The sequence below is a fragment of the Rhodanobacter panaciterrae genome (assembly GCF_014651895.1).
GTDB classification, from domain to species: Bacteria; Pseudomonadota; Gammaproteobacteria; order Xanthomonadales; family Rhodanobacteraceae; genus Rhodanobacter; species Rhodanobacter panaciterrae.
Map to the genome: position 1 here is coordinate 1 of NZ_BMXT01000004.1, position 56,365 is coordinate 56,365.

Genomic DNA, 56,365 nt, shown 5'->3' on the forward strand with positions numbered 1-56,365 from the left:
ATCCACGTGACCAATCGTGCCGACGTTGACGTGCGGCTTGGTGCGTTCGAATTTACCCTTTGCCATGCGCGCTAAACCCCGATGGAGTCAATGAATTGAAAGGAACCCGCCCTTTTCGGGGCTGACCGTGACCGGCCGGATGAAATGGTGCTCATAACAGGAATCGAACCTGTGACCTCTTCCTTACCAAGGAAGTGCTCTACCGACTGAGCTACATGAGCGTGTATTTGGTGTATTTCAGCCGTCCTCCGTGACGGCGTAGATCAAGACCAGCATCCTGCCGGACTCTTCAATCAAAGCAGCGCAATGGAGCGGAAGGCGGGAATCGAACCCGCGTAATCAGTTTGGAAAACTGATGTTCTACCATTGAACTACTCCCGCCCTGCGCGGAACTCTTGCTGGTGGAGGGAGGTGGATTCGAACCACCGAAGGCGTAAGCCAGCAGATTTACAGTCTGCCCCCGTTGGCCGCTTGGGTATCCCTCCAACAAAGAACGCGTATTGTGTGGATCGGGCCCCAAACTGTCAACACCTTGTGGCACCAAATTCGCATGCTGGAGCGAATTTCCTGCGGAATTCCGCGTCCGTCATCAGCCCAATGATGCGGCGCGCAGGTCGACCAGCTTCTCCATCCCCTTGGACAGTTCCAGCAACTGCTTCGCCTGCGCCTGCAGTTGACGCTCGCTGTCGTCGTGCGGCTCCCAATGCGGCACCGGGGTCGGCTTGCCGTCCGGACGATCCAGCGCCACGAACACCATCACGCAACTGGTCGCCAGCCGGTGCTCGTCCTTGCGCAGGTCACGCGCCAGCACATCCACGGCGAAATGCATGCTCGAGGTACCGGTGTGGATCAGTCGCGCCCGCACCGTGACCATGTCACCGATCAGGATCGGCGCCACGAACTGGATGCCACTGACCGACGCGGTGACGCAATACGCCCCGCTCCAGGCCACAGCGCAGGCATAGCCGGCCTGGTCGATCCATTTCATCACCATGCCGCCATGCACCTTGCCGCCGAAATTGACGTCGGTAGGCTCGGCGAGAAAGCGGAACGTCACTTCGTGCTGTTGTCCGGGCATGTGGACTCCCGCGAAACTAACCATGAATGGAATCCGCATTATGCCTATGCGGCAGTCAACCTGTTGCTCGGCAAACGGATGCACACAAAAAAAGCCCCGGCCAGACCGGGGCTTTTTTTGTGGCGGAGCGAGGCTCAGACGTTGAACAGGAAGTGCAGCACGTCGCCATCCTTGACGATGTAGTCCTTGCCTTCCTTGCGCAACCGCCCGGCTGCAGCGGCACCTGCCTCGCCCTTGTACTGGATGAAGTCGTCGTAGCTCATCGTCTCGGCGCGGATGAAGCCGCGCTCGAAGTCGGTATGGATCACCCCGGCCGCCTGTGGTGCGGTGAAACCGCGCTTGATCGTCCAGGCACGCACTTCCTTCACGCCGGCGGTGAAGTAGGTCTGCAGGTCGAGCAGTTTGTAACCGGCGCGGATCACCCGGTTCAGACCCGGCTCGTCGAGGCCCATGTCCTTCAGGAACTCGTCGCGGTCCGCATCTTCCAGCTGCGCCATTTCCTCTTCGATCGCCGCACATACCGGCACCACTTCGGCACCTTCGGTGACGGCACGAGCACGCACCAGCTCCAGCAGCGGGTTGTTCTCGAAGCCGTCATCTGCGACGTTCGCGATGTACATCAACGGCTTCAGGGTGAGCAGGAACAGGTCGCGCACCAGCGCCTTCTCTTCCTCGTCCAGGCCCAGGCTGCGCGCGGACTTGCCTTCATTGAGGCCAGCCGACAGCTTCTGCAGCACCGGCTTCTTCGCCATGGCTTCCTTGTCGTTCGCCTTGGCCGCGCGCTCGGCACGGTTCAGTGCCTTGTCGACCGACTCCAGGTCCGCCAGCGCCAGCTCGGTGTCGATAGTGTCGATGTCGGAGAGCGGATCGACCTTGCCGGCGACATGGATCACGTCACCCTCGAAACAGCGCACCACGTGGGCGATCGCATCCACTTCGCGGATATGCGCCAGGAACTTGTTGCCGAGACCTTCGCCCTTCGACGCACCGGCGACCAGGCCGGCGATGTCGACGAACTCGACCGCGGTCGGGATCACCTTCTGCGGATTGACGATGGCGGACAGTGCATTGAGACGCGGGTCAGGCACCGGCACCACGCCCACATTCGGCTCGATCGTGCAGAACGGAAAGTTCGCCGCCGCGATGCCGGCCTTGGTCAGCGCGTTGAACAGGGTGGACTTGCCGACGTTAGGCAGGCCGACGATGCCGCATTTGATACCCATGATGATTCCGGTGGGGAAACGCGTGTGGCTATCGGTCGAATGACCGGCCCGCAACCCGCGTCTGCCGCATAAATGGTGGTGTTACCTGGTTTTGCTTTCTTCTGTCGTATGCAACTGCTGCATCGCCTTGTCGAACTGACCGTCGACCGCCAGCGGCAGCACGTCCATGGTGCGGGCGATACCGCCGAGGATCGCATCCTCGTCCTGCGCCGATGGCCGGCCCAACACCCATGGCGTGACTTGGTCGCGATGACCGGGATGACCGATGCCCACGCGCAGGCGATGAAACTTGCCGTGACCCAGATGTGCCATGAGGTCGCGCAGACCGTTCTGGCCGCCGTGGCCACCGTCGAACTTCATCCGCACGGTACCGGCAGGCAGGTCCAGATCATCGTGCGCAATCAGGCACTGTTCCGGCTCGATCTTGTAGTAGCGCAACGCCGAAACCACGGCGATGCCGCTCTTGTTCATGAAGGTGGAGGGCTTGAGCAACCATATCTGCTGGCCGCCGATGCGCACGCGACAGCTTTCGCCATGCAGCTTGCCATCGAAACTGAAACGCTCGCCCTGCCCGCTGGCCAGAGCGTCAACAAACCAGAACCCGGCGTTGTGCCGGGTTCGGAGATATTCGGCACCGGGATTGCCCAGTCCGACGATGAGTTGCAGTCCTGCCATGAGCAGCCAGCCATGCGAGTCCCGCGCCCGATACGGGCGCGGGACAGCATGACTTACTTCTTGTCGGCAGGCTTGGCTGCAGGCTTGGCAGACTTGGCTGCAGCGGCCTTGTTCGCCTCGGCCTCGGCCACGGCAGCAGCGTCTTCGGCAGCGTCCTCGGCACTTTCCTTGACCACGTTGACCGTGACCACCGGGATGTCGTGCGACTCACCGAGCTGCAGCGCGGGCAATTCGACATTGGCCGGCAGCTTCAGCTCGGACAGGTGGACGATGTCGCCAGCCTTCAGCGCGCCCAGGTCGAGTTCGATGAACTCGGGCAGGTGCTTCGGCAGGCAGCTGACTTCCACTTCGGTCAGGTTGTGCGAGATCACCACGCCAGAGGTCTTGCCGGCCGGCGACGATTCCTGGTTCAGGAAGTGCAGCGGCACGTTCACGCGCACCTTGGCGTTCTCGTCGATGCGCAGGAAATCCATGTGCATCATCAGCTGCTTGTACGGATGCTTCTGCCAGTCGCGCACCAGCACCTTCTGCACCTTGCCGTCGACGTTGAGGTCGAGCACCGAGGAGAAGAACCACTCGTTCTTCGCGGCGAGCAGGATGGTGTTGTGTTCGATCTGGATGCTCTCGGGGGCCTGGCCGGCGCCGTAGACGACGGCAGGCACGAAGCTCGCATGACGCAGGCGGCGGCTCGCACCTTTCCCCTCGTCCTTGCGGCTCTGCGCCTTGATTTCATGAGTCTTGGTCATTTCAGTACTACCTAGGTTTGTGTTTGCCGCCTCGCGGCGGCTTGAATGGTTCCCCCGCGACCAGAGGAACCGAGTAAAGGGACAAGTCCCTCAGTCGACGTACAACGAACTCACCGACTCGCCAAAGGCGATGCGGCGAATGGTTTCCGCCAGCAGCTCGGCAACCGAGAGCTGACGGATCTTGGCGCAGGCCTGCACTTCCGGGCGCAGCGGCAAGGTGTTGGTGACCACCAGCTGGTCGAGCTGGGAGCCTTCGATATTGCTGATCGCCGCACCCGACAACACCGGGTGCACGCAGTAGGCGACCACCTTGCGGGCACCGCGATCCTTCAACGCCGCCGCTGCCGCACACAGCGTACCGGCAGTGTCGACGATGTCGTCGACCATCACGCAGGTCTTGCCTTCCACGTCGCCGATGATGTTCATCACGGTGGACACGTTCGCGCGCGGCCGGCGTTTGTCGATGATCGCCAGATCGGCATCGTCCAGCCGCTTGGCGATGGCCCGCGCACGCACCACACCACCCACGTCCGGACTGACCACGATCAGGTCGTCCATGCTGTGGCTGCGCCAGATGTCGGCCAGCAGCACCGGCGAGGCATATACGTTGTCGACCGGAATATCGAAGAAACCCTGGATCTGGTCGGCATGCAGATCCACCGTCAACACCCGGTCGACGCCGGCGGCGCCAATCATCCTGGCAGCCAACTTGGCGGTGATCGGCACCCGCGCCGAACGCGGCCGGCGATCCTGTCTGGCATAACCGAAATACGGGATCACCGCGGTGACACTGGCCGCCGAGGCACGCTTGAGCGCATCGGTCAGCGCCAGCAGCTCGAACAGGTTTACCGCGCTCGGCGCGCCGGTCGGCTGCAGCACGAACACTTCCTGCTTGCGGACATTTTCCTCGATCTCGATCTGCACTTCGCCGTCGCTGAACGTGCCGACCAGTGCCTTGCCCAGCGGCACGCCCAGACGATGGGCGACATCCTCGGCCAAGGCACGGTGCGCGTTACCGGTAAACAGCATCATCGGGGTGGACGTGTCCACGGTGTTACCTCGAAACAAAAGCCATCATGAAATGGCTGGGGCGGCAGGATTCGAACCTGCGTATGCGGGAATCAAAATCCCGTGCCTTAACCAGCTTGGCGACGCCCCAGTAGTATTTGTGTTCGCTTGTACCTGTCGCTGTTGTTGCCTGACCGTCAGCGGCCGTCTGTTGTCCGTGTCGCCCGCGCCGCGCCGCGATGGCGCGCCAATGCATCCTGCAGGGGTGACACATCGACACCCATGGCCACCTGCGCCGTGAATGCCGCCGGGCAACGTGCGGTAATCGTCGTCGCCCGATCGAATGACTTCGCCTCCAGAAACACGCAGCCACCGCTGCCGGACAGCCGCGCCTGACCGAAACCGCCGAGCCAGTCCAGTGCTGCAGCCACCCGCGGGTGCCGCGCACGTACGACCGGCGCAAAGGCGTTTTCCGTCGTTTCACCGGAAACAAAGGACGAAATTGTCGCCCGCGGGGCATTTCGTGTCAATTCAGACGCTTGAAAAAGCGCGGCGGTCGGCACCGATTCGTGCGGGTCGATCACCACATAGTGCCGCGACGGCAGGCTCAGTGGGGTGAGCTGCTCGCCGATGCCCTCGGCCCAGGCCGAGCCGCCGCGCACGAACACCGGCACGTCGGCACCGAGCTGGCGGCCTAGCTCGGCCAGCACATCCTCGGCCAGATCCAGCTGCCAGAGCTGGTTCAACGCCACCAGCACGGTCGCCGCGTCGGAACTGCCGCCACCCAGGCCGCCGCCCATCGGAATGCGCTTTTCCACCTCGATATCCACGCCGAGCGAGACGCCGGCGTGCTCGATATCCGCGCTGTGCGGAACGCCGGCGTGCTGCTGCAGCAACTGCGCTGCGCGCACCACCAGATCCGTATGCGCGGGCACGCCCGGTATCTCGCCGTGTCGCCGGATCTCGCCGTCATCGCGCAGGCGCAGGCGGATCTCGTCGCCCCAGTCGAGCAGGCGGAATACGGTCTGCAATTCGTGGTAACCATCGGGCCGACGCCCGGTGATGCGCAGGAACAGGTTCAACTTGGCCGGCGCGGGCCACACCGTCCACTCGTCGTGACCTGGCGCCGACAGCGGCCGGCTCATGAACACACGCAGGTGATCGGGAAACCCGTTCTCGCGATCGCGCTGGCGCGCATACGCAAATGCCGGATCGTCCTTGTCGACCACGGCAAAGCCATGCTTCGCATAGAACGGCGCATTCCAGCGCACGTCGGCCAACGTGCCCAGGTCGACCCGCCGGTAGCCGGCGGCCCGCGCCCACGCGCAAGCGCGCTCCAGCAGGGCCGCGCCGATGCCGCGCTGGCCATATTCCGGCAACACGTCGATTTCGGCGATGCCGATGACCGCGCCGCCCGCGTCTGTATCCAGCCACACGAAACCGACTGGTGCGGCCGCCTCGTTCAACGCCACCCAGACCAGGCCGCGACCGATCGCCTGCTGTAGCAACTCCGGTGGGATCGACATCGCCGAGTAACTCGGCCACGCCGGATGACCACGGAACAACTGCACGGCCTGGCGCTCGATCGCGCACAAGGCATCGACCTGGCTCGGCTCGGCACGTTCGATCAGGAAGGCCATCATGGTTCCGTCATTCACACAACGGCCGCATCGCCGTCAGAGGGCGCAAAGCCTAACCCAACCGGGATGACGACGGCGCTTACTGGAACTGCCACGATTCGATCGACAGTTTCACCTTGTACGGCAATTTCTCGGCGTACACCTTCTTTGGCAGCGGCGGCTGGCGACTGCCGTCCCATTCACGATAATCGACCGCCCAGCCATCCTGCTGCAGCAGCGACGGCAACCGGTCCGTGCCGAAACTCAGTTCAGCCGGACCACTGTCGGCGCGCAGGCCAAGCACCCAGGCGCGCAGGTCGCGCAGCGGCACTTCCCAGCCCAATGCCTTGCGCATCAACGCCTCGGCATCCGGCCCGCGCAACGGGCCCGGCTCGAGACCTTCCAGCAACGCGCCATCCGCACCGCCACTGAGCCGGAAACTCTTGCCGGTGATCGGCGCACGCAGCACGAACTCGTATTGGTCACCATTTTGCGTCCAGCTGAAACTGCCGCTGCCACCGTCCTTGCCATCGGAAACGCCGAGACGCCCCTGCAGTACCCAGTGATCGGCATGCGCCAGCGCCTGCTCGCGCACGAGCTGGGCGTTGAGCAAACCGGCGTCGCCCTTCATGCGTACCGCGGGCACGCAGGCGGCCAGCAGCAGCGGCAACGCGACTGCGAGAAAACGGAGATTTCGCTTCATGGATGCAACCGCTTCAGGGTTTGCTGCAGGCTGCTGCTGTGCGGATCGAGCTTGCGCACCTCGTCGAAGACGCGCTGCGCATCCTGCGTATGGCCCTGCTTCCACAACACTTCGCCCAGATGCACGCCGACATCGGCGTCCTTGCGTGCCAGCCAGGCGCCACGCAGTGTCTGCGCTGCCTGATCCAGATTGCCCATGCGGTATTGCAGCCAACCCCACGAATCGGCGATCGCAGGATCATCCGGTTTGGCCGCGCGGGCGACACTGATCAATCGCTCAGCCTCGGGCAGGTCGCGATTCGCATCGGCCAGGGTGTAGCCGAGCGCATTGCTGGCATCGACATCGCCCGGCTTGATCTTCAGCAGATGCTGGAAATCCTGCACTGCCAGATCGATCTGGCCCGCGTCGGCATAGGTCAGGCCACGGTTGTACAGCAGCCCTGGATCGTCCGGCACCACTTGCAGGGCGTGGCTGAAGGCAGCCTCGGCCTTCGCATAATTCTGTTCGCGCAGATACAACTCGGCATCGAGCTGCCACGCCTGCCGCAGCTGCGCCGGCTGATCGAGATAGCTCATCTGCATCTGCTCGAGCATTTGATGCGCATCGGCCCGCTTGCCTTGCGAGTGCAGCAACATCGCACTGTGCAGGTCGGCATCGAACGCATGCGCGTCGTCATCGCCCACCTGCTCGTACCAGGCCAATGCCTCGGCATCGCGATGCTGCATCTCGGCCAGCTGACCGAGCAGATAGGCGCTGGCAGTACGCACATCGGGCGGGGCCTTCTGCATCTCCTGATACAGCGCTGCCAGCGCCTTGTCGTTCTTGTCGCGCGCCGCCAGGCCCGCGCGCATCGCGTAGGTGTCGGCGTTCTGCGGACCCTGTTCGAGCAACCTGGACGCGCCGGTGTAGTCACCGGCCTGGCTGAGCAGACCGGCGTAGGCCAGCCGCAGCTGGGTATTCTTCGGCGCCTTGGCCAGCGCCTTCTGCAGCAGCAGGCGGGCACCGGCGCGATCGCCATCCTTGAATTTCATCTGCGCCGCCCAGGCGTAGGTTTCGGCGCTCTTGAAGCGCTGCACCGCTGCGTCCGCAATCTGCATGGCGTAGGCGTGCCGGCCGAACTTGTCGCCCAGTTCGCTCATCGCCAGCCAGGCCTGCGCTTCGCCGGGCAAACGTTGCGGAGTCGCCAGGGCTTCCAGCAGACGCGCCGCCTGGGCCTGATCGCGCGCACCTACCAGCACACGACCGAACTGACGCCAGGCATCCTTGTCGCCACTGGCGGTCAACAGCTCCAGCTGGCGCCGCGCTTCGTCCGCATCGCCATGATTCAGCGCCAGCTCGGCACGCGCCTGCGCCATCCCGGCCGGCTTCGCGCCCAGTGCCTGCCAGCGGTCCAGCGCCCGCTGTGCTGCCGCATCGTCGCGCACAGCAATCGCCAGGCCGGCAGCTCGCTCGGCCACCTCGGGATCGTTGCTCAGCGCCATCGCCTTGCCGTAATGGTCCGAGGCCGTCTTCAAGTCGGTATGGCTCAACGCCATCTCACCGGCCAGCAACTGCGCCATCACGTCGTGATCGGCGTCCGGCGTGGCCACCACCAGGGTTGCCAACGGTTGCGCGGTGCCGACCGTTTTCTGGGCCGGCCGCAGCGGCGCACCGGCACAGGCGGCCAGACCCAGCGCCAGCAGCGTGAGTGCCGTAAAATGCCGCAGTTGCTTGAACTTGCTCGCCCCGCTCCGCACACTACTCTCCATCCACATGCCTGTTCTGCTCGCCTTGCTCATCGCCTGGCGACGTTGCGCCAAGCTTAGCCTACGCCGCCGGATCCCTGCCGCCGAGATGCTCTCCTCACCATGCCGCTGATCGCCCTCGGGCTCAATCACCTCACCGCGCCGGTCAGCCTGCGCGAACAGGTGGCGTTCGATGCGGACGCCGCGGGCGAGGCTTTGCTTGAGCTGACCCGCGAACCCGGCGTGGAAGAGGCGATGATCCTGTCCACCTGCAACCGTACCGAGCTGTATGTCGGCGTGGCGGCCGGTGCCGAGGACATCCCGCGGGCATGGTTGAGTCGTCATCATCGTCTGACTCCCGGCAAGCTGGATGAGTTCCTGTATCGGCACGATGAAGACGACGCCGTGCGCCACATGTTCCGCGTCGCCACCGGGCTCGACTCGATGGTGCTGGGCGAACCGCAGATCCTCGGCCAGGTGAAGGATGCGTACCAGCAGGCCCGCGACGCGCAGGCACTGAAGGCGCCGATGGACCGCTTGTTGCAGCACACCTTCGCGGTAGCCAAGCGCGTGCGCACGGATACCCGCATCGGCGCGCATACGGTCTCGGTCGCGTTCACCGCGGTGCGGTTGGCCGAACAGGTGTTCGCCGATCTCCAGCAGGCCTGCGTGTTGCTGATCGGTGCCGGCGACACCATCGAGCTGGCCGCGCGGCATCTGGCCGAGAAGCAGGCGCGCCGGATCATCGTCGCCAACCGCACGCTGGAAACCGCGCAGGAACTGGCCGGTCGCTATGGCGGTTACGCGATCGCGCTGGCCGACCTGCCGCAGCATCTGGCCGAAGTCGACATCGTGATCTCCTCCACCGCCGCGCGGCAGCCCATCGTGACCCGCACGATGGTCGAGCACGCGATGGCGACGCGACGGCGCAAGCCGATGTTCATGGTCGACATCGCGGTGCCGCGCGATATCGAAGCGAGCGTGGGCGAGTTGCCGGATGTCTATCTGTACGGCATCGACGACCTGCACCAGGTGATCGACGACAACCGCCGCTCGCGCGCCGCCGCTGCGCACGACGCCGAGGCGATTATCGACCTGCAGGTGGACCGTTACATGGCCTGGCGGCGTGCGCTGACCCTGAAGAATCCCGCCGTGGACATGCGCCAGCACGCGGAGACCTACCGCGACGAAGTGCTGGGCAAGGCCCGCGCGATGCTGGCCAACGGCAAGTCGGCCGACGACGCGCTGGCGTTTCTCGCCAACACGCTGACCAACAAACTGCTGCACCACCCCAGCGCGCGTCTGCGCGAGGCGGCGCTGAACGGCGATCTGGATCTGCTGCATGCGGCAGGTCGCCTGTACGGACGGGATGACGAGCAAGGCTCGAGCGACGAATAGCGAGAGCGGCTGGCTGCCGCTCACCGGAACAGCGGCTTCGCCGTCACCCTCGCCACTCATCACGCGTACCTGCTTTATGACCCCATCGATCCGCCGCAAGCTCGAAGCACTGGCCGAGCGCCACGAGGAAATCGGCCTGCTGCTGTCGCAGTCCGACGTGCACGCCGACAACACCCGCTTCCGCGAGCTCTCGCAGGAATACGCCCAGCTCGAACCGGTCACCACCTCGCTCCGCGAGCACGACCAGGCCGAACGCGAGCTGGCCGAAACCCGCGCGATGCTGGACGACCCCGAGCTGCGCGAGATGGCACTCGACGATGTACGCCGGCTGGAGCAGCGCCTGCTCGATCTGGACGGCGAACTGCAGCTGCTGCTGCTGCCGAAGGATCCACGCGACGAGGCCAACCTGTATCTCGAAGTGCGCGCCGGCAGCGGCGGCGACGAGGCGGCGATCTTCGCCGGCGACCTGTTCCGCATGTACCTGCGCTACGCCGAAAGTCGCCGCTGGCATGTCGAGATTCTCAGCGAGCATGCCGGCGAACATGGCGGCTACAAGGAGATCGTGGCCCGCGTCGAAGGCGGCGGCGCCTATTCGCAATTGAAATTCGAATCGGGCACCCATTGCGTGAAGCGCGTGCCGGTCACCGAGTCGCAGGGGCGCGTGCACACCTCCACCGCCACCGTGGCCGTGCTGCCCGAGCTGGACGAGATCGAGGACATCACGATCAACCCGGCCGATCTCAAGACCGACACCTTCCGCGCCTCCGGCGCTGGCGGTCAGCACGTCAACAAGACCGACTCGGCGATCCGCATCACCCACCTGCCGACCGGCACCGTGGTGGAGTGCCAGGAAGAACGCAGCCAGCACAAGAACCGCGCCCGCGCGATGAGCCTGCTGAAGGCGCGTCTGCTCGACACCGAACGCAGCAAGCAGACCGCCGAGCAGGCCGAGTCACGCCGGCTGCAGGTCGGCACCGGCGATCGCAGCCAGCGCATCCGCACGTACCGTTACAAGGACAACCTGGTCACCGACCACCGGATCGGCCTGAACCTGTACAGCCTCGCCGAGATCATGCAGGGCGACCTCGGCGAACTGATCGACACGCTGACCCGCGAGCACCAGGCCGACCAGTTGCAGGCGCTCGGCGGCGTCTGAACCTCACCGTCACGGTTCGTCGGGGTAACCTTCGACCCCTACTACCTGCGACTAGCGACTCGGGGCGTACGATCTGCGACAGCCCTCCCCTTGTCGTCATTCCGGCGAAGGCCGGAATCGCACTTCGACTTTCATACACTGCAGTGCGATTCCGGCCTTCGCCGGAATGACGATGCAGAGGAGTTTCGAGGCATGGAAGTTCGGAGATCGACATGAGCAAGCACTACCGCAAGACGATGAAGCAACTGCAGCTCGAGCTGATCCGCCTTCAGCACGGCCTGCATAGCAGCGGCAAGCGACTGCTAGTCATCTTCGAAGGCCGCGATGCCGCCGGCAAGGGCGGCACCATCAAGGCCATCACCGAGAGTCTGGACACCCGCGACTATCGCATCGCCGCGCTGCCCAAACCGAGCGAGCAGGAAGCCTCGCAATGGTATTTCCAGCGCTACGTTGCCCACCTGCCCTGTGCTGGCGAGTTCGTGCTGTTCGACCGCAGCTGGTACAACCGCGCCGTGGTGGAACCGGCAATGGGTTTCTGTAGCCGGCAGGAATACGAAGCCTTCCTCGATGCGGTGCCGGCGTTCGAGAAGCTGCTCACCGACGACGGCATCATCCTGCTCAAGTACTGGCTGGCGGTGGATCAGGCCGAGCAGGAAGAGCGCTTCGCCGAGCGCGCCGATGATCCGCTCAAGCGCTGGAAACTCTCGCCGGTCGACCTGGCCGCGCGGCAGAAATATGCCGAGATGGGCAAGCTGCGCGACGTGATGATCGAGCGCACGCACACCGTCAACGCGCCATGGTTCGTGGTCGATTTCAACGACCAGAAGCGCGGTCGCGTCAACCTGATCCGGCATCTGCTGCAACAAGTGCCATTCGATGACAAACCGATCGCCGACGTGAAGCTGCCCAAGCTCAAGGGCAAACCGAAGACCGAGCACGTCACCGACAAGGCGGTACTGGTGCCGGATACGTTCTGACCCTCAGCCGGTATGGAAACCGTGCAGGTCCTGTTCCGGCAGATCCTCGCGACTGACCACGTCGACCTTCGCCGCCGGCGGTCCGTGCTGCAACCAGCGCTCCAGCGCATCGAGTGCGTTCGCTGCGCCGCTGGCCAGCACTTCGACGCTTCCATCCAACCGGTTCTTCGCATGCCCGACCAAGCCGAGGCGCAACGCCTGCTCGCGGGTGCTGGCGCGATAGAACACGCCCTGCACCCGGCCGCTGACGATGAAACGTGCAGCAGGCATCACATCATTTGCCGCTGATGGCCGCTTCGAGCGAGGCGGCGGTGACCGGACCGACGAACGGTTGGGTCACCGTGCCGTCCGGGCGGATCAGATAGGTGGTAGGCAACCCACGTGGCTCGTCGAAATCCTTCAGCGGCTTGTCCATCAGGACCTGGGCGATCGGATAGACCACTGGATGCTTCGCCACGAAAGCCTTGATGTCGGCCGGCTCGCTGTCATCGTAGGCCAGCCCGATCGCCGCGACGTTCTTGTGGGTGGCGACGAAGTGCGAGATGTCCGGCATCTCCTTGATGCACGGCACGCACCATGTCGCCCAGTAATTGACGATCACCCACTTGCCTCGCTGCGCAGCGAGGTCGAAGGTTTTGCCGTCCAGCGTGGCGATCTTGAGCGTGGGTTGCGCCGGCATCGCCGCATGCGCCGGTGCGATGAGTACCAGTGCGAAGGCCAGTGCAGCAAATGATTTGAACAGGGTCATGCAGTTTCCTCGGGTTCGTTAATCGCCGGCGCTGGAAACGCCAGGTGCAGTCGCGTACCCAATTGAATATCCAGCGCAGCGGCCACCTTGATGAGCAAACCGATCAGTTCGGCCGGCAGGTCGAGGCCCAGCTGCGCCACTTCCTCGGCGGGTTTGAGCGGCAGACGATAGCCGGTATGGGCATAGATACGCAGCAGGTCGGTACTGTCGAGACTGCGGCAAAGCAGCCAGCCGCCGGTCTCGCCTTGCCGGATCAGCCCGGCACGTCGCAAGTCATCGAAATAGGCGGCAATCAGGCCGCTGCGCAGATACGGTTCGCGCACGCGCACCGCCAACGGATCCACGCAGTTACCCGCGCGCTGCGCCTCGACGAAATGCCGCAGCACCACCATCAGGCCGAGGAACTCCGCTCCTTCCGGCAGCGTTTTATCGGGCGGCAGGTATTCGTAGGAGGAGATCGACGCAGCGATCGACGCACCGAGTATCACGATGACCCACGCCAGATAGATCCACAGCAGAAAGATCGGCAGCGCCGCCAGTGCGCCATAGATCTGCTGGTAGGTATGCGCGCTGTGCACGAACCAGCGGAAACCCCAGCGTGCGATCTCGAACACCACCGCACCGAGCAGCGCACCGATCGTCGCATCGCGCCTCGACACGCGCCGGTTCGGCACCACCACATACAGCAGCCACAAGGTGATGAAGGTGACCACAAACGGCAGTGCGCGCAGCAGCCACCCGCCCAACCCGAGCTGCACCGCCGTACCCTGCAGCAGCGGCAACGCCGTGATGTAGGAACTCACCGCGAGGCCGCCGACCACCAGGATCGGCCCCAGCGTCAACGCGGCCCAATACAGCAGCAAGCGCGAGACCCAGCCGCGCGGCCGCTGCACGCGCCAGATCCGGTTCATCCGGTCCTCAATGCTGACCATCATCGAGATCGCGCTGAACAGCATGACCAGGATGCTGATGCCGGTCAGTCCGCTGGCGTTGCTGGCGAATACCTGCAACGCCTCCTGCACGTGATGGCCCGCGGCTGGCACGAAGCTGCGGAACACGAAGTTGAGCAACGTATCGCGCGCACCCGCGAACACCGGGAACACCGAGAACATCGCCAGCGCCGCCACCATCAACGGCACCAGCGACACCAGCGTGGTGTAGGACAGCGCGCCGGCCGTCTCGAAGCACTTGTCGTCGACAAAGCGCTGCCAGATGAAGCGGCTGAAGCTCGACGTGCGGTCGCGGTCGTAACGCAAGGCCATGAACATCCCTTCGTGGATTGCCGTCCCGCAATCGGCGTGACGGCAACATCGGCGGCATCACTCGTTACACTAGCGCATCGCCACTGAATGCCCCAAATGCATGGACATCCTCGTTCTGTACTACAGCCGCAGCGGCCACACCGCCCAGATGGCGCGGCTGATCGCCCGCGGCATCGAGGAAGTCCCCGGCATGCGTGCACGCCTGCGCCAGGTGCCCCCGGTGGCGCCGGTGACTGAAGTGGCACAACCGCCCGAACCCGAGGACGGTGCGCCATACGTGCAGAAACAGGATCTGCTTGATTGCATCGGACTGGCCATGGGCAGCCCCACCCGCTTCGGCAACATGGCCGCGCCACTGAAATATTTTCTCGACTCAACCGGCGCCGAATGGGCCAGCGGCGCACTGGTCGGCAAACCCGCCGCCCTGTTCACCTCGACCAGCACCATGCACGGCGGCCAGGAATCCACCCTGCTGACGATGGCGCTGCCGCTGCTGCATCACGGTATGCTGCTGCTCGGCGTGCCGTATACCGAGCCGGCACTGACCGCGACGCAGAGCGGTGGCACGCCGTACGGCGCCAGCCACGTCGCTGGCGCCAAGGGCGACAACCCGATCAGCGAGCATGAACGCGAACTGGCCCGCGCGCTGGGCCGCCGGCTCGCCGATACCGCACGCAAGCTGGCGGCTGGCGCATGAGCGCTCGTGTCGCCCTGCCGACGGAACAACAGCTGGGTCTGCTCGCCTGGGCCGCATTGGTCGTACTGCAACTGGTCTGGTACGCGTGGCTGTTCCCTCCGCAGACCATCCCCGTATGGCTGGTACTGACGATCACAGTCGTGCCACTGCTGCTGCCCTTGCTGGCGATCCGCGATCCGCGCCGTGCACTGCTCTGGGTCGGCATCCTCAGTCTGTTCTATTTCTGCCACGGCATCGCCGAAGGCTGGAGCTCGTCCAGCGAACGCTGGCTGGCACTGATTGAGATCGTGCTGACCTTGCTGCTGATCGGCACGCTGGGTGCCGGCGTCAAGCGCAAGCAGCGCAATTAGCTTGCTACTGAAGCAGCAAAGGCAGTCAGAGCAAACACCTGCGCACGATCACCCACTGCCTCACCCGAACACCACCATGTTCTGCCGGCTCAGCGCCACCGGCTCGCCGTGCGGTCCCCACAGCATCACGCTCTGGTTGGTGTAGCCGTCGCGGGCAGCGATCAGTTGGGCGTCGACACGCCAGTCGTCCATGCCCAAATCGTCGTAGCGGTCGCGCAGCAGCTCGATCATCCAGGTGAGCGAGCTGCCGGGGGTTGGTACATCGAACATCGACAGTGCGATCGGCGGGATGAAGTCGGCGAAGGCGAGCACGTGGGTTTCGTCGGGTTGGCTGTCGTCGCGCAAGGAAAGCTGCAGCACGCTGTCGCGCTGGCTGCCACCGCCGAATGGCAGGTCACCTCGCAACCAGCGTGCTCGGAAGTGCTGGGTGAAGGCAGGCATCTGGCCTTCGACGTAGCGCAGTTCCTTCGATGTCGCAGCCACGATGGGCAACTGCTCAGGCTGGAAGTTAAGCGCCGAGGGACGCGCGCTGCCGAACACGCCGACCAGACGGCACAACGTTTGATCGCCATCGCACAGACTCGCCTCGACCTGGATCACGCTGCGACCTTCGCGCAAGCGTTGCGCACGAATGGTCACGCCACCGGCCGGCACCGGCGCGACGAAAGTCACCTGCAGGGTGCGCAGCGGCATGTCCGCCGGCACCAGCTCGCGCATCGCGTGTAAGGCGAGCGCCGCCTGCAGCCCACCGAACGCGCTGCGCCCCTGCAACCAGTCCTCGCTCACCGTGGCCTGCCAGTGATCGCCCTGGCGCGTCACCGTCTGCATCGCTTCGGAGAATCGCATCGTTCGCCCCGCGCCCATCGAATGGCCTCCGATGATGCCAGTACGGCGAGCCGAATGCGCGCATGCCTATACTCGACATCTTGAATCCGGATGGAGATCGCCATGGCCTTCCTGCAGGATCCACCGCGACTGCCGCACCCGTATCGTAGCGATCGCTCGCTGCTGGCGTTGCTCGATCGCGCACTTCCAGCCGACCGGCGTGCGGCGCTGGACACCGATCTCGACGCGATCGGCGATTACGCGCAGATGGCATGGCAACGAGCATGCACCACGACGCGACGCAAGCCGGTGCTGACGCAATGGGATGCGTGGGGACAACGCATCGACCGCATCGAGCTGACGCCGGCGTGGCAGGAAGGCGCGGCGATGACGACGCGACATGCGGTGCTCGCCGCCGGTCATGGCGACAGCGAGCATGCGCGACTGGAAGAGTTCGCCCGCATCTATCTGTATCACTTGGCCAGCGAGTTCTATACCTGCCCGCTGGCGATGACCGATGGAGCCGCCACCGCGATCAAGGCATCCGGCAATCGTGCGCTGATCGAACGCGCGTTGCCGCATTTCCTCAGCCGCGACGCTTCGACGTTCTGGCTCAGCGGCCAGTGGATGACCGAGAACACCGGCGGCTCCGATGTGGGCAGCACCGAAACCGTTGCCCGCCAGGACGCCAGCGGCCAATGGCGACTCTATGGCCGCAAGTGGTTCAGTTCGGCGGTGGTCGGCGAAGCCGCATTGGCGCTGGCGCGGCCGGAAGGCGCAGGCACCGGCACCGCCGCGCTGGCACTGTTCTATGTCGAGACGATGGATGGCGAGCGACGCAAGCCGGAACTCGTCATCGATCGCCTGAAGGACAAGCTCGGCACACACGAACTGCCCACGGCGGAAATCCATCTCGACGGGCTGCCCGCGTGGCCACTGGGCGAACTCGCCCACGGCGTGCGTCAGGTGGCGCCGATGCTCAATGTCACCCGCACATGGAATGCGATCTGCGCGATTGCCAGCATGGCGCGTGCGATCAGCCTGGCACGCGACTACGCGACGCGGCGGCAGGCATTTGGCCGTCCGTTGATCGAGCAGCCGCTGCATGCGCAGACACTGGCCGACATGCAGGCCGAATTCGAGGGTGCGTTCGCGCTGGCGTTCGAGGTCGCGCACCTGCTTGGCCGCGTCGAACATGGCGCCGCTGCCCCGCATGAAGCCGCGCTGCTGCGTCTGCTCACTCCACTGGCCAAGTTGTGGACCGGCAAGCTGGCGGTGAAGTTGTGCTCGGAAGCGCTGGAGTGTTTCGGCGGCGCCGGTTACATCGAGGACACCGGCCTGCCGCAGCTGCTACGCGACGCACAGGTGTATGCGATCTGGGAAGGCACCACCAATGTGCTGTCGCTGGACAGTCTGCGTGCGCTGGCCGGCGACACATTCGCCGCGTTGCGTACAGCCAGTGCCGCGTGGCTGGACGGCAACGACGACATGCATGCGGCCAGTGCGATCCGACAGACGCTGGATGCAGCTGCACGCTGGCTCGACCAGCACGCGGCCACACGCGATATGCTGGAAGCCGGCGCACGCGGCCTTGCCATCTCCCTGGCGCGTTGCGCAGCGGCGGCCTTGCTGGCACGGCAAGCCATCTGGTCAAACAGGCAAGGCAATCCACGTCCTGCCGCGGCGCTGCAACGCTTCGTCGGCCACGGCCTCGATCGACTGGTGTCGCCGGACACCGGCAACACGGCACTGCTGCTGGGCTGACCATCCTTTCGCAGGATTCCACTTGCGCGGCGATGCTCTCTGGCGCGTTGCAAAGACATCATCGCGGCAAGCGCTCCACGCGTGCACGGGCTAAAATGCCCCGTCCCCCTCTTCGGCCACCCGCATGCAGCATCTGACCATCGTCACCACTGGCGGCACCATCGACAAGATCTATTTCGACGACAAGTCGGATTACAAGATCGGCGCGCCACAGATCGGCGAGATCCTCGGCCAGCTCGGCGTGGCGTTCCAGTTCGACGTGATTCCGATCCTGCGCAAGGACAGCCTGCACATGGGTGCCGAGGATCGCGCGCTGGTGCGCTCGACGATCGAGGCCCAGCCGCATCGCCATGTGCTGGTCACCCACGGCACCGACACCATGGTGGAGACGGCGAAGGAACTGGCAACCATCAAGGGCAAGGTGATCGTGCTGACCGGTGCGCTGAATCCCGCGCGCTTTCAGGGCTCCGATGCGGTGTTCAATATCGGCTGTGCGGTGGCCGCGGTGCAGACGCTGCCCGATGGGGTCTACATCACCATGAACGGTCGCGTGTGGGATCCGGCGAAGGTGCGCAAGAACCGCGACGCCAATCGTTTCGAGGAAGCGGCCGGCTAGTCACTCCGCTCTGCTTATTCTGTCGAAAGAAGAAGGCCCGGTCACAGCGACCGGGCCTTCCGCATTACGACTGGCTGCAACTGAAAGAGCGGATCATCCCTGATCCGCTGCGGGGCTTACCAGGTGGCTTTCAGCGACACCCCGGAGAACGCCGTGTAACCGCGCAGCTTGATGTAGTACGTGGCGGCTGCCGGCGCGTTGAACGTGCAGGTTTCCGCGTTGCCACTCACGTACGGACGGCAGTCGTAGCTGGTCGTGGTCGGCGCCGAACCCTTCTTGACGTAAAGATCCGCGTCACCCGTACCGCCCGAGCTTGCGATGGTCAGCGTAGTGCTGCCAGCCGGCAGGACCACGGTATAGCTCAGTTCCTGGCCCGCGGCACCTGCCTGGCCGGTTACCGGCACGCCGTTCTGCAGACCGCTGCCGCCACCACCGCCACCTGCGGTGTAGGACGCCTTGACCGTGACACCGGAGTACGCGGCATAGGCGTGCGCCTTGATGTAGTACTTGCCGGCACTCGGCGCGGCCACAGTGCAGCTCTCGGCATTGCCGCTCTTGTACGGACGGCAGTCATAACTGCTGGTGGTCGGTGCGGAACCGAACTTGGTGTACAGGTCGGCATCGCCGGTACCACCGGAGATCGACATCACCAGGTTGGTGGCACCGGCCGGGACGGTGATGAAGTAGTCGTTGTCGGCACCCGTCGCCGCTGCCACGCCGGTGACGCCAACGTTGTTCTGCAGCTCGGTAGTGGTACCGCCACCGCCGCCGCTGCCCGGACAGGTCACGCCGACGCCAGTGAATGCCGCGATCACATCATTCGCGTTGTAGCCCAGATCGGTCGCCGCCGATTCCACGCCGCAAGCACCGGAGTTGAAGGTCGAGGTTGCCGTCCAGTACGACTTGTTCGCCAGCGCATAGACCTGGAACGCCTTCTTGACATCCCAGCCGGTGGTCTTGGCCAGCAGGCAAAATGACTTGTTGTAGACACCGCTGGAGTAATGCACGTCGAGACTGGAGGTGTAATTGGCCGCGTTGTCGATCGAGCCGCCATCCTGCGTCGGGTTGCACATGTAGCGCAGCGCGTCGCCGATGCCGGCACTGGTCTTGACGATATCGCGCCCGACCAGGAAGTCGGCGGCACCACGGTCATAGAATTCGGCCGCTTCGCCGGCAATGTCCGAGTAGGCCTCGTTCATGCCGCCGGACTGGCCGGTGTAGGCGAGGTTCGAGTTCTGCTCGGTGTAGCCGTGACTGATCTCGTGGCTGGTCACGTCCAGCGACACCAGCGGGTAGAACGTGCTGGCGCCGTCACCGAAGTTCATCGCGGTGCCGTCCCAGAACGCATTCTCGTAGTTGCTCTTGTAGTGCACGTTCATGCGCAGCTGCATGCTCAGTGGCGCCGCCCCGGTGTAGGCCACGTACATGTCGTGCACGACGCCACCGAAATGGTGCGCGTCATTGACCGGCGAATAGGCGCCGTTGATCGCATCCGTGTCGCTGTTCGGGCAGGTGAAGCTGACCACCGAACCGCCACTGGTGCCATGGTTGAGGTTGTAGGTCTTGACGTTGGTGTTGACCAGCGTGCAGGTACTGCCGGACTGGGTCACGTCGAGCGCGGCGTAGTTGGTTCCGTAGATGTATTTGCCGGTCTTGGTGTTGCCGCCGGGGCCGGTCGCCGAGGCATCGGTCAGACCGTCCCAGCTCATGATGACTGCACCGGTATTCGCATCGATGATCGCGGTCGGACGGGTCGGGTTCGCACCATTGACGAAATAGGAGGTGCGATAGACCAGCCGGGCCGGGCCGTTGTCCTGCGGATACACGAACAGGTCGGCCTGCTGGTTGTTCATCGTCTCGCCGCCGGCCAGCATGGTGTGTGCGTGCCCCTTGAGCGCGACGATGGCGGCAGTCGGCGTCAGCTTTGGCGTAACCGAAGTCAAATCCAGTTGCACGTTCTGCAACAGCTCGCCGGTGGCGCGCAGCGCATTGCCCTGCGCATCCTGCACCACCGCAATGCTGCGGCCGTAGACCGGCACGCCGCGGAACATCTGTTGCTGACGCACGACATGATGACCACCGGCGATGGCCACCGAGCTGCGCGCCGCCAGCGTCGTGTCCTGACCGAGGTTCAAATGTGCGGCCAGTGCATTGGCAGGCACCGCACCGAGATTCTGTGCGTGCAGGGTCTGCGTGGTGGCAGCGGTCGCTGCCGAGGCGGTAGCCATGCCGATCGCGGCAACCAGCAGTTTCAGACGGAAATGGTTGGGCATTCAAAACTCCTAGACAAGATTTCGGGGACAAACAGGCCCGATGCGGCCATGTGGACCCCATGCAAGAATTGCCGTGCAGGACACGGCCCCTTAGTTCTTTAGCTGTCTAGCGATCCCAAAATACGTCCCGGTTCGGCTGCCATTCCCCCTGGCATTCCCTGCAAGGGCAGCGCGTGGACGCGTAGCTGCAAGACGGCGAGCACGCCGCCAAAGGATCATCCGTCAACCTCCCCGGCGACGAATGCGAACACGTTATTACTTGCGATTCGGCGCAGCCATCTGATTTTTTCCTACGCCGGGTGACGACAGTCACAGCACGAAGCATCCGCAAGCTCGCGATGCGCATAGCGCACAACAGCCGTCCGATGCGGGCCACGCCACGCGGAATGGGGCTTTGGCCGCGTCGATCAATCACCAGGGTTGTCGTTTGTCACGAGACAAATCGATCACATAATCTTGCGTTGACGAAACACAAGGTCGCCATTGCATCGCATGAGATTACGTCTTGCTGTCGCGCTGGTTGCGCCCGCGTGGCGGACTCAGAGCATGCCCGTCTCGAGCTTGGCAGCGTCGGACATCATCGAATGGCTCCATGGCGGATCGAACACCAGGTCCACATCCGCTTCGGCGACGGTGGGAATCATTTCCAGCTTGGTCCGCGCGTCGTCCACCAGGATGTCGCCCATGCCGCAGCCGGGCGCAGTCAAGGTGAGCTTCACATAGACCTTGCGCTGACCCGATTCGGTCTGTTCCAGACTGAGGTCGTAGACCAGCCCCAGCTCGACCACATTGACCGGAATCTCCGGATCGAACACGGTGCGCAACTGATCCCACGCCAGTTTTTCCACATCCGCATTGGTGGCATCGGCGGCTACCTCGATCGGCGCCGGCGGTTCCTTGCCCAGCGCGTCGGCATCCTTGCCGGCGATGCGGAACAGGTTGCCTTCCACGTAGACGGTGAAACTGCCGCCCAGCGCCTGGGTGATGTAACCGATCTGGCCGGCGGGAAGGCTCACCACATCACCTTGCGGCACCATGACGGCACTGCAATCACGCATCAGGGTGAAGGGTTCGCTGCTCAGACTGAAACCACTCATACCACTCGCCAATCCTGTATCTGCGGGCGCGACTACGCGTCGAACCCAGGTTGTGCATTATGCCGCCCGCCGCGCGGTCCCGCTTGTCCCAGATCAGGCCGGAATCATGGAACTCAAGGGAATGCCGCCGTGCGCTTGGCGCCGTCGTCGGCCGGCATCACGTTATGATGGCTGCTTTGCCTGATGGACCAACGCATGTTCCCAGCCGCCCTGCCGTGTCGTCGCCGATGAGTGTGCGCAACGTATTGCTGTTTGTGTTCGCGCTGTTCAGCGCCGCCATGTTGGGACTGGCCGCCGGCGCGGTATGGATGGTCGCTACGCTGTATCTGCGTCATCCGCTGCCATGGCTGGCGCTGCCGATCGGTGCACTGCTGGCCTGGGCCATCCGCAGCTTTGTACGTCCAGCGGGCGTCGGTGCCGCGCTGTTGGCGGCATGGGGCACGCTGCTGGCGGCAATCTACGTCAACATGTTGATCGTCGGCATATTGATCGCCGGCAACATGGGCATGGGCCTGATCGATGCCATGCGCACGGCCGGTGCCGGCATGCTGTGGCAGCTGGCACGCATGGCGTTGTCGCCGCCGGATATCGGCTATACCGCACTGGCCACGCTACTGGCCGCATGGCTGGCCTGGCGCGCACCACGCAAGCGTGCGCGCGCCATCGCCGCTGACAAATGACTCAGGCGTCGATCGCCTTCAGCTCCGTCACCAGCTCGCCCACCGCGGCCTGACCGTCGCCGTACAACATGCGCGTGTTGTCGGCATAGAACAGCGCATTCTCGATGCCGGCAAAGCCGGTGCCCTTGCCGCGCTTGATCACGATTACGTGCTTGGCCGCACTCACGTCGAGAATCGGCATGCCGTAGATCGGCGACGCCGGATCGGTCTTGGCCAGCGGATTGACCACGTCGTTGGCGCCGATCACCAGCGCCACGTCGGTGGCTGGAAACTCCGGGTTGATGTCATCCATGTCGGCGATCAGGTCGTACGGCACGCCGGCCTCGGCCAGCAGTACGTTCATGTGGCCGGGCATACGCCCCGCCACCGGATGGATCGCGAATTTCACCTTCACCCCACGCTTGATCAGCAACTGGGCGAATTCCCACACCTTGTGCTGTGCCTGCGCCACCGCCAAGCCGTAACCGGGCACGATCACCACGCGCTCGGCATAGGCCATCATCACCGCCGCATCTGCCCCATCGATCGGCTTCTGCGCACCCTCGATCGCCTGCGCTTCGCCGCCAGCGGCACCGAAGCTGCCGAACAGCACGTTGCCGATCGAGCGGTTCATCGCCTTGGCCATCAATTGGGTCAGCAGCGTGCCGGCGGCGCCCACCACCATGCCAGCGATGATCATCGCCTCGTTGCCCAACACGAAACCCTCGAACGCCACTGCCAGTCCGGTGAACGCGTTGTACAACGAGATCACCACCGGCATGTCGGCGCCGCCGATCGGCAGCGTCATCATCAATCCGAACAGCAGCGCCAGCGCGAAGAACGCCACGATCAGCGCCAGGCTGGCATGACCGCCGGCCAGCGCGATGCCGATCAGCACCGCCGCAGCCAGCAACAACATATTGACCACGCGCTGCCCGGCAAACACGAAGCGCTTGTCCAGCCAGCCCTGCAGCTTGGCGAACGCGATCAGCGAGCCGGAAAAGCTCACCGCGCCGATCAATGCACCGAGCACACCCAGTCCCAGCTCCAGCGGCGACAGCAGGACCACATCCGCCACCGGCTGCAGCGCATTGATCGCCCAACTCTCCGGCCGCAATGGCGACGTATCCGGGATGCCTGCCGGATGCAGCAGTGCCAGATTGCGCACGTATCCGATCAGCTCGACCGCGCCTATCGCCGCCGCCGCACCACCGCCCATGCCGTTGTACAGCGCCACCATCTGCGGCATCGCGGTCATCGCCACGCGTTTGCCGCTCCACCACGCGGCACTGACGCCGATCAGCACCGCGGCGGCAATCAGTGGTAAGTGGTGCATGTCCGGCAGGAAGAACGTGGCCAGCACTGCCAGCAGCATGCCGTAGCCAGCCCATACGATGCCGCCGCGCGCGGTGCGCGGCGAACTCATGCGTTTCAGACCCAGGATGAACAGCAGCGCGGCGAGGAAATAACAGGCCTTGATCAACGTCGGCAGCCAGCTCATCAGTGGCTCCCCTTGCCGGCGTCCGGCTTGCTGGGCTTGAACATCTCCAGCATCCGCTCGGTCACCACGTAGCCACCGGCGGCGTTGCCCGCACCCAGCAGAACGCCGATGAAGCCGATGGTGATCTCGAACGGCGTCTGCGCGTGGCCTAGCGCAATCATCGCCCCAACCAGCACAATGCCGTGCACGAAGTTGGAACCGGACATCAGCGGCGTGTGCAGGATCACCGGCACCCGCGCGATGATTTCGTAGCCGGTAAACGCTGCCAGCATGAAGATATACAGCGCCAGGAAACCGTCGATCATGACCCCATCCCCTATGAAAGCCGCCCGCCAGGACGTCGTGTTTGCATCATACGGGTGCTGGTCAACCCGTGCGAGCCTGCCGCGTTGATTACGGGAACCGAACCGATGGAGCCTGGGGATGCGTCATCCGACGATGCTGACGAGGCGGCCATGAGCAGTGTGGCCGGCACGCTCGATGTTGAACTGCTGAGCGACACCCGTGAGACACCCGCCACGCTGGATGCGTTTCTGGCGCAGGTCGAGCGGCGCGCGTTCCGCATGGCCGAACTGCAGTTGCGTCAGCGTGAGGACGCCATGGATGCCGTGCAGGACGCCATGCTGCGGCTGGTCAGGCATTACCGCGACAAACCCGCGGCGGAATGGTCGCCGTTGTTCTGGGGCATCCTGCGCCGGCGCATCGTCGATCTGCAGCGCCGTCGCAAGGTGCGCTCGATCGTGGTGGGCTGGCTCGGTGGCGGCCGCGACGATGAGGGCGACGAGCTGCCCACCTGGGAGCCTGCCGACCCAGGCCCCGGCCCGCTCGACCGGCTGCACGATGTGCAGTCGTACGCCGACATGGCCGCCGCGGTCAGGCAGCTGCCGGGGCGACAGCGCGAGGCTTTCATGCTGCGCATGCTGGAAGGGCTGGATGTGGCGGAAACCGCACGCGCCATGGGCTGCTCCGAAGGCAGTGTAAAAACGCATCTGTCACGCGCAATGCATCATCTGCGCGATCAACTGGAGGACTGGCGATGACCTCGTCCGATAAGAATCGATCCGACAAGCATTTCGAACAGCGTGCCCGCAAACTCTGGCACGAGGCTGCCCAACATATCGATCCGGCGACCGCCGGGCGCTTGCGCGCAGCGCGTCGGAAAGCACTCGAGGCAACGCAGGCGCGGACCCACCACACCGTTCGCTGGCTGATCCCGACTGGCGCCTTCGCCGCGATCGCACTGGCCACGATGATGGTGTGGCAACCATTGCAGCAACGCCACGCAACCACGTCGATGCCGGTCAGCAGCGTGACCGATTCCACCGCGGATCTGGACAACGATCTGCCGCCGGACGCCGACAAGACCGATCCCAACCTCTACCAGAACCTCGACTTCTACGGCTGGCTAGCCTCCAGCAATACCGATGCCAGCAGCCAGCGGACCAACCAGTGATGAGCCGATCGTTCCGCATGCTGTCTTTGCTGTTTGCCGCACTGCTTGGCAGTGTCGTCGCGGCCGTACCGTTGCATGCGCAGGAAATACCCCCCGCCGAACGTGACATGCCGGCACCGCCGGCACGCCCATGGAGCAGCCTTAGTCCGGCTCAGCGCGACATGCTCTCGCCGCTGGCGCAGAAATGGGACGAGCTGCCGCCACGCCGACAGGCGAACATGCTGAAAAAGGCTGAGCACTGGAACACGCTTTCGCCTGAGAAGCGCGAGGAAGTCCGCCAGCGCATTGCACGCTGGCAGCAAATGACACCCGAGCAGCGCCAGCAGACGCGTGCGAATGTTAAGGAGTTCCGCCAGTTGCCGCCGGAACAGCGCGCGAAATTGCATGCAGCCTTTGAACGTTTCCAGCAATTGCCGCCGAAGCAACGTGAGCAGCTGCTCAACCAGTGGCATGCCATTCCTCCGGGCCAGCGCATGCGTTGGCTCAGGCAGAACGGTCATGCAGATTTGCAATCCGGTTCCGGCAAACCCTGACTTCCTCAAATGCCCCTCCTTGTGCGGGGCACTCTGTTTCAGCCGGTCAGGCGGTAAATCGAATCTCGCCAGCGTGGCTCAGACAGCTCTTGGCGACCAGCTCGTCATTGAAATCCGGCTGCAACGCACCGTCGTGCACCAGCAGCTCGACGAAATTGAAGACATTGCGCGCATACATCTCCGACGCATGCAGCGGCGCGCCAGCCGGCAGGTTCAGCGGCCCCAGGATCACCACGCCGCCATGTTCGACCCGCTCGCCCGGCTTGGTGAGTTCGCAATTGCCACCACCCTCGGCAGCCAGATCGACGATCAGTGCGCCCGGCTTCATGCCATCGACCATCGCTGCGGTGAGGATCTTCGGCGCGGGACGGCCCGGTACGGCCGCGGTGGTGACGATCACGTCGATCGATTTCAGATGTTCGGCCAGCGCCTGCTGTTGCGCGGCGCGCTCCTCCGCCGACAGCTCGCGCGCATAACCACCACTGCCGGCCGCACTGACGCCGAGTTCGAGAAACTTCGCGCCCAGTGATTCCACCTGCTCGCGCGTTTCCGGGCGGACATCGTAGCCTTCGATCTGCGCACCCAACCGACGCGCGGTGGCGATCGCCTGCAACCCGGCTACGCCGGCGCCGATCACCAGCACCTTGGATGGCCGGATCGTGCCGGCCGCGGTGGTCAGCATCGGGAAGAACTTCGGCGAAGCCTCGGCCGCGATCAGCATGGCGCGATAGCCAGCCACCGCCGCCTGCGAACTCAGCACATCCATCGCCTGCGCGCGAGTGGTGCGCGGCAGCAGCTCCAGCGAAAACGCGGTCAACTTGCGCGCGGTGAGCGCGGCGACGCGCCCGGTGGCGCCATACGGCCGCAGCTGACCAACCACCACGCTGCCCTCGCGCAAACCGACATATACGGCGTCGTCCGGCGGCAGCACACAGGCGAGCAGATCGGCCTGGGCCAGCACACCGGCAGCGTCGGCAAATTCGGCGTCGGCGTCGGCGTATGCAACGTCGGGGAAACCGGCGGCACGCCCCGCATCGTGTTCCAGCAGAACGCGCAAACCCTTGCCGCGCAGCTTCTTCGCCATCTCGGGCGTGATCGCCACGCGGCGCTCTCCAGCGGCGGTCTCACGCAAAGCGGCTACGGTGATCGGCATGGTGCAGTCCCCTCGACAGTGATTGGGACATCTTAGCGGCTTGCCGTACCGGTTTTGATCCGGGCCGGCCGAAAAGAGTAAGCTGGCCCGCCGGCACACGCGGCCCATGCTGTCCGGGGTCCTTGCCGGAGATCCCGATGCCCGTATCCACCACCACGTTCACCGACTTGCTTGCTCTGGCGCGCAGCGCGCGCAAACAAGCCTATGCCCCGTATTCGAATTTCCTGGTCGGCGCCGCGCTGCTGACCCGCGACGGCCGCCAGTTCAGCGGCTGCAATGTGGAAAACGCGTCCTACGGTCTGTGCAACTGCGCCGAACGAACCGCGCTCTTCAGCGCGATCGCTGCCGGCTGCCAACCTGGCGATTTCGTGGCTCTCGCCGTGATCGCCGATACCGACCATCCGGTCAGCCCCTGCGGCGCCTGCCGCCAGGTGATGTCCGAACTGTGCGACGACGCGATGCCTGTGCTGCTGGCCAATCTGCACGGCGCAACGCAGGAAACCAGTGTGGCCGCGCTGCTGCCGGGCTCGTTCAAGCTGCCGCTATCGGCCTGACGGTTGGCCGATCCGCCCGTTAGCATGGGCATCCCCACGTCGAAAGAGCGATCCATGCCCGCTGCCCTGTCCCTACTCCAGCAACGCCATTCCGTCCCCTCACGTCAGCTCGACGAGCCCGCACCAGACGAGGCGACGTTGCATGCTCTGCTGGAAGCGGCGATCCGCGTGCCCGACCACGGCAAGCTGGTACCGTTCCGGCTGATCCGCATGCAAGGCGGGGCAAAGTTGCAATTCGGCGAACGGCTGGCCGCGATCGCAATCCGCAACGATCCCGACATGTCCGAAGCCAAGCGCGAGAAGGAACGCCTGCGCTATACCTTCGCGCCGCTGGTGCTGGTCGTGGTGGCGCGGATCGACGCCGACAGCAAGGTGCCGGAGATCGAGCAGAAGCTGTGCGCCGGCAACGTCGCCTACAACATCCTGCTCGGCGCGTATGCACTGGACTTCGGCGCGCAATGGCTGACCGGCTGGGCCGCGTACGACCGTGAAGTGGCGGCGATCCTCGGACTGGCCGAACACGAACACGTGGTCGGTTTCGTGCATCTGGGCACGCCGCAGATCGAGGTGCCTGACCGCGATCGCCCGGCGCTGGCCGATCTGCTCAGCACCTGGGCGCCGTGAACACGACGGCAAGCGGACTTCCAGCCGTCCATCTGGTCGATGGCAGTCTGTATGTGTTTCGCGCCTGGCATTCGATGCCAGATGAGTTTTTCGATGCGGATGGCCATCCGGTCAACGCGGTGCACGGGTATACCCGCTTCCTGTGCGAACTGCTGGAACGGGCGCAGCCGGAGCACATCGCGGTGGCATTCGATGCCTCGCTGACCAGCTCGTTCCGCAACGCAATCTATCCGCCCTACAAGGCCAATCGCGAACTGCCACCACCGGATCTGGAGCGGCAGTTCGTGCAGTGCCGCGCGGTCACCGAAGCGCTCGGCATCCACCTGATGATCGATCACAGCTTCGAGGCCGACGACCTGATCGGCAGCACCGTGTGGAACCTGCGTGCACTCGGCTGGCGCAGCGTGATCGTCTCTGCCGACAAGGACTTCGGCCAGCTGCTGGGCGAACACGACGAGCAATGGGACTATGCCCGCAGCCAGCGCTGGGGGCCGGCCGGCGTGCACGAGAAGCTCGGTGTGCATCCGCATCAGGTCGCCGACTATCTCGCACTGTGCGGCGACGCGGTGGACAACATTCCCGGCGTGCCCGGCATCGGTGCGAAGACCGCCGCCGCCCTGCTCAGCCACTTCGGCAGCCTCGACATCCTGCTCGACCGCATCGACGAGGTGGCGTTCCTGCGTCTGCGTGGCGCCGCGACCTGCGCCGCGAAACTGCGCGAGCATGCCGAACAGGCGCGGCTGTATCGACGGCTTACCCGCATCGCGCTGGACGCTCCCGGCGCCAGCACGATCGAAGTGCTGCTGCGCCGACGCCAGCAGCCCGATCAGCTCGACAGCCTTTGCGAGCAGCTGCGCTTCGGCGCGTTCACCCGCAGTCGCCTGCGCGCGCTGCTGCGCTGAACCTCACAGACCGGATCATTCCACTCCCCCGGTTGTCGCTATCGACCGGACAGTTCAACATGGCCGCTGGTTTTTCTCGACACGCGATCACTGATGAACGATGCCAACCGCATTCCCGCCGACGCCAGCGCCCCGGTGGAAACCCTCTACGAAGGCCGCTGGCTGAGCCTGCGCAAGCGCGGCCGCTGGGAATACGCCGAGCGCAACAATCCCGGCGGCGCGGTGATCATCCTGGCGGTGACGCCGGACGACAACGTACTGTTCGTCGAGCAGTACCGCGTGTCGATCCTGCAGAACACCATCGAGATGCCGGCCGGTCTGGTCGGCGACGAGGTCGACCAGGCCGACGAGAGCGCGTTGCTCGCCGCGCAGCGCGAACTGGAAGAGGAAACCGGCTACCGCTGCGCACGAGTGGAATTCGTCCATTGCGGCCCGTCATCGTCCGGCATGAGCACCGAGATGATCACCTTTGCGCGCGCGTGGGAGCTGGAAAAAGTGGGGCCCGGCGGCGGCGACGAGACCGAGAACATCGTGGTGCATGAGGTACCACGCCGCGAAGCCGGCGCGTGGCTGTTCGCACGCGCGGCCGAAGGCTATTCGATCGACCCGAAACTGTTCGCCGGGCTGTGGTTCATCGAACACACCAACCTGCACCAGACTGCACACACCGCCGTCTGAACGTTGAATGCCGCCGACCGAATCAGGATTGCTTCGGTCGTATGGAGCCGCGGCGCAAGCGCCAGATCGCGATGCCGAGACCGAGCAACGTGACCGTCAGCCAGCCACACAGCATGCGCGTGTCACCACCCAGCCACAGCATGCTGGCCACGGCACCCACGACCATGGCACCCAGACCCAGCGCCAGCAGCACGTCACGCTGGTCGCGCTGTGCCACCAGCAACAGGAGCGCGCCCAGCGCGGCCAGCAGCACGGCCAGTATCTGCCGGATCAGTACGAACTCCGGCGGCACCGGCAGATCCGGAAACATGTCGAGCAACGGCACGTCACCCAGCTGCACGTAATAACCCTTGCCGTCGGCGGCCTCGGCTGCAGCCACGATCCGGTCGCCGCTTATCCGCCCGACAATGGTCAACTGCTGCAACGGAACTTCATCCCAGCTCACTCGCAGATCGCCCAGCCGCGGATCGCCCGGATGCGCGCTGGTCACCAGATAGTCCTGGTAAAGAGTGAAACTCGCCGCGAGATTTTCCGGCAATGATTTCGGATCCGGCGCGATCTGCTCCGAACCGGGCAGCGCGTGCAACATCACCGGCCCCAGCTTGAATCCGCCCAACTGCACCAGACCGGCATCGAACTGCTTGCCACTGATCGGGAAGCTGACGGGATTCGCGTGGCCGCGCGGGTCCTCGAAGTGGCTGGAATCCAGTGGCCGATCGACCCAGTCCAGCTCGTAATGGACACTGTCGCCGATACGTATCTCGCGCCACTGGAACATCTCCACGTGACGCACCAGCACTGGCGTGTTCACCTGCAGGTTGAACTCCGGGTCATGCGGCGCTTCCACCACGTTCGGCGTTCCGACAATGCGTGCCATGTAGCCGTGCTGGCCCGCCTGTGGCTGGGCATTCGCGTCGAGATCGATCATCTCGCCACCATGCCGACTGGCCGCTGCGCGATAGTTGAGCAGGCCACGCGCCGTCATCGCCACCAACCCGATGCCGGCCAGCACCAGCAAGGCGCCGGCTATATTCAGCAGCAGCCCGTGCAAGGACAGTCCCTTGCGCAAATTCATCAGCTCACTCCAGCCGATAATTGCAGTGATGCGCCATGCAGTCCGCCCTGCTCATCGGCCGTACCGAAACGGCCGCGCTCGTCGCGGGTCACCCGCGCCAGCGCACAGTCATGATCGTGGGTGAAGAAAAGCCGCACATCGCGCGCCAGCTTGTCCTCCAGAAACACCTTCTTCTCGTCGATCAGCTTCTCCGGCCAGCGGTCGTAACCCATGGTGATCGGCAGATGCACCCAGAACCGGCCGGGGATCAGATCGGCACTGAACACCACACCGCCAACTTCGGCCAGCATCAGGCCCGGTGTATGGCCGTCTGAAAAGCTGAAGCGCACCGACTTGCCCAGCGTCTGCGAATACTCGCCTTCGACCAGCTCCAGCCGGCCGCTGGCTTGCAGCAGCGGCTGCAGTTCGGGCACGAACGAGGCGCGATCGCGCGGATGCGGTTTCAGTGCCCGACGCCAATGCTCGGCACCGACCACGAAGTGCGCGTTCGGAAACAACAGGCGCAATGGTTGACCTTCCTCCCACGCCGCCAGCAAACCGCCGGCATGATCGAAATGCAGGTGCGACAACACCACCACGTCGATGTCTTCGTGCGACAGACCGACTTCGGCCAGCGACTCCAGCAGCACATGCTGCGACTCGACCACGCCATAACGCTCGCGCAGCGCCGGCTCGAAGAACGCGCCGATGCCGGTCTCGAACAACACGTTGCGGCCGCCAAGGTTCTTCACCAGCAGGCAGCGGCAGGCCAGCGGGATACGGTTCTCATCGTCCGGCTTGATCCAGCGCGACCACAACGCTTTCGGCGCGTTGCCGAACATCGCGCCGCCATCAAGCTGCTGCGAATTGCCGAGGAGGGAGAACAGTTCCATGGTCTGACCTTACTGCACCTTGCCCAGACCCGACGGTCGGCGCGGATCGCTGGCCGCATCGAGCTTGTTGGTCTTGCGATCCCAGGTCACCACGTTCATGAAGCCCCACGACTCGCGCTGCTTCAGCGTGTAACCCATTTTCGTCAGCGCCTCGCTGGTCGCCGGATCGAACGTACCGTCCTCAACCATCACCTCGTCCGGCAGGTACTGATGGTGGAAGCGCTTGTGCGCGGCGATCTGCTGTGCGCTCTCGCCGTCGATGAAGTGCAGGATGCCTTCGAGCACCTGGGTGATGATGGTCGAACCACCGGGCGAGCCGATCACCGCGGTGCGGTCGGCACCGATCACGATGCTCGGCGACATCGACGACAGCATGCGCTTGCCCGGCTCCGGCGCATTCGCCGCGCTGCCGAGCAGGCCGTAGACGTTCGGCTTGTTCGGCACCAACGCAAAGTCGTCCATCTCGTCGTTCAGCAGTACGCCGGTGCCCTCGGCGACGAAGGTGGAACCCATCGTGTAGTTCACCGTCGAGGTCACTGCCGCCATGTTGCCGTCGGCGTCGATGATCGAGAAATGGGTGGTGTGCATGCCCGGCTCTGGCGCCTCGGCGCGCGGCAGCATCGATGATGGCGTGGCCTTGTCCGGCAGGATGCCCTGGCGCAGGCCGTCGGCGTAGAACGGCGACAGCAGCATGTCCAGCGGCATCTTCACGAAATCCGGGTCGCCCAGATAATCGTTGTGGTCGCGGAACGCGCGGCGCATCGCCTCGACGATGTAATGCACCCGCTGCGCCTGATCCATCTTCGTCAGGTCGATGCCGGACAGGATGTTGAGGATCTCGGCGATCGCCACACCACCGGACGACGGTGGTGGCGCGGTAACGATGCGGTAGCCGTGATAGTTCACGGTGATCGGCGTGCGCTCCTTGGCCTGATAGCTGGCCAGATCAGCCAGCGTCCAGTTGCCGCCGGCCGCACGCACGGCGGCAACCAGCTTCTGTGCAGTCTCGCCATGATAGAAACCGTCGTCGCCGTGTGCGGCAATCAGCTCCCAGGTGCGCGCCTGATCCGGATCGCGCCAGATCACACCCTCGGCGGGCGGCTTGCCGTTCGGCAGGTACTTCGCTACCGACGCCGGCCAGCGCTCCAGGGTCTTCTGTTCCGCGGCGATCGAGCCACGCAGGCGTGCATCCGGCTGAAAACCGTCGCGGGCGATGCGGATCGCCGGCGCCAGTGACTGTTGCAACGGCAGTCGACCGTAGCGCTTCGCGATCAGCACCAGGCCAGCCGGCTCGCCCGGAATGCCGGCCGAGAGCGGGCCCTTCAGCGCGGCATCACGATTCGGGCTGCCGTCGGGGTTGATATAATCCTTGCGATTGACCGCCGCAGGTGCGGCTTCGCGGGCGTCGATGAAAACATCATGACCATCCTTCGCCCGATGCAGCACGGCCATGAAGCCGCCGCCGATGCCGGAGCTCTCCGGCTCCACCACTGACAGCGTGGAAGCGACCGCGATGGCCGCGTCGAATGCGTTGCCGCCCTTGGCCAGCACTTCGAGGCCGGCATTGGTGGCGAGGAAATTTGCGCTGGCGATTGCCGCATGACCCGGGCGCTGCTGCATCGAGGCGGAATGAGCCGTCGCGGCAGCCTTCGGCGTGCCGTCGGCCGCGAGTGCCGTACCACCAACCAGCAACAGGCTCAGCGACAGCACCCGCCAGTTCAGGGGAAAGTTCATGTGGCGGACTCCTGCGCCATCAGATGGCGGTATTTGAGATCGAGCTGCGCGGGCGACTCGACATGTTCGGGATCGCTGATGATGCATTCGACCGGGCACACCACCACGCACTGCGGTTCGTCATGATGACCAACGCACTCGGTACACAACGCCGGATCGATCACGTAAAACTCCTCGCCCAGCGAGATCGCCTTGTTCGGGCAAGCCGGTTCACAGACGTCGCAATTGACGCAGGTATCGAGGATTTTCAGGGACATGGCAGTCGATACTACATGCTGGGGAGTGACGCTTGGGGAGGGCGTACCGGCGCGCTGGCGATCTCACAGCGACCGGCCCCACACATCGCCCTCGCGCCGTGGCAACGAGGGCGACGATGCAACACCTCGCCGGCTTGGCCGGCGCGGTCACTTCATTACATGACGACGAAGCGGATCGTGGCACCGGTCGGCTTCAGCGCATCGGTGACGCGCTGCTCGTCAGCCTGGTCGCCGATGAACAGGACGATCACGTCCTTGAACGAACCGGGCTTGGCATCCTTGAACGCGGCGATGACCAGGTCGGCCGTCGTCGCGGAAACCGGGCCACCGAAGGCCAGCAGGTTGCCCGGCAGGACGCCGCGCGCCACGGTGTCCTGCACGCTCTGCAACTGGCGGTCGTTCTGCGCCTTGGCATCGTCGGTCGTGCCGGCCGTCACCATGTAGGCATACGGCTGGCTGGCGCTCATGCCCTGCATGTTCTTCTGCACGATCTGACCGAGGTAGCTGTTCCACGCCTTGGAATCATTCGGATCGGTCGGCTTGGGCGCCTGCTGTGCCTGCTGCTGGCCGGCCTGCTGGTCATCTCCGTGCTTGCCGCAGGCGCTCAGGGCCAAAGTGGCGGTCAGTGCGATGGCAGCGATGAGAGCGAACTTACGCATGGTTATCACCTTCTGTTTCGGGTTGCTTGTTGGAGCCGGTCCGGCCCTTGTGCCAGCGCTGCCGCATGGCCTGTTGTACCGCCGGATGCACGAAACCGGAAATATCCCCGCCGAGGCGGCCGATCTCGCGCACCAGCGACGAGGAAATGAAACTGTATTGCTCCGCCGGCGTCAGAAACAGCGTTTCCGCCTGCGGAATCAGATGCCGGTTCATGCTGGCCAGCTGGAATTCGTATTCGAAATCCGACACCGCACGCAGGCCGCGGATAATCACGCCGGCACCGACTTCCTCGGTGAAGGTGGCCAGCAGGCAATCGAAGCCGCGCACTTCCACGTTCGGCAAGTCGGCCAGCGCCAGCCGCGCCAGTGTGATCCGCTCGTCGATGCTGAAACCCGGCCCCTTACTGGAGCTGTCGGCCACCGCCACGATCACCCGGTCGAACAGCGGTGCCGCGCGCGTCACCAGGTCGGTGTGACCGTTGGTGATCGGATCGAAGGTGCCTGGATAGATGGCCAGGCGCGGATTGCCCAAAGGTTTTCTCACGAGACGAAAGCGGCAGCGGAATTGGCCCCTAGCTTAACGGAAGCGCGCGCCGATAGAGCGCAAAACGCACCTCGCCGGCATGCCCTTCGCGGTACAGCTGCCAGTTCGGTGGCAGTGTCGGTGCCATGGCGCGCGGCGACTCCACATAAACCCAGGCCTGCGCGGCCAGCCAGCCGCCCTGCTCCAGCTGCTGGGCCAGCGCCGACCACAGCTCCAGCGCAAACGGCGGATCGAGAAAGACCAGGTCCTGCGCCTGCGGCACACCGCGCAGAAACAGCCCCGCATCGAGTACGGCCACCTGGCCAGCCGTGGCCTTGAGCCGCGCCAGGTTGTCGCGCAGCACCTGCGCCGCACGCGCGTCGCGCTCGACGAACTGCACGCTGGCCGCTCCACGCGACAGTGCCTCGATGCCCAGCGCGCCGGTGCCGGCGCACAGGTCCAGGCAACGCGCACCCTCGACTATCGGCGCCAGCCAGTTGAACAGCGTCTCGCGCACCCGTTCGGCGGTAGGCCGCAGGCCCGGCAGATCCGGCACGTCGAGCCGTGAGTTACGCAGGCTGCCGCCGATGATGCGGATCCGCCCCGGCCCGGCCTTCCGCCCGCCGTTCATGGCGCCGCGCCCTCAGCGGCCAGTACAGGTTGGAGTGTTAGCATGCCGCCCATTGTCTTTGAATCACGGCCGCAATGCTCAAGTTCTGGAAGAAGAAGCCCACCGAAACGGGGCCGGCGCAGCCCACCAGCGAGAAGCCCGCCGACGCCGTCGCGCCGGAAAGCGGTGATCCGCTGTTGCACGAGGCACTGGCGGAAGTCCCCGCGCCCGCCGAAACGCAGCCCGAGGCCGAACGCTTCGCCGCGCCGGCCATCGAACCCGCAGCCACCGCAGAGGCTCCAACACCGACCAAGCGCAGCTGGCGCGAACGGCTGTCCGGCAATGCCTTCGCGCGCGGCCTCAGCTCGCTGTTCGTGCGTCATCCCAAGCTCGACGACGATCTGCTCGACGAGCTGGAAACCACGCTGATCACCGCCGACGTAGGCGTCGAAGCCAGCAGTGAGCTCGTGGAAGGTCTGCGCAAGCGCATGCACAAGCGCGAGTTCGCCGATGCGCCCGCCTTGCTGGCCGCCTTGCGCCAGGCGCTGGTCGCGCTGCTGAAGCCGGTCGAACAACCGCTGGACGTGCGCGGCAAACAGCCGTACGTGGTGCTCGTCGTCGGCATCAACGGCGCCGGCAAGACCACCACCATCGGCAAACTGGCGCGCCGCTGGCGCGATGAGAAACGCGCGGTGATGCTGGCCGCTGGCGACACCTTCCGTGCCGCCGCCGTCGAACAACTGAAGACCTGGGGCGAACGCAACCAGGTGCCGGTGATCTCGCAGGGTCAGGATGCCGACGCCGCCAGCGTGATTTTCGACGCATTGCAGGCCGCGCGTTCGCGCGGCACCGACGTGCTGATCGCCGACACCGCCGGGCGCCTGCACACCCAAGGCGGCCTGATGGACGAACTGGGCAAGATCGCCCGCGTGCTGAAGAAAATCGACGACGCTGCGCCGCACGAAGTGCTGATGGTGATCGACGGCACTACCGGCCAGAACGCGGTCAACCAAGTACGCCAGTTCCGCCAGATCGTCGGCGTCACCGGCCTGGTCGTGACCAAGCTCGACGGCACCGCCAAGGGCGGCGTGGTGTTTGCGCTGGCACGCGAGTTCGGCCTGCCGATTCGCTACGTCGGCCTCGGCGAGACCGCCACCGACCTGCGCGTATTCGAGGCCGAGGCGTTTGTCGACGGCCTGCTGCCAGCCAGCCTTGGCGACGGGCATGGGCATGACTGATCCACGCTGGCGAGGCTGAGCGATGTCGCACCGACTGCGGCTGATCCTGCTGGTGCTTGGCGGCCTCGTGCTGACGCTGGTACTCGTCGCGCTGATCGCGGTCTATCTGGTGCTGCAACCGGATCGCTTCACCCGCATGCTGCAGACCCAGGCACATGCCGCCGGACTGGAATTGAACCTGGCCAGCCCAGCCAGCCCGACCCTGTTTCCGCGCCCGGCGCTGGATCTCGACGGCATCACGCTCAATGCAGAAGGTGCCAACGTCCCGATCCTGCTGGCTGCCCGCGGCCGACTGGCGCTGCCCTGGCGTACGCTGTTCGGCGGCCCCACGGTGATCTCGCAACTGCAGATCGATTCGCCGCGAGTCGATCTGGACGCACTGCAGGAGTGGCTGGCCGCCCTGCCCGCGCAGCCGGCAGGTGCGCCACCGAACATTCCACGCATCGACACCGGCATCAGCATCAACCATGGCAGCGTGGTGCGCGGCAATGAGCTGCTGCTCGACAACGTCGCGCTGGAAGCCGGCAGCCTGATCTCGGGCCAGCCGTTTCCGCTCAGCCTGTCCGCCACTACCGCGGCGAACACGCCAGTGCAATTGCGGCTGTCTGCCACGCCGCGAATCGAAGGCAATACGCTGCAACTGGACAACATCACCCTGCACCTGTCGCAAGGCAGCGCGATGACGCTCGCGCTCACCGGCAACGCACACTGGCATGGCGCCGCCGATGCCGCTGCCAGCCTCACCGGCAAGCTTGACCAGGCCGATGCCGGTCAATACGACATTGCGCTCGGGCTGACTCCGGCCGACCAGAACAACCCGCTGCTGCTCGCACTGAAACTCGACGGCCCCGACAACCACGCCGACCTGCGCCTGCCGCCGCTGGCGCTGGCGCATTGGTGGAGCCAACTCGGCGACGAACAGGCACCGCAATTGAGTGTGCCGCCGATAAATGGCCATGCTGAAATCGCGAAGATCGAAACCGGCGGCATCAGCATCGAAGGGCTTACCGTACAGACCGGCGACAGCGTCCCTGCGGCCGTCAGCACCGCCGCGACACCGGCGAAATCCGCCATCAGCAAGAAGCCATGAGCGCAACCGTTGCCGCCCGCCTGCTGCGCTGGTTCGATCAGCACGGCCGCAAGGATCTGCCGTGGCAACACCCACGTGATGCCTACCGTGTGTGGCTGTCCGAAGTGATGCTGCAGCAGACCCAGGTCGCCACCGTCATCGGTTACTTCGAGCGTTTCATCAACGCGCTGCCGACGCTGCGTGATCTCGCCGCTGCCGACGAAGACACCGTGCTGGCGCTGTGGTCAGGCCTCGGCTACTACCGTCGCGCGCGCTTCCTGCATCGCGCCGCGCAGATTTGCATGGCGCAACATGGCGGCGAACTGCCACGCGATTTCGATGCGCTGTGCGCCTTGCCCGGTATCGGCCGCTCTACCGCCGGGGCCATCCTGGCGCAGGCGCATGGACTGCGTTTCGCGATCCTCGATGGCAACGTCAAGCGCGTGCTCACCCGCTATCACGGCATCCACGGCCATCCGGGCGAAAGCGCCGTGGGAAAGCAGCTGTGGCAGCATGCCGAAGCGCACACACCGACCGCCCGGGTTGCCGACTACACCCAGGCGATCATGGATCTCGGCGCCACCCTCTGCGTGCGCTCGCGCCCGCGCTGTGAGGACTGTCCGCTGACCAGCGACTGCATCGCGTACCGCGACGATCTCACCACGCTGCTACCCAGCCGCAAGCCCGGAAAAACCCTTCCCACCCGCGCCACCGTGATGCTGATTCTGCGCGACAGCCTGGGCCGTGTGCTGCTGGAACGGCGTGGCCCGCAGGGCGTGTGGTCAGGCCTGTGGAGCTTGCCCGAAGCGACCGATCCCGATGGTGCCTGGCGCATAGCGCAACAGCATGCGCAGATCGACGACGTGCAAACCCTCGCCCCGTTCACCCACGTGTTCAGCCACTATCGGCTGAACATTGAGCCACTGCTGTTCGATCGCGCGACAGCACAGCGCGGCATCGCCGATAATCCGCAACTGCGCTGGTGCAGTGCTAACGAACTCAGCGCACTTGGCCTGCCTGCGCCCGTGCGCACGCTACTGCTGCAAATCAACGACGCCGGCTGAGCCCACGTCGCAAGCTCCGCACTTCACCCCGGCAGTGAACGACCAACACGGCCGACAAGGAACCAGACCATGAGCCGCACCATCCATTGCGCCAAGCTCGGCATCGACGCCGAAGGCCTCGACTTCGCCCCCTGGCCCGGCCCGCTCGGTCAGCGCATCTACGCAGAGATCTCCAAGCCCGCGTGGCAGCAGTGGCTGGCCCACCAGACCACGCTGATCAACGAATACCGGCTCAATCCGCTCGACCCGAAAGCACGCAAATACCTCGCCGAGGAGATGGAGAAATTCCTGTTCGGCGGCGACTTCGCCAAGGCCTCCGGCTTCACCGCCCCCGACGCCGAGTCTTGACGAAACGCCGCGTATTCGGTCTAATGCGCGGCTCCACGCAACATCGGCAACCCTCGCGGTTGTCCCGTGGAAGCAAGGTTTCCGGCCGAGTAGCTCAGTTGGTAGAGCAGGGGATTGAAAATCCCCGTGTCGGCGGTTCGATTCCGTCCTCGGCCACCATGTACAGCATCGTCTGAGCCCACTTTCGCGAGTGGGCTTTTTCGTTTGCGAAGCGGCCTAAAAACATGGCATGACTGGACTATCGACATCCTCAGAGTCCACTCCGTTCCGACGATTCATCCAGCATGGTGAATCGGCGCCATGGCATGCGACACGTTTTACCCGCGACCAACGGTGCTACATTCGGCCCTCAACCACCAAAAACGTAGGGGGATATGCGTATGAGTCGGAAAGGATTTGCCGTTCGATCGGCGTTGCTCGTGGGGCTGATGGCCGCTGCATTCGCCGGCCCTGCCCTCGCGCAGCAGCAACCCAGCGCGGGGCTTGGCAGTGCATGGCCCACCGATACGCAGGACGTGAGCAGCATGCCTGGTTACCACGTCTACACCTGGGTCAAGTCAGGCGTGAAGTACATCCAGGTCAACGACTACTCGGGCAATGTCCTGGTAGCCGTGGCCACAGCGAACGGCGTGTTCCTGCCATTGCCGATGGGCAGCAGCGCGAAGAATCTTCAAACGCCGCAGGGTGACTCCTCCAGTCCGGCGCCGACGACAGGCGCCACGGTCTATCAGGACGATTCGGTGCAGGTCACGGCCACACCACAAAGCAATGGCGCAGTGATGTTCCAGGCAGCAGCGGCACCTTGCACCGATCCGGTCGAGTGCAGCACGCACGTCAACTGAAACTGAAGATCTCCGGGGTGGTGCGTTCGACCAGCACCACCTGCTCCAGCGAATCGGCCTCGTCGTCGTAGACCATCATGCTGATGCATTCGCCATGTGCGGTGGTGTGCACCTTGATCGTGCCTTCATAGAGCGCGGCACGATCCCTGATGGCATCCATGCCCAAGCCGGTGGCGGCCAAGCGGTGGAGCAAGGGGCCACCACGCACCAGCAATCCCGAATCCGCCGAAAAGAGTGCATCGATCCGGACGACAGCCCAACGCCGCCCGGCGTGCTGACCGCTGCGCAGGTGAACCGTGAGATCGCCCACGCTGTGGGCGGCGCACAGGTGAGTGACCACCTCGCATACCAGGCGGTGAAGTGCGAGTTGCATGGGGTGGGACAACTGGTCCACACCACCCCGCGCCCGGCACCAATAACCGATGCGATGGCTGTTGAGGGCTCGGGCAATGCCACCATGACGCAGTGCGGCGGCCAGGCCTTGCTCACGCAAAGTCACTGGATTCAGGCCGTCTGCCAACTGGAACAACTGTTCCCGGGTGACCGTGGTGCGGCGCCGAAGCTCGCGTGAATCCACCTGCGGCCGAAACTGTCGCAGGCGTTCGAACATCATCTCTTCGGTTGCATGCACAGTTTCACTGATCAACTCGATCCCCAACGAGGTCTGGCGCAACTGCGCCTCGCACTGCGCCTGGATACGGCGAGCCAGATCGAGGGATTTTTCGGCGGGTTCGCCTCCGTGCCCTTTCTGCTGATGCAGCTGTGCAATCCGGCTTCCAAACAGCAACATCGACGTAGTGGCAAAGGCCACAAAAACCTCAGCCTGCAGAGTCGACGTATCACGCAGTTCAGGCATCGTCACTACCACGGCGATGCTCGCGACCGCGCCGCCGACTGCAGCGCCATGCCAACCGTGGCGCAGAGCAAGCCAGATCACCGGTAAAAACATCAGCATCTGTGCGACCTGTCGCGACCCCACACTCGACGCCTCCAGCCCGATCCATACGAGCAGCGCCAACGCCGGCAGCACGAACGCCACTGACTCGATCGCCAGACGACCGCGCAATGCATTCTCGATGGTCACACGCCACGACGCGGCCCGCTTTGCCCTGCCCTCCCACACCATCAGCACGAGGGGCACCAGCGTCAGAATGCCCAAGTAGTTGCCAATGAAATACTGTGCTGCAGCAACGCCGTAGTCGATCGGCGGATAATTGGAGGGAGTTTTGACCACCGAGAGTGCAGCCAGGTTCATAAGGGACCAAAGCCCAGAAATCACCAACGTGCATATCAGCACGGCACCCATGCGCACCGGACCACGAGCAGGGATCATGCTCAAGCGGTCGCGGCATGCCTTGACCACCGGCATCGCAAGGGCGATGGGAGGCACCAGCATGAGGCTGGACCAGACCCAGCCAAAGCTCTCAAGGCACGAGAGGCTGACATACGCCAATGGGCCAATTTCGCCGATCACCAGTGCCGGCCAATAACGGTAAGGCACCAGCAACAGCACGGACAGGCGGTAGCCGGTGAACAGCACCCAGTGCGACCACGACACTTGTCGCAGCAGCGCATATCCGAGCGCATAGCACAGGGCTACCGCGCCATGCCGCAGCCATACGCTCCATCGTATTCCATGACTCATCCGGTGCCCCTCGATGACCAGACATCTTTCGGCAAGAACGATTGGGGGTCATACCCCTTCGTGATCATGCCTGTGAAATCGCGCCGAAACTGCGAACCCACACACGGAGCGGACCGCCCCGAAAAGAACTTCCCCGCCTGATAGTCCTATACCGGCGCCTTCTCTGCAATGCTCCCGATGGTCGCCAACCCACATGCAGAGAGGCCGCCCAAAACCTGGGCCGGCCCTGGAGCCGCACAAATGACGGATCCGGCCAACCTGCCGCCGGAACTGACAATTTCGGTGGCGGCGGCGCTATTCGCAACATCCATCGATAATTTGAAACGATGATCCAGCCCAGCAAGCAACGCCGCCTCATACTTCCAAACGGTCATCCGGTCGCGCCACCAGTGCATACAGCGCCGGCATCAGGAAGATGCTGATCAGCAGGCGCGTGAACAGGCCGCTGACGATGACCAGGGCAAACGGCCGCTGGGTATCGGTGCCGACGCCAGTGGACAGTGCCGCCGGCAACAGTCCCAGCGCTGCCACCAGCGCGGTCATCATGATCGGGCGCAACCGCAGGATCGCACCTTCACGAATGGCCTCGGTGATATCGGTGCCGCTGCGCCGGAGTTCGTTGACGTAAGAGATGTACACGACGGCCGTCTGCACCGAGACGCCAAACAGGGCCAGGAAGCCGATGCCGGACGAAACCGAGAACGGTGTGCCGGTGAGCCACAGCGCCACGATGCCGCCGACCGGAGCCGACAACAGTACGCCGAGTACGGTGATCAGCGGGAACTTGAAGTTGCTGTACAGCGTGAACAGCAGCAGAAAAATCAGCGCCAGGGTCAGCGGCAGAATGACATTGAGCTGCGCGCGCGATGCCGTGTACTCGGTGTATTCCCCACCCCAGTCCAGGTGGTAGCCCTGCGGCATGACCACCTTCTTGTTGACTTGCTGGATGCCATCTTCCACCGCGCCAGCCAGATCGCGCCCTTCCACCGAGAACTGCACGCCGATGTAGCGTGAATTGTTCTGGCGGTAGATGAACGAGGCACCGTTGGTCACCTGGATGTCCGCGAACTCCTTGAGTGGAATCTGTTGCCCGCCGGGCGTGGCTACCGGAATATTGCCGATTTCCTCGGGGGTATCCCGGTAGGGACGATCGAGGCGGACCACGAGATCAAACTGCTTTTCCTGCTGCACCACCTGGGTGGCCACGTCGCCGCCGATGGCGGTGGTTATCAGCGCATTGATGTCGTCGACGTTCACGCCGTAGCGGGCAATCGCCGCGCGATTGATCTTGATGGTCAGGCTGGGCTGGCCAAGCTCCTTCACCAGGGTGACATCGTGGATGCCGCGCACCTTCTCCAGGATCTGCTTGATCGCCTTGCCCTTCTGCTGCAGCGTATCCAGATTCGGGCCGAACACCTTGACCGCCAGCGCGCTCTTCAGGCCCGACTCCGCCTCATCCACCGCATCCTCCGCCGGCTGGGTGTAGTTGAAGATGATGCCGGGAAACGACTGCAGCTTCTGGTTGATCGCCTGGGTCAGCGCAGCCTTGGTGCGATAGCGGCCCGTCCATTCCGAGTAGGGTTTCAGGCCGACGTAGAACTCGACGTTGAAGAAACCGGTCGAATCGGTGCCGTCATCGGGCCGACCCAGTTCGGAGGCAACCGTGGTGACTTCGGGAAAGGAGCGCAGAATGTCCCTGATCTGTGGCGTGATCTTGGCCGACTCGTCGTACGAGATCGTGTAGGGCATCGTGGCACGCACCCACAATGCGCCTTCATCCAGCTGCGGCATGAACTCGCCGCCGATGAAAGGGATCAGCAGCAGCGAAACCGCCAGCACGATGGTCGCGGCACCCGTCGTCCACCAAGGGCGGGCCAGGCAGGCATCGAGACCCTTGGTGTAAACCGACTTGATCGCCTCGAACACGGCATTGCGCCGTTCACGCACGCCATTGCGCATGAAGTGCGCGCACAACACCGGCAGCAAGACCAGGGTGACGATCAGCGAACCGACCAGGGCGAAGACCATGGTGTCCGCCATCGGCTTGAACAGCGTGCCCGAGGGACCGGACAGCACATAGATCGGCAGGAAGCTGGCCACGATCACCGCGACGGCATAGAACAGCGGGCGATCCACTTCTGCAGCCGCGTCCAGAATCACTTCCTTGATGCTGAGCGAGGTTCCCTTTCGCTCCGCTATCTGGCGGTAGATGTTTTCCACCATCACCACCGCGCCATCCACCAGGATGCCGAAATCGATCGCGCCGATGGAAAGCAGGTTGGCCGAGGCTTGCTGGAGATCGAGACAGATGAACGCGAACAGCAGCGCCAGCGGGATGGTGGTGGCGACGATCAGTCCGGCGCGGAAATCGTAGAGGAAGAAGATGAGGATCACGACGACCAGCACCATGCCGCGCAGCAGGTTGTCTTCCACCACCTTGGTGGTCAGCGCGATCAGGTCGCTGCGGTCGTAGAACGGAACGACTTTCACATCCTTGGGCAGGATCTGCTCGTTCAGCTCTTTCGTCTTCGCCTCGACACCCTTCAGGACGTCCTGCGTCTTTTCGCCCTTGCGCAACAGGATGACGCCCTCCACCGCATCGTTCTGCTTCTCGAAGCCGAACTCGCCCAGCCGTGGCGCGATGCCAATGGTCACGCGACCGACATCCTTCAGCAGGATCGGGGTGCCGTTGTGAACGGCCAGCACTACGTTGCCGATGTCTTCCAGCGTTTCCATGCGGCCCAGGCCGCGCACGTAATAGAACTGGCCACCCTGCGAATAGAAACCACCGCCGGCATTGCTGTTGTTGGCCGTCAGCGAGGCTTCCACCTGCTGCACCGACAGGCCGGCGCCGGCAACTTTCACCGGATCGAGCAGCACCTGATATTGCATGGTGCCGCCGCCAAACCCCGAATCATCCGCCACACCGGGAACCGACTTGTACTGGGGCTCGATGGTCCAGGCCTCGAGCGTCTTCAGCTCCATCGGCGAGCGGTCGGAACTTTGCAATACGTATCGGTAGATCAGGCCCGATGGCGAGGACAATGGGGATACCGACGGAGTCACTCCGCTCGGCAAGCTGACACCAGGCAGCAGGTTGAACACCTGCTGGCGCGTGTAGTCATCACCCGCGCCTTCGTGGAACGTGATGACGACGTCGGACAATCCATACAGCGAGATCGAGCGGACGTTGTCCGTCTTCGGAATGCCGGTCATGCCGATTTCCATCGGCACCGTGATCAGCCGCTCCACTTCCTCGGCGGTATGCCCAGGCCACTGGGTAATGATCTCGACGATGGGCGGCGACAGATCCGGATAGGCATCCACCGGCAACCGCTGCAACGACCGCGCGCCCGCGCCGATCAATACCAGCATCATCAGGATGACGAGAAAGGGCTGGCCCAGCGAAGCGGCCACGACCCGGTTCATGAGCGACGTCGTTCGCGACGGCGCCGAGGGCAGTTGGTCGCTCATTGGCTTTGCATGAACTGGACGAAGATGGCGCCATCGATCACGACCTGGTCGCCGCTCTTGAGCCCTTCCGGAATCACGTACTGGTCGCCGGTGCGAGAACCCAAAGTCACATGCTGTCGCGCGAAACTGCCGTCAGGCTGGACGGCATAGACAAACGGCAGGTTCTCATCATCACGCAGGATCGCCGACACCGGCACCAGCAGCCCGCTGCTTGGTTGACGGGCCTGGATTCGTACGCGGACATACATCTGTTTCTTCAGCAGGCCGCGGGGATTTTCGACGACTACTCGCGCGATCACCGCACGAGTGTCGGGATCCACCACGGCCGAGATGTTGTCCACGGTTCCGTCAAGGCTGGTCGAAGCGGTACCGGTCTCCACCTGCGCGGAGTCGCCCACGCTGACCGAAGCCAGCTCGGAGGCGGAAATCTGCGTCATCACCCAGACGCGTGAAAGATCGGCCACCGTGAAGCACGGCGTGGTGCCCGCCTGCAGCAGTTGTCCTGGCGTAATCAGCTTTTCCGCCACGGTGCCGGTGATCGGCGAGCGGATGATGCCCTGGATGCGCGACACCGCTCGGCCGGCCTGGATGTCCTTGATGATTTGCGGATCCACATCCAGCGAGACCAGCGCCTGCCGGGCAGCATCACGATCTGCCTCGGCATTGGCCGCATCGGTCTGAGCCTGCTCTGCTTCACGCGTCGAGACACCATTGTGCTGAACCAGGTCCTTGTCCGCATCGGCAAGCCGACGTGCATTCTTTGCGGTGACGATGGCCTTGACGTAGGTGCTGACGGCCGCGGCAAAATCGGGCGAGTCAACTTCCGCCAGCGGCTCGCCCTTCTTCACCTTCTGGCCGGGGGAAACGAGCAGGCGCGACACCGGACCCGAGAACGGTGCCAGCACGCTGGTGGCCTGCTCGTTGTCGAAGTCCACCGCACCGGTGCTGTCGACCGTCTTGCGGAACTGGGAGGGCGCGACGGTGTAGAGGTGGATGCTCTTGCGCTGGTCGGTCGTCAAGCTGACATTCCTGGGCGTCGCCGAGGCCGCCTGCGCGTCGTTGTCCGTTTTGCTTGAGCAACCCTGGACCAGCGCGAGCGTCAGCAGCATCCCGGCAGCCAGGAGTGTGCGCAGCCATCTGCCCCGGCATTCCACACCCGGCATCGTGTAAAGAGATTTATTTTTCATCTTTGTTCCGGATTGAATCTGCCTGGTCCAGCTCCGCACGGTGCCACCAGCCACCGCCCAGCGCCTGAAACAACGCGGCCGTATCGGCATAACGATTGGCCTGGGCCTGCACTAGGGCGATCTGTGTTTGCTGGTCGGCTTGCTCGGCGCTCAGCAGCGAGAGATAACTGGCATAGCCGTCCTTCCACTGGCGCTGGGACAGATCCAGAGTGACCTTGGCCGCATTGGCGGCAGCGGCGGCGGCCTTCAGGCCCTCGGCGTCCTGTTCAAGCGCGGTCAGTGTGTCGGCGACATTCTGAAAGGCGGTCAGGACCGTGCTGCGATATTGCTCGGCCGCTTCAACATAAGCCGCCTTCGCTGCGCGCTGCTGGTGCAGCAGTGCTCCGCCCTGAAAAATGGGCGCGGTCAGATCTGCGCCCAAACTCCAGAATCCCGTGCCTGACTTGAACACCTGGCCGATCGCCAGCGCCGTGCTGCCTGCATTCGCGGTCAACTGGATATTCGGCAACCGGTTCGCCGTGGCGATACCGACCTGCGCACTGGCAGCATGCATGTTCGCCTCGGCCTGCAGCACATCCGGGCGCTGCGCCACCAGTTGCGAAGGCAGGCTCAGTGGCAACTCCTGCGGCAGCTGCAAATCCGCCAGTTCGAATTTTTCAGCCGATGCCTGGCTCGGGAACTGGCCAGCCAGAACAGCGAGCAGGTGACTCTGCTGGTCCAGCTGCTTGACCAGAGCTGGCAGCGTGGCCGTGACCTGGGCGAGCTGCGATTCCTGCGCGGCGACCTCCAGCCGACCGACGTAACCCTTCGCCATCTGGTAGCGCAGGATCTGCAGCATGTGCGTGTTGATCTCGATCAGCCGGCGCGTCGCATCGATCTGCGCCTGCAGCGATGCCCGCTGGACCGCGGCGGCCACCACATTCGCGCTCAACGTGATCTGCGCCGCGATCATCTGGTAGCGAACGGCCTGTTCCTGTGCCTTCAACGACTCCACGGTACGGCGGTTCAGCCCGAACACGTCGGGCGCATACGACACACTGACCTGTGGAGTGAACAGGTTGTACAAAAAGGCGTTGTTGCTGGGTACCGGCGCGAGTGCACCGGGCGGATCCTGCTGACGGGTGGCCGAAAACCCTGCGCTGACGCTGGGGTAGTAGGCACCCCGCCCTGCCAGCGTATTTTCCCTGGCCACCGACAATGCCGCCTGCGCCGCCTTGAGATCGGGATTGCTGGCGAGTGACTGTTTAATCAGCGCATTCAGCGGTCTGGAATGAAACAGCGTCCACCAGTCGGCAGGTATGTCGCTGCCCTTGTTGAAGCGCTGGGCTTCGCCACCGGCCACGTTCGCGCTGCTGGCCGTGGTCGCAAGCGGATGGGCGGTGTAATCGCCGATATCAGGCGCAGCGGGTTTCCTGAAGTCGGGGCCTACGGCGCAGCCGGCAAGCCATAGACAGGAGATGATCCCGATGAAAGGTAGCGCGATGAAAAGCGGCACATGCGATGACAGGGCATGGGCAACCGACGAAACTTTCGCCATTACCTCACCTCTCGCCCCCCGGGTCTTGGCAAGCGCATCGACCCACGTCTTGTTCATGCGAGCGTGTCTTCAGGGAATGGGGTAACCGGAATGCAACGATATATCGTATCAATTATGGACGAAAGCCATGCCGAAAGTCACGGTTTCAAATGGACCCTCTCCATCACTCCGCGGCATCGGAGCGACGTGCGAAAATCGGATCACCCAACGATGACCCGCGTAGCCCATGACCTCCCAGAAATACGACTTCCGCCAGTTCCAGGAAGAACTTGCCAAACTCGAACGCAAGGTTGAAAAGCAGCAACCGTCCAAACCACTTGGCAAGAAGGCCGTGGCGGCCCAGCGTCTGGCGATGGCGCGCGAAGAATTCCTAGTGCTGCGCAAGCGGCACGAGCTGACCGTTGCGGACGTCGTCGCCTTCTTCCCCGAGGAAGAAGGCATCGCCTACCTGCAGCAGCTCATCGTCGCGGCGCAGGCAAAGCCCCGGCGGACACGCAAGGTTACGGAAGCACCCGACGCGGGTTGAGGGCCGATGCGCCAACCGACCTGATAGCGGCACTCGGCCATCACCCTGTATCTCCGCGCAGACCGCCTCGACGGCAGGTGGAAAGCCAACGCGCACACCTCGCCCGACAACTGCGTCAAACTCAAGATCGGCGCTGGCAAATGGACGGCCAAACCGTCGGCGTTTCGGCATGTGCCACGACACGAGCCGGCCCAGACGAATAGACCAGACCTCGGATGCTCACTAGTATCGGAGCACTCCTTCCCCGATCGGTGACTGCCCGTGAAGCGATTGCTCCTCTCCACCTTGGTCGCAGCCGCGTGTCCAGTCGCGCTGGCCGCCGGCACCATGCCGACCTTCAGCACCGAGCGCCTGTCCGCCGAGGTCAAGACGTTGTCCTCGGATTGGTTCGAGGGTCGTGGCCCGGCCACGCCGGCCGAGACGAAAACCATCGACTACATGGTGGCGCAGATGACGGCCGCCGGCTTGCAGCCCGGTGGCGATCTGAAGGATGGCAAGCGTGCATGGACCCAGGCGGTGCCACTGCGGCGCAGCCAGATCGTCGGCACGCCAACGTTGACACTCCAGCTCGATGGCCACAGCGAGACCCTGAGCCAGGGTGAACAGATTGCGATACGCGCGCCGATGGACGGCTCGACCACGGTGGCGATCGCGAACGCACCACTGGTGTTCGTCGGTTATGGCGTGAAGGCACCCGAGCGCAACTGGGACGACTTCAAGGGCGTCGACCTGCACGGCAAGATCGCGGTGGTGCTGGTCAATGATCCGGATTTCGAGACGGGTGTGGGTGACTTCGGCGGCAAGGCGATGACCTACTACGGCCGCTGGACCTATAAGTATGAGGAGGCTGCGCGGCAAGGCGCGCTGGGCATGCTGGTGGTGCATGAAACCGCGCCGGCCTCATACGGCTGGGCCACGGTGAAGAACTCCAATACCAACACCATGTTCGACATCGTGCGCGACAAACCGTCTGCGGTGCATCCGGAACTGGAAGGCTGGATCCAGCGCGACCTGGCGGTGCAGATGTTCAAGCACGCCGGGCTGGATTTCGACGCCTTGAAGAAGCAGGCGCAGACGCGCGCGTTCAAACCGGTGACGCTGAAGGGCGAGACTTTCTCGGCCAGCTTCAAGGTCGATACCAGCGTGATCACCTCGCACAACATCGTTGGCCGCATCGAAGGCAGCAAGCGCCCGGACGAGACGGTGATCTACAGCGCACACTGGGATCATCTCGGCGTCGGCCAGCCCGATGCGAAGGGCGACCGCATCTACAACGGCGCGGTCGACAACGCGACCGGCACCGCGGCGCTGATCGAAATGGGCCGCGCCTTCGCGCAGGGACCGCGGCCCGAGCGTTCGGTGGTGTTCCTCAACGTCACCGCCGAGGAAAAGGGCTTGCTCGGCTCCGAGTATTACGCGTCGAATCCGTTGTATCCGCTGGCCAAGACCGCCGGCGTGTTGAACGTGGATGCGCTCGACCCGCACGGCCCCGCGCGCAACTTCACCATCTCCGGCAGCGCCAAGCTCGGTTTGCTGGATGACCTGATCGCCGATGCGAAGACCTACGGCATGGCCTACACGCCGGACCCGAAGCCGGAGGCCGGCGGATTCTTCCGCTCCGATCATTTCTCGTTCGCCAAACGCGGCGTGCCGGCGATCTCGTTCGGCTCAGGGGATGACTGGATCGACGGCGGCCTCAAAGCCGGCAAGGCCGCCGACGACGACTACACCGCCAAGCGCTATCACCAGCCCGGCGATGAGTGGCAGGCCAACTGGCCGTTCACCGGCATGGCGCGCGACCTGCAGCTGCTCTACATGGTCGGCAACAAGTTGGCGAACTCCGATGCGTGGCCGAACTGGAGCGAGGATTCGGAATTCCGCGGCATTCGCGACAAGACGGCGGCCGAACGGAAGTAGTCTTCGCCGTGCTCCCTCCCCTGCTTGTCCCAAAGGGACTTCCTTCGGTCGCAGGGGGAGGGTTGGGGTGGGGTCAGCTCTTGACCTTTGCGCCAGCCTGAGCAACCCCCTCCTGACCTCCCCCTGCGACCGAAGGAAGTCCCTTTGGGACAAGCAGGGGAAGGAACAAAAACAATCAATGTCGACCGTAGGCCCACAGCAGAAACGGCGGCAACATCTGCTTCCATGATGCCTGGTTGTGCACACCGTCCTGCAGCTGGAACAGCGATGCATCCGCGCTACGCGACGGATGCGTCGCGTAATCCATGTCGATCGAATAGCCGAGCTGCTTCAAGCCACGGACATGGAAGCCACCGGCCTCGCGATACCCTTCGAGCAGATCCTGTGCGTCGTCGACGGTGTCGTTGATGCCGTCGCTATCGCGATCCTTGGTCTCCTCTGCCGTACCCACCGCAAACCACATCTTCAGACCGACGCGCTTGCCGCCACGATCAACCATCGCCTGCGCCAGCCGCGTGTGCTGCACCGTTGTGGCGCTGGTGCGGTCTGCCGCCAGCCAGAACGAAGGCGAGAAGGCGCCGACCCGGCCGAACACCTCCGGATACTGCCAGCCTAAATTGAAGGCATTCAGCGCACCCAGCGACCAGCCCAGCATCGTGCGTTCGCGCGCGGACTGGCGCGTGCGGTAGTGCGCGTCGACGTATGGCACCAGCGCGGTGGCGACCCAGGCGGAATAATCTTGCGCACGCGTGCCGATCGGACCGATTACCGAGCCACCGACGAGACTGCGCGAGGTCGTGCGGTCGGACAAACCATAGCCACTGGCGCGATCGGTCAGCATGTCGATCGCCACCACGATGACCGGTTCGATCGCATGCTCGCGATAGAGTCGCGCCAGCGTCGCCTGCAGGCCCACCGCCACCATGTCCTGGCCATCGTTCGCGTACAGCACGGGATAATGACGAACGGTGTGGCTGTAATCGGGCGGCAGATAGACCGTGACCTTGATCTTCTCCGGCGCGAACGCGGGCGCATCCAGTTGCAGTTGCACGATCGCGCTTTCGGCAGCGATATCCGAGGCCAGCGCCGGCTGCATCGCGACAACCAGCAGCGCGCCAAGCAACCACCTCAGTGCGATGCTCATGCGAGATTCCGCGCCATCACTCGACGCTGGCGAACCACACGCCATAGCCGGGCAGTTGCAGCTGGTTGCCGTCAAGCTGCCCCTGCAGCAGACCGTGGCCGTCCAATCGAAGCTGCTTGCCGAGCGTCGCGGGCAAGCGGATATCGACAGTGGCATCGGCTAGGTTGAACACGACCAGGGTGGTTTGGCCATCAAGACGGCGGGTGAACGCCAATACCGGCTCACTGGTGTCGATGAACTCGATGTCGCCCCGACACAGTGCCGGCTGCGACTGACGCCAGTGCATGAAGCTGCGGAAGCCGTTCAATACCGAATGCGGGTCGGCCTCCTGCCGGGACACCGCCAACGCGCGATGCTCCTGCGGCACCGGCAGCCATGGCATGCCGCGACTGAAACCGGCGTGCGCGTCGTCGCTCCACGGCATCGGCGTGCGGCAGCCATCGCGCCCCTTGAACTGCGGCCAGAACGCGATGCCGTAGGGATCCTGCAGCGACTCGTACGGCAGCTCGGCCTCGGTCAGGCCCAGTTCCTCGCCCTGATATACGCATACCGAACCGCGCAGCGAACAGACCATCGCGGTAAGCAGGTTGGCCAGCTGTGTCGAAGACTGGCCCCGGCCCCAGCGCGTCAGCACGCGCTCGACATCGTGGTTGGAGATTGCCCAGCACGGCCAGCCTTCGGTCATCTGCGCTTCCAGCGCCTGCACCGTGCCACGGATGTGGGCGGCACTGAAGTCATCGGTCAGCAGCTCGAAGCTGTAGCCCATGTGCAGACGGCCGTGGCGGGTGTATTCGGCCATCGTCGCCAGCGAATCCTCCGACGAAATCTCGCCCAGTGCAGCCACGTCCGGATAGCGATCCATCAAGGTGCGCAACTCGCCGAGAAACGCCAGGTTCTCCGGTCGCGTGTTGTTGTAGTAGTGGTACTGGAACGCGTACGGGTTGTCCGGGCTGAAGCCGCGGCCCACGCGCTTCTCTTTCGGCTTGGGCGGGTTGTCGCGCAGCTCGCGATCGTGGAAGCAGAAGTTGATCGCGTCCAGACGCACGCCGTCCACGCCCTTGTCCAGCCAGAAGCGCACGCTGTCGAGGATCGCCGCGCGCACCTCGGGATGATGGAAATTCAGGTCCGGCTGCGAGGTCAGGAAATTGTGCAGGTAGTACTGCCCGCGTCGCGGCTCCCACTGCCAGGCCGATCCGCCGAACAGCGACAACCAGTTGTTCGGCGCACCGCCGTCATCCTTCGCATCGGCCCATACGTACCAGTCGGCCTTCGGGTTGTCGCGACTCTCGCGACTTTCCTTGAACCAGACATGCTCGATCGAGGTGTGGCTGAGCACCTGGTCGATCATCACCTTCAGACCGAGCCCGTGCGCCTTGGCCAGCAGGCGGTCGAAATCCGCCAGCGTGCCGAACAGCGGGTCGACATCGCGGTAGTCGGCAATGTCGTAACCGAAGTCGGCCATCGGCGACTTGAAGAATGGCGCAATCCAGATCGCGTCGACACCGAGGCTGGCCACATAATCGAGCCGCTCGATGATGCCCGGCAAATCACCCACGCCGTTGCCGTCGGTGTCCAGGAAGCTGCGCGGGTAAATCTGGTAGATGACGGCTCCGCGCCACCAGGGTGCATCACTCATTCGCATGTCCCGTAAGTTCTTGCTCGAGTCGAAGCGACCCACCGGAGGCGGTGCTTTCGCAGCATGTCGGGGAGCTTACTGGCAGCATGCCGGTGCAGCCGTGACAGTGCATACGTATTCATGAAAGTTCGTTATCGCACTGCAGCATGCAACGCACTGAAATCGTATGGACGTCCAAACAAATAACCGCTTCGGTCGCACCGGATGTTGCACTTGCTGGCTTTCAGCGCACTTTGAATGCGTCAGAGCACTTCGAAAAATCGAACCGGAGCGGCATTTGCCACATGATCGAATACCCGTTTGCGGTGCACAGCAGCACAATGAATACGTATGCAGGAAACGGTTTGCCTGTTGGGGGCGGCCCTACCATGGCGGCCACGTCGACGGGTTACCGGCACACACATGCGTGCCGTCCATCGCAACGTTGGGGCTGGTGATTGCAACCACTACAAATAATGACGCGCAACTTTGGGAGGGGATAACGGTGATATTCAAACGTAACGTGCTTGCCTTGGCACTGGCATCGGTCGGCTTCTGCGCGACCTCCGCCGTATACGCGGCCGCGCCGCAGAATGACCAGCCTGCCAGTTCGCAGGACACCAGCCAGACCGCGAAAGATGCCCAGGCCGTCAAGGATGCCAAGGCGAAGAAGAAGCAGGAAGCCACCCAGCTTGGCGTAGTGACGGTGAGCGGCTTCGCGCAAAGCGTCCAGAACGCGACCGCGGTCAAGCAGTCGTCTGACGAGATCGTCGAAGCGATCTCCGCCGAAGACATCGGCAAGCTGCCCGACGTCAGCATCGCCGAATCGATCGCCCGCCTGCCGGGCGTTTCGGCGCAGCGTGTCGCGGGTCGGGCGCAGGTCATCAGCGTGCGAGGCCTCTCGCCAGACTTCGCCACCACGCTGCTCAACGGCCGCGAGATGGTCAGCACCGGCGACAACCGCAGCGTGGAGTTCGACCAATATCCGTCCGAACTGATGAGCGGCGTTACGGTATACAAGACACCGAACGCCAGCCTGATCGGCCAAGGACTCTCGGGCACCTTGGACATGCACACCGTCCGCCCACTGGACTACCACGAAGACGTGGCTGTGGTCGGTGTACGCGGCCAGCACAATTCGCTGGGTTCGGCAGCCAATGCCAGCGCCAACGGCAATCGCTTCAACGCAAGCTATATCGGTCAGTTTCTTGACCGCACGCTGGGTATTGCCGTCGGCTACGCGCACTCCCTGACGCCGACCCAGGAAAATCAGGTCGGCCTGTACGAACCGTGGGAGCAGGTGGGTGCTGGCTGGCGTCCCGGCGTACCTGCCGGCACCTTTTACTCGGAGGGCATCAAGGCCCTACGCCGCACCGGCTACACCAAGCGCGACGGCGTGATGGCCACGGTGGAATGGCGGCCCTCGGACCAATGGACGAGCACGCTCGACCTGTTCCACACCAAGGCCACGCAGAAAGACACGGCTAATCAGTTCGAGGTCAATCTCGGCGACTACAACGGCGGTTATGGCCATATCAACGTCACCAACCCCGTCATCAACGGCAACGGGACGTTCACTGGCGGCACGGCGGCCAATCTGTATCCGCTGGTGCGCGGGATGTACGACAGCCGTCACGACACGATCAACGCCGCCGGATGGAAGAACGAATTCACCGCCGGACAAGTCAGCATCGTGGCCGATCTCAGCTACTCCAAGGCCAAGCGTCGCGAACTCGAGCTGGAAACCAATACCCAGTTGGAGCCAGTTCCGCAGCTGGACACGCTGAACCTGAATTACTCGAGCAGCAACTTCTCCCAGCTGTCGCCCGGGCTGGATTATTCCGATCCGAGCAAGCTGTACCTGCGCAATACCATTTACGGCTCGGGCTACGGCAAGGTGCCGCGGGTCAGCGATGAGTTGAAGAGCGCCAAGCTCGGCGCCATCGTGCCGATGCCGGATTCGATCAGCTCGGTGGTCCCGAATGTCGAAATCGGTGTCAACTACGCCGACCGCGAAAAGAACAAGCAGCAACCCGAAGGGAATATCAATGTCGGCGCGCAGGGCGATACCACCATCGCTCCCGATCTGCAGTACGGCTTGGTCGATCTCGGCTTCGCCGGCGTGGGCCGGATCCCGTCGTGGTACGTACCTGGCGTCGTCGCGCGCTACATGACCTTCCAGCCAAGCTCGGATGCTTCGTACCTGGTGTCGAAAGCCTGGGCATTGTCCGAGAAGATCACCACCGCGTACGCCATGGGCAACATCGACACCACATGGGGTGTGCCGGTCCGGGGCAATATTGGCGTCCAGCTGCAGCATGCCGACCAGTCCTCGTCCGCCAACCTGTTCAACGGCACGCAACCTGTTGGCAGCCAAATCCAGGCGATCTCAAGCGGCAAGGCCTACACAGACGTGCTGCCCAGCCTGAATCTCGCCTTCTCGCTGACCGAAGAGCAGATGCTTCGCGTGGCGCTGGCCAAGCAGGTGGCACGTCCGCGCATGGACGATATGCGTGCCTCCATGGACTTCGGTGTCGACAGCGCAACCGGCAAGCCTGGCGCCAGCGGTGGCAATCCGAAGCTCGATCCGTGGCGCGCCAACGCCTTCGATCTTTCGTGGGAGAAATACTTTGGCGACAGCGGCGGTTACGTGGCCGCCGCGTTCTTCTACAAGGAGCTGACCAGCTACATCTATACGCAGACCAGCGACAACTACGACTTCTCTGCTCAGGTGGCTGGTTACACACCACCGCCGGGTTCGCCACCGGCGTTGAAGACCGGCACGTACAGCTCGCCGATGAACGGCAAGGGTGGCTCGCTGAGAGGCCTCGAACTCTCCACATCGTTGCCGCTGAAGCTGCTCACGCCGGTGCTTGACGGCTTCGGGATCCTGGCGAGCGCCAGCTTCAACGACAGCAGCATCAAGATCCTGGCGCCGGAGAACGCCACCAGTGTCGGCAACGGCCCCATCAACCTGCCCGGCTTGTCAAAGCGCGTGTACAACCTGACCGCCTACTATGAGAAGAACGGGTT

The 56,365-nt window shown here is 64.0% G+C and carries 53 protein-coding genes and 5 tRNA genes (1 of these 58 cut by a window edge); 24 read left to right on the plus strand and 34 right to left on the minus strand.

Annotated elements, in window-relative coordinates; genetic code table 11:
• Positions 1-145: 145 nt before the first annotated feature.
• From IE071_RS14220 to IE071_RS14275, 12 genes are all read right to left on the minus strand, one after another.
• A tRNA-Thr gene (locus IE071_RS14220) sits at positions 146-221 on the minus strand.
• A gap of 86 nt (positions 222-307) precedes the next feature.
• Positions 308-381, minus strand: a tRNA-Gly gene (locus tag IE071_RS14225).
• An 18-nt stretch (positions 382-399) separates the two neighbouring features.
• Positions 400-485: transfer RNA gene (locus tag IE071_RS14230), tRNA-Tyr, on the minus strand.
• Between the two features lie 104 nt (positions 486-589).
• The gene (locus IE071_RS14235; RefSeq protein ID WP_189442104.1) at positions 590-1,078 is read right to left on the minus strand and encodes an acyl-CoA thioesterase; all 489 of its coding nucleotides are present in this window, start codon (positions 1,076-1,078) and stop codon (positions 590-592) included.
• A 134-nt stretch (positions 1,079-1,212) separates the two neighbouring features.
• Positions 1,213-2,301, minus strand: a complete 1,089-nt coding sequence (gene ychF / locus IE071_RS14240) for a redox-regulated ATPase YchF (protein ID WP_189442106.1) — start codon at positions 2,299-2,301, stop codon at positions 1,213-1,215.
• Positions 2,302-2,382: 81 nt separating this feature from the next.
• Entirely contained in the window at positions 2,383-2,976 is a 594-nt protein-coding gene (gene pth / locus IE071_RS14245; RefSeq protein ID WP_189442108.1) for an aminoacyl-tRNA hydrolase, read from the minus strand.
• 53 nt (positions 2,977-3,029) lie between these two features.
• Positions 3,030-3,722 (minus strand): 50S ribosomal protein L25/general stress protein Ctc, encoded by a 693-nt coding sequence (locus IE071_RS14250; RefSeq protein WP_189442110.1) that lies wholly within the window; start codon positions 3,720-3,722, stop codon positions 3,030-3,032.
• 90 nt (positions 3,723-3,812) lie between these two features.
• Positions 3,813-4,754 carry a ribose-phosphate diphosphokinase gene (locus IE071_RS14255; protein WP_189442326.1) on the minus strand — a complete coding sequence of 314 codons (942 nt, stop codon included), beginning with the start codon at positions 4,752-4,754 and terminating at the stop codon, positions 3,813-3,815.
• A 50-nt stretch (positions 4,755-4,804) separates the two neighbouring features.
• Positions 4,805-4,881: transfer RNA gene (locus IE071_RS14260), tRNA-Gln, on the minus strand.
• Positions 4,882-4,927: 46 nt separating this feature from the next.
• A complete protein-coding gene (gene ispE, locus IE071_RS14265; RefSeq protein WP_189442112.1) occupies positions 4,928-6,370 on the minus strand; it encodes a 4-(cytidine 5'-diphospho)-2-C-methyl-D-erythritol kinase in 1,443 nt (480 codons plus the stop codon).
• A gap of 79 nt (positions 6,371-6,449) precedes the next feature.
• Complete coding sequence (gene lolB, locus IE071_RS14270) at positions 6,450-7,052, minus strand: lipoprotein insertase outer membrane protein LolB (protein ID WP_189442114.1); 603 nt, start codon at positions 7,050-7,052, stop codon at positions 6,450-6,452.
• Positions 7,049-8,806, minus strand: a complete 1,758-nt coding sequence (locus IE071_RS14275) for a tetratricopeptide repeat protein (RefSeq protein WP_189442116.1) — start codon at positions 8,804-8,806, stop codon at positions 7,049-7,051. Before IE071_RS14275 ends, lolB begins: the two co-directional genes overlap by 4 nt.
• A 93-nt stretch (positions 8,807-8,899) precedes the next feature.
• On the opposite strand from IE071_RS14275, the gene hemA reads away from it, so the two are divergent.
• The 3 genes from hemA (at position 8,900) to ppk2 (ending at position 12,307) form a co-directional block, all read left to right on the plus strand.
• Entirely contained in the window at positions 8,900-10,174 is a 1,275-nt protein-coding gene (gene hemA / locus IE071_RS14280) for a glutamyl-tRNA reductase (RefSeq protein ID WP_189442118.1), read from the plus strand.
• 76 nt (positions 10,175-10,250) lie between these two features.
• Entirely contained in the window at positions 10,251-11,330 is a 1,080-nt protein-coding gene (gene prfA / locus IE071_RS14285) for a peptide chain release factor 1 (RefSeq protein ID WP_189442120.1), read from the plus strand.
• Positions 11,331-11,542: 212 nt separating this feature from the next.
• Positions 11,543-12,307, plus strand: coding sequence for a polyphosphate kinase 2 (gene ppk2 / locus IE071_RS14290; protein WP_189442121.1), 765 nt, complete (start codon positions 11,543-11,545; stop codon positions 12,305-12,307).
• 3 nt (positions 12,308-12,310) lie between these two features.
• On the opposite strand, the gene IE071_RS14295 is transcribed toward ppk2, so the two are convergent.
• Genes IE071_RS14295 through IE071_RS14305 form a run of 3 tightly spaced genes read right to left on the minus strand, consistent with a single transcriptional unit; the run spans position 12,311 to position 14,317 of the window.
• Positions 12,311-12,577, minus strand: a complete 267-nt coding sequence (locus IE071_RS14295) for an acylphosphatase (protein ID WP_189442123.1) — start codon at positions 12,575-12,577, stop codon at positions 12,311-12,313.
• Positions 12,578-12,581: 4 nt separating this feature from the next.
• Positions 12,582-13,055: a TlpA family protein disulfide reductase gene (locus IE071_RS14300; protein ID WP_189442125.1), complete on the minus strand. Its 474-nt coding sequence runs from the start codon at positions 13,053-13,055 to the stop codon at positions 12,582-12,584.
• A complete protein-coding gene (locus tag IE071_RS14305) occupies positions 13,052-14,317 on the minus strand; it encodes a YihY family inner membrane protein (RefSeq protein ID WP_189442127.1) in 1,266 nt (421 codons plus the stop codon). The genes IE071_RS14300 and IE071_RS14305 overlap by 4 nt, the downstream gene beginning before the upstream one ends.
• Before the next feature lie 100 nt (positions 14,318-14,417).
• On the opposite strand from IE071_RS14305, the gene wrbA reads away from it, so the two are divergent.
• Positions 14,418-15,014, plus strand: a complete 597-nt coding sequence (gene wrbA, locus IE071_RS14310) for an NAD(P)H:quinone oxidoreductase (protein WP_189442129.1) — start codon at positions 14,418-14,420, stop codon at positions 15,012-15,014.
• A complete protein-coding gene (locus IE071_RS14315; RefSeq protein ID WP_189442130.1) occupies positions 15,011-15,364 on the plus strand; it encodes a DUF2069 domain-containing protein in 354 nt (117 codons plus the stop codon). Before wrbA ends, IE071_RS14315 begins: the two co-directional genes overlap by 4 nt.
• A gap of 60 nt (positions 15,365-15,424) precedes the next feature.
• Here the strand turns inward: IE071_RS14315 and IE071_RS14320 are convergent, their stop codons facing one another.
• The gene (locus tag IE071_RS14320; protein WP_189442132.1) at positions 15,425-16,210 is read right to left on the minus strand and encodes an acyl-CoA thioesterase; all 786 of its coding nucleotides are present in this window, start codon (positions 16,208-16,210) and stop codon (positions 15,425-15,427) included.
• A 102-nt stretch (positions 16,211-16,312) separates the two neighbouring features.
• Here IE071_RS14320 and IE071_RS14325 point away from each other — a divergent pair, with 102 nt between their 5' ends.
• Together IE071_RS14325 and IE071_RS14330 are read left to right on the plus strand one after the other, a co-directional pair.
• On the plus strand, positions 16,313-17,953 hold the full coding sequence (locus IE071_RS14325; protein ID WP_189442133.1) for an acyl-CoA dehydrogenase family protein: 1,641 nt from the start codon (positions 16,313-16,315) through the stop codon (positions 17,951-17,953).
• Positions 17,954-18,077: 124 nt separating this feature from the next.
• Positions 18,078-18,569: an asparaginase domain-containing protein gene (locus IE071_RS14330; protein ID WP_189442134.1), complete on the plus strand. Its 492-nt coding sequence runs from the start codon at positions 18,078-18,080 to the stop codon at positions 18,567-18,569.
• Positions 18,570-18,685: 116 nt separating this feature from the next.
• On the opposite strand, the gene IE071_RS14335 is transcribed toward IE071_RS14330, so the two are convergent.
• Complete coding sequence (locus IE071_RS14335) at positions 18,686-20,842, minus strand: M4 family metallopeptidase (RefSeq protein ID WP_189442135.1); 2,157 nt, start codon at positions 20,840-20,842, stop codon at positions 18,686-18,688.
• 539 nt (positions 20,843-21,381) lie between these two features.
• On the minus strand, positions 21,382-21,939 hold the full coding sequence (gene sufT, locus IE071_RS14340; protein ID WP_189442136.1) for a putative Fe-S cluster assembly protein SufT: 558 nt from the start codon (positions 21,937-21,939) through the stop codon (positions 21,382-21,384).
• Between the two features lie 227 nt (positions 21,940-22,166).
• On the opposite strand from sufT, the gene IE071_RS14345 reads away from it, so the two are divergent.
• Entirely contained in the window at positions 22,167-22,619 is a 453-nt protein-coding gene (locus IE071_RS14345; protein WP_189442137.1) for a hypothetical protein, read from the plus strand.
• Position 22,620: 1 nt separating this feature from the next.
• On the opposite strand, the gene IE071_RS14350 is transcribed toward IE071_RS14345, so the two are convergent.
• Positions 22,621-24,099, minus strand: a complete 1,479-nt coding sequence (locus IE071_RS14350) for an NAD(P)(+) transhydrogenase (Re/Si-specific) subunit beta (RefSeq protein ID WP_189442139.1) — start codon at positions 24,097-24,099, stop codon at positions 22,621-22,623.
• Entirely contained in the window at positions 24,099-24,404 is a 306-nt protein-coding gene (locus tag IE071_RS14355) for an NAD(P) transhydrogenase subunit alpha part 2 (protein WP_189442140.1), read from the minus strand. The genes IE071_RS14350 and IE071_RS14355 overlap by 1 nt, the downstream gene beginning before the upstream one ends.
• Positions 24,405-24,554: 150 nt before the next feature.
• Here IE071_RS14355 and IE071_RS14360 point away from each other — a divergent pair, with 150 nt between their 5' ends.
• Genes IE071_RS14360 through IE071_RS14370 form a run of 3 tightly spaced genes read left to right on the plus strand, consistent with a single transcriptional unit; the run spans position 24,555 to position 26,085 of the window.
• Complete coding sequence (locus IE071_RS14360) at positions 24,555-25,139, plus strand: RNA polymerase sigma factor (protein ID WP_189442141.1); 585 nt, start codon at positions 24,555-24,557, stop codon at positions 25,137-25,139.
• Positions 25,136-25,552, plus strand: a complete 417-nt coding sequence (locus IE071_RS14365; RefSeq protein WP_189442142.1) for a hypothetical protein — start codon at positions 25,136-25,138, stop codon at positions 25,550-25,552. The genes IE071_RS14360 and IE071_RS14365 overlap by 4 nt, the downstream gene beginning before the upstream one ends.
• Complete coding sequence (locus IE071_RS14370; RefSeq protein ID WP_189442143.1) at positions 25,552-26,085, plus strand: DUF3106 domain-containing protein; 534 nt, start codon at positions 25,552-25,554, stop codon at positions 26,083-26,085. The genes IE071_RS14365 and IE071_RS14370 overlap by 1 nt, the downstream gene beginning before the upstream one ends.
• A 46-nt stretch (positions 26,086-26,131) precedes the next feature.
• Here IE071_RS14370 and IE071_RS14375 read toward each other — a convergent pair whose 3' ends face one another.
• Positions 26,132-27,238 carry an NAD(P) transhydrogenase subunit alpha gene (locus IE071_RS14375; protein ID WP_189442144.1) on the minus strand — a complete coding sequence of 369 codons (1,107 nt, stop codon included), beginning with the start codon at positions 27,236-27,238 and terminating at the stop codon, positions 26,132-26,134.
• A 137-nt stretch (positions 27,239-27,375) separates the two neighbouring features.
• On the opposite strand from IE071_RS14375, the gene cdd reads away from it, so the two are divergent.
• From cdd to IE071_RS14395, 4 genes are all read left to right on the plus strand, one after another.
• Positions 27,376-27,792: a cytidine deaminase gene (cdd, locus tag IE071_RS14380; protein ID WP_189442145.1), complete on the plus strand. Its 417-nt coding sequence runs from the start codon at positions 27,376-27,378 to the stop codon at positions 27,790-27,792.
• 54 nt (positions 27,793-27,846) lie between these two features.
• Positions 27,847-28,416, plus strand: coding sequence for a nitroreductase family protein (locus tag IE071_RS14385; protein ID WP_189442146.1), 570 nt, complete (start codon positions 27,847-27,849; stop codon positions 28,414-28,416).
• Complete coding sequence (locus tag IE071_RS14390; RefSeq protein WP_425503471.1) at positions 28,404-29,318, plus strand: 5'-3' exonuclease; 915 nt, start codon at positions 28,404-28,406, stop codon at positions 29,316-29,318. The genes IE071_RS14385 and IE071_RS14390 overlap by 13 nt, the downstream gene beginning before the upstream one ends.
• A gap of 93 nt (positions 29,319-29,411) precedes the next feature.
• A complete protein-coding gene (locus IE071_RS14395; protein ID WP_189442149.1) occupies positions 29,412-29,996 on the plus strand; it encodes an NUDIX hydrolase in 585 nt (194 codons plus the stop codon).
• A 22-nt stretch (positions 29,997-30,018) separates the two neighbouring features.
• Here the strand turns inward: IE071_RS14395 and IE071_RS14400 are convergent, their stop codons facing one another.
• From IE071_RS14400 to rsmD, 7 genes are all read right to left on the minus strand, one after another.
• The gene (locus IE071_RS14400; RefSeq protein WP_189442151.1) at positions 30,019-31,071 is read right to left on the minus strand and encodes a TMEM43 family protein; all 1,053 of its coding nucleotides are present in this window, start codon (positions 31,069-31,071) and stop codon (positions 30,019-30,021) included.
• A complete protein-coding gene (locus IE071_RS14405; RefSeq protein WP_189442152.1) occupies positions 31,071-31,943 on the minus strand; it encodes an MBL fold metallo-hydrolase in 873 nt (290 codons plus the stop codon). The genes IE071_RS14400 and IE071_RS14405 overlap by 1 nt, the downstream gene beginning before the upstream one ends.
• A gap of 9 nt (positions 31,944-31,952) precedes the next feature.
• On the minus strand, positions 31,953-33,677 hold the full coding sequence (gene ggt / locus IE071_RS14410; RefSeq protein WP_189442154.1) for a gamma-glutamyltransferase: 1,725 nt from the start codon (positions 33,675-33,677) through the stop codon (positions 31,953-31,955).
• The gene (locus IE071_RS14415; RefSeq protein WP_189442156.1) at positions 33,674-33,934 is read right to left on the minus strand and encodes a YfhL family 4Fe-4S dicluster ferredoxin; all 261 of its coding nucleotides are present in this window, start codon (positions 33,932-33,934) and stop codon (positions 33,674-33,676) included. The genes ggt and IE071_RS14415 overlap by 4 nt, the downstream gene beginning before the upstream one ends.
• Before the next feature lie 155 nt (positions 33,935-34,089).
• Complete coding sequence (locus IE071_RS14420) at positions 34,090-34,593, minus strand: hypothetical protein (RefSeq protein ID WP_189442158.1); 504 nt, start codon at positions 34,591-34,593, stop codon at positions 34,090-34,092.
• Entirely contained in the window at positions 34,586-35,125 is a 540-nt protein-coding gene (coaD, locus tag IE071_RS14425) for a pantetheine-phosphate adenylyltransferase (RefSeq protein WP_189442160.1), read from the minus strand. The genes IE071_RS14420 and coaD overlap by 8 nt, the downstream gene beginning before the upstream one ends.
• 40 nt (positions 35,126-35,165) lie before the next feature.
• Entirely contained in the window at positions 35,166-35,747 is a 582-nt protein-coding gene (gene rsmD, locus IE071_RS14430) for a 16S rRNA (guanine(966)-N(2))-methyltransferase RsmD (protein ID WP_189442162.1), read from the minus strand.
• Between the two features lie 74 nt (positions 35,748-35,821).
• Here rsmD and ftsY point away from each other — a divergent pair, with 74 nt between their 5' ends.
• The 6 genes from ftsY (at position 35,822) to IE071_RS14460 (ending at position 40,287) form a co-directional block, all read left to right on the plus strand.
• Positions 35,822-36,964, plus strand: coding sequence for a signal recognition particle-docking protein FtsY (ftsY, locus tag IE071_RS14435; protein ID WP_189442164.1), 1,143 nt, complete (start codon positions 35,822-35,824; stop codon positions 36,962-36,964).
• Between the two features lie 22 nt (positions 36,965-36,986).
• The gene (locus IE071_RS14440) at positions 36,987-38,054 is read left to right on the plus strand and encodes an AsmA family protein (protein WP_189442166.1); all 1,068 of its coding nucleotides are present in this window, start codon (positions 36,987-36,989) and stop codon (positions 38,052-38,054) included.
• The gene (mutY, locus tag IE071_RS14445) at positions 38,051-39,097 is read left to right on the plus strand and encodes an A/G-specific adenine glycosylase (protein WP_189442168.1); all 1,047 of its coding nucleotides are present in this window, start codon (positions 38,051-38,053) and stop codon (positions 39,095-39,097) included. Before IE071_RS14440 ends, mutY begins: the two co-directional genes overlap by 4 nt.
• Positions 39,098-39,166: 69 nt before the next feature.
• Complete coding sequence (locus IE071_RS14450) at positions 39,167-39,445, plus strand: oxidative damage protection protein (protein ID WP_189442170.1); 279 nt, start codon at positions 39,167-39,169, stop codon at positions 39,443-39,445.
• A gap of 83 nt (positions 39,446-39,528) precedes the next feature.
• A tRNA-Phe gene (locus IE071_RS14455) sits at positions 39,529-39,604 on the plus strand.
• Between the two features lie 221 nt (positions 39,605-39,825).
• Positions 39,826-40,287 (plus strand): hypothetical protein, encoded by a 462-nt coding sequence (locus tag IE071_RS14460; RefSeq protein WP_189442172.1) that lies wholly within the window; start codon positions 39,826-39,828, stop codon positions 40,285-40,287.
• Here IE071_RS14460 and IE071_RS14465 read toward each other — a convergent pair.
• The 4 genes from IE071_RS14465 to IE071_RS14480 form a co-directional block, all read right to left on the minus strand.
• Positions 40,280-41,932: an MASE1 domain-containing protein gene (locus tag IE071_RS14465; protein ID WP_189442174.1), complete on the minus strand. Its 1,653-nt coding sequence runs from the start codon at positions 41,930-41,932 to the stop codon at positions 40,280-40,282. The two genes, IE071_RS14460 and IE071_RS14465, sit on opposite strands and share 8 nt — an antisense overlap.
• Positions 41,933-42,286: 354 nt before the next feature.
• On the minus strand, positions 42,287-45,361 hold the full coding sequence (locus IE071_RS14470; protein WP_189442176.1) for an efflux RND transporter permease subunit: 3,075 nt from the start codon (positions 45,359-45,361) through the stop codon (positions 42,287-42,289).
• 41 nt (positions 45,362-45,402) lie between these two features.
• Positions 45,403-46,593 (minus strand): efflux RND transporter periplasmic adaptor subunit, encoded by a 1,191-nt coding sequence (locus IE071_RS14475; RefSeq protein WP_229792924.1) that lies wholly within the window; start codon positions 46,591-46,593, stop codon positions 45,403-45,405.
• Positions 46,583-48,130 (minus strand): efflux transporter outer membrane subunit, encoded by a 1,548-nt coding sequence (locus IE071_RS14480; protein WP_189442178.1) that lies wholly within the window; start codon positions 48,128-48,130, stop codon positions 46,583-46,585. Before IE071_RS14480 ends, IE071_RS14475 begins: the two co-directional genes overlap by 11 nt.
• A 226-nt stretch (positions 48,131-48,356) precedes the next feature.
• On the opposite strand from IE071_RS14480, the gene IE071_RS14485 reads away from it, so the two are divergent.
• Complete coding sequence (locus IE071_RS14485) at positions 48,357-48,656, plus strand: 2-hydroxyacyl-CoA dehydratase (protein WP_189442181.1); 300 nt, start codon at positions 48,357-48,359, stop codon at positions 48,654-48,656.
• A gap of 261 nt (positions 48,657-48,917) precedes the next feature.
• Entirely contained in the window at positions 48,918-50,573 is a 1,656-nt protein-coding gene (locus IE071_RS14490) for a M28 family metallopeptidase (RefSeq protein WP_189442183.1), read from the plus strand.
• Between the two features lie 175 nt (positions 50,574-50,748).
• Here the strand turns inward: IE071_RS14490 and IE071_RS14495 are convergent, their stop codons facing one another.
• Together IE071_RS14495 and IE071_RS14500 are read right to left on the minus strand one after the other, a co-directional pair.
• Positions 50,749-51,717, minus strand: coding sequence for an alpha/beta hydrolase (locus tag IE071_RS14495; protein ID WP_189442185.1), 969 nt, complete (start codon positions 51,715-51,717; stop codon positions 50,749-50,751).
• A gap of 16 nt (positions 51,718-51,733) precedes the next feature.
• A complete protein-coding gene (locus IE071_RS14500; RefSeq protein ID WP_189442187.1) occupies positions 51,734-53,353 on the minus strand; it encodes an alpha-glucosidase family protein in 1,620 nt (539 codons plus the stop codon).
• Between the two features lie 484 nt (positions 53,354-53,837).
• Between IE071_RS14500 and IE071_RS14505 the strand changes: the two genes are divergently transcribed.
• Positions 53,838-56,365 carry the 5' portion of a TonB-dependent receptor gene (locus IE071_RS14505; RefSeq protein ID WP_425503468.1) on the plus strand. 283 nt of this gene lie beyond the right edge of the window, so only the first 2,528 of its 2,811 coding nucleotides appear in the window; it begins with the start codon at positions 53,838-53,840; its stop codon lies beyond the right edge, outside the window.

Excerpts from the sequence above, each read along its gene's own strand:
- prfA (WP_189442120.1), top strand. The coding sequence starts at position 10,251 with ATGACCCCATCGATCCGCCGCAAGCTCGAAGCACTGGCCGAGCGCCAC.
- IE071_RS14255 (WP_189442326.1), bottom strand. The coding sequence starts at position 4,754 with ATGATGCTGTTTACCGGTAACGCGCACCGTGCCTTGGCCGAGGATGTC.
- IE071_RS14315 (WP_189442130.1), top strand. The coding sequence starts at position 15,011 with ATGAGCGCTCGTGTCGCCCTGCCGACGGAACAACAGCTGGGTCTGCTC.
- IE071_RS14405 (WP_189442152.1), bottom strand. The coding sequence starts at position 31,943 with ATGGAACTGTTCTCCCTCCTCGGCAATTCGCAGCAGCTTGATGGCGGC.
- IE071_RS14365 (WP_189442142.1), top strand. The coding sequence starts at position 25,136 with ATGACCTCGTCCGATAAGAATCGATCCGACAAGCATTTCGAACAGCGT.
- IE071_RS14495 (WP_189442185.1), bottom strand. The coding sequence starts at position 51,717 with ATGAGCATCGCACTGAGGTGGTTGCTTGGCGCGCTGCTGGTTGTCGCG.
- wrbA (WP_189442129.1), top strand. The coding sequence starts at position 14,418 with ATGGACATCCTCGTTCTGTACTACAGCCGCAGCGGCCACACCGCCCAG.
- hemA (WP_189442118.1), top strand. The coding sequence starts at position 8,900 with ATGCCGCTGATCGCCCTCGGGCTCAATCACCTCACCGCGCCGGTCAGC.
- lolB (WP_189442114.1), bottom strand. The coding sequence starts at position 7,052 with ATGAAGCGAAATCTCCGTTTTCTCGCAGTCGCGTTGCCGCTGCTGCTG.
- IE071_RS14235 (WP_189442104.1), bottom strand. The coding sequence starts at position 1,078 with ATGCCCGGACAACAGCACGAAGTGACGTTCCGCTTTCTCGCCGAGCCT.
- IE071_RS14295 (WP_189442123.1), bottom strand. The coding sequence starts at position 12,577 with ATGCCTGCTGCACGTTTCATCGTCAGCGGCCGGGTGCAGGGCGTGTTC.
- IE071_RS14450 (WP_189442170.1), top strand. The coding sequence starts at position 39,167 with ATGAGCCGCACCATCCATTGCGCCAAGCTCGGCATCGACGCCGAAGGC.
- IE071_RS14320 (WP_189442132.1), bottom strand. The coding sequence starts at position 16,210 with ATGCGATTCTCCGAAGCGATGCAGACGGTGACGCGCCAGGGCGATCAC.
- IE071_RS14480 (WP_189442178.1), bottom strand. The coding sequence starts at position 48,130 with ATGGCGAAAGTTTCGTCGGTTGCCCATGCCCTGTCATCGCATGTGCCG.
- IE071_RS14370 (WP_189442143.1), top strand. The coding sequence starts at position 25,552 with ATGAGCCGATCGTTCCGCATGCTGTCTTTGCTGTTTGCCGCACTGCTT.
- IE071_RS14325 (WP_189442133.1), top strand. The coding sequence starts at position 16,313 with ATGGCCTTCCTGCAGGATCCACCGCGACTGCCGCACCCGTATCGTAGC.
- IE071_RS14485 (WP_189442181.1), top strand. The coding sequence starts at position 48,357 with ATGACCTCCCAGAAATACGACTTCCGCCAGTTCCAGGAAGAACTTGCC.
- IE071_RS14345 (WP_189442137.1), top strand. The coding sequence starts at position 22,167 with ATGAGTGTGCGCAACGTATTGCTGTTTGTGTTCGCGCTGTTCAGCGCC.
- IE071_RS14360 (WP_189442141.1), top strand. The coding sequence starts at position 24,555 with ATGAGCAGTGTGGCCGGCACGCTCGATGTTGAACTGCTGAGCGACACC.
- cdd (WP_189442145.1), top strand. The coding sequence starts at position 27,376 with ATGCCCGTATCCACCACCACGTTCACCGACTTGCTTGCTCTGGCGCGC.
- IE071_RS14375 (WP_189442144.1), bottom strand. The coding sequence starts at position 27,238 with ATGCCGATCACCGTAGCCGCTTTGCGTGAGACCGCCGCTGGAGAGCGC.
- IE071_RS14300 (WP_189442125.1), bottom strand. The coding sequence starts at position 13,055 with ATGACCCTGTTCAAATCATTTGCTGCACTGGCCTTCGCACTGGTACTC.
- mutY (WP_189442168.1), top strand. The coding sequence starts at position 38,051 with ATGAGCGCAACCGTTGCCGCCCGCCTGCTGCGCTGGTTCGATCAGCAC.
- IE071_RS14395 (WP_189442149.1), top strand. The coding sequence starts at position 29,412 with ATGAACGATGCCAACCGCATTCCCGCCGACGCCAGCGCCCCGGTGGAA.
- IE071_RS14440 (WP_189442166.1), top strand. The coding sequence starts at position 36,987 with ATGTCGCACCGACTGCGGCTGATCCTGCTGGTGCTTGGCGGCCTCGTG.
- rsmD (WP_189442162.1), bottom strand. The coding sequence starts at position 35,747 with ATGAACGGCGGGCGGAAGGCCGGGCCGGGGCGGATCCGCATCATCGGC.
- IE071_RS14465 (WP_189442174.1), bottom strand. The coding sequence starts at position 41,932 with ATGAGTCATGGAATACGATGGAGCGTATGGCTGCGGCATGGCGCGGTA.
- ggt (WP_189442154.1), bottom strand. The coding sequence starts at position 33,677 with ATGAACTTTCCCCTGAACTGGCGGGTGCTGTCGCTGAGCCTGTTGCTG.
- IE071_RS14400 (WP_189442151.1), bottom strand. The coding sequence starts at position 31,071 with ATGAATTTGCGCAAGGGACTGTCCTTGCACGGGCTGCTGCTGAATATA.
- IE071_RS14460 (WP_189442172.1), top strand. The coding sequence starts at position 39,826 with ATGAGTCGGAAAGGATTTGCCGTTCGATCGGCGTTGCTCGTGGGGCTG.
- IE071_RS14475 (WP_229792924.1), bottom strand. The coding sequence starts at position 46,593 with ATGAAAAATAAATCTCTTTACACGATGCCGGGTGTGGAATGCCGGGGC.
- sufT (WP_189442136.1), bottom strand. The coding sequence starts at position 21,939 with ATGAGTGGTTTCAGTCTGAGCAGCGAACCCTTCACCCTGATGCGTGAT.
- IE071_RS14305 (WP_189442127.1), bottom strand. The coding sequence starts at position 14,317 with ATGGCCTTGCGTTACGACCGCGACCGCACGTCGAGCTTCAGCCGCTTC.
- IE071_RS14355 (WP_189442140.1), bottom strand. The coding sequence starts at position 24,404 with ATGATCGACGGTTTCCTGGCGCTGTATATCTTCATGCTGGCAGCGTTT.
- IE071_RS14350 (WP_189442139.1), bottom strand. The coding sequence starts at position 24,099 with ATGAGCTGGCTGCCGACGTTGATCAAGGCCTGTTATTTCCTCGCCGCG.
- ychF (WP_189442106.1), bottom strand. The coding sequence starts at position 2,301 with ATGGGTATCAAATGCGGCATCGTCGGCCTGCCTAACGTCGGCAAGTCC.
- pth (WP_189442108.1), bottom strand. The coding sequence starts at position 2,976 with ATGGCAGGACTGCAACTCATCGTCGGACTGGGCAATCCCGGTGCCGAA.
- IE071_RS14275 (WP_189442116.1), bottom strand. The coding sequence starts at position 8,806 with ATGTGGATGGAGAGTAGTGTGCGGAGCGGGGCGAGCAAGTTCAAGCAA.
- IE071_RS14250 (WP_189442110.1), bottom strand. The coding sequence starts at position 3,722 with ATGACCAAGACTCATGAAATCAAGGCGCAGAGCCGCAAGGACGAGGGG.
- IE071_RS14415 (WP_189442156.1), bottom strand. The coding sequence starts at position 33,934 with ATGTCCCTGAAAATCCTCGATACCTGCGTCAATTGCGACGTCTGTGAA.
- IE071_RS14470 (WP_189442176.1), bottom strand. The coding sequence starts at position 45,361 with ATGAACCGGGTCGTGGCCGCTTCGCTGGGCCAGCCCTTTCTCGTCATC.
- IE071_RS14420 (WP_189442158.1), bottom strand. The coding sequence starts at position 34,593 with ATGCGTAAGTTCGCTCTCATCGCTGCCATCGCACTGACCGCCACTTTG.
- IE071_RS14335 (WP_189442135.1), bottom strand. The coding sequence starts at position 20,842 with ATGCCCAACCATTTCCGTCTGAAACTGCTGGTTGCCGCGATCGGCATG.
- ppk2 (WP_189442121.1), top strand. The coding sequence starts at position 11,543 with ATGAGCAAGCACTACCGCAAGACGATGAAGCAACTGCAGCTCGAGCTG.
- IE071_RS14330 (WP_189442134.1), top strand. The coding sequence starts at position 18,078 with ATGCAGCATCTGACCATCGTCACCACTGGCGGCACCATCGACAAGATC.
- ispE (WP_189442112.1), bottom strand. The coding sequence starts at position 6,370 with ATGGCCTTCCTGATCGAACGTGCCGAGCCGAGCCAGGTCGATGCCTTG.
- IE071_RS14500 (WP_189442187.1), bottom strand. The coding sequence starts at position 53,353 with ATGAGTGATGCACCCTGGTGGCGCGGAGCCGTCATCTACCAGATTTAC.
- IE071_RS14385 (WP_189442146.1), top strand. The coding sequence starts at position 27,847 with ATGCCCGCTGCCCTGTCCCTACTCCAGCAACGCCATTCCGTCCCCTCA.
- ftsY (WP_189442164.1), top strand. The coding sequence starts at position 35,822 with ATGCTCAAGTTCTGGAAGAAGAAGCCCACCGAAACGGGGCCGGCGCAG.